Origin of the sequence: Micromonospora sp. NPDC005979, from assembly GCF_040614415.1 — a bacterium.
Taxonomy (GTDB): domain Bacteria; phylum Actinomycetota; class Actinomycetes; order Mycobacteriales; family Micromonosporaceae; genus Micromonospora.
The window spans coordinates 228,283-285,953 of record NZ_JBEXUR010000005.1 but is presented as its reverse complement, the minus strand read 5'-3'; the positions used below and the strand labels follow the sequence as shown (position 1 = coordinate 285,953).

At 72.3% G+C, this 57,671-nt stretch carries 44 protein-coding genes and 1 pseudogene (2 of these 45 only partly in view); 19 read left to right on the top strand and 26 right to left on the bottom strand.

Annotated features, from left to right (window positions below):
- Together ABZ272_RS11710 and ABZ272_RS11705 are read left to right on the top strand one after the other, a co-directional pair.
- A protein-coding gene (locus tag ABZ272_RS11710) for an ABC transporter ATP-binding protein (RefSeq protein WP_355049862.1) crosses the window boundary here: on the top strand, positions 1-577 show its 3' portion. 182 nt of this gene lie to the left of the window's left edge; only the last 577 of its 759 coding nucleotides appear in the window; its start codon lies off the left edge, out of view; the stop codon is at positions 575-577.
- A complete protein-coding gene (locus ABZ272_RS11705) occupies positions 574-3,105 on the top strand; it encodes an FtsX-like permease family protein (RefSeq protein ID WP_355049861.1) in 2,532 nt (843 codons plus the stop codon). The genes ABZ272_RS11710 and ABZ272_RS11705 overlap by 4 nt, the downstream gene beginning before the upstream one ends.
- Before the next feature lie 49 nt (positions 3,106-3,154).
- On the opposite strand, the gene ABZ272_RS11700 is transcribed toward ABZ272_RS11705, so the two are convergent.
- Complete coding sequence (locus ABZ272_RS11700) at positions 3,155-4,759, bottom strand: ricin-type beta-trefoil lectin domain protein (protein ID WP_355049860.1); 1,605 nt, start codon at positions 4,757-4,759, stop codon at positions 3,155-3,157.
- Between the two features lie 111 nt (positions 4,760-4,870).
- Positions 4,871-5,683, bottom strand: a complete 813-nt coding sequence (locus ABZ272_RS11695) for a helix-turn-helix transcriptional regulator (protein WP_355049859.1) — start codon at positions 5,681-5,683, stop codon at positions 4,871-4,873.
- A 314-nt stretch (positions 5,684-5,997) separates the two neighbouring features.
- Here ABZ272_RS11695 and ABZ272_RS11690 point away from each other — a divergent pair, with 314 nt between their 5' ends.
- Entirely contained in the window at positions 5,998-7,581 is a 1,584-nt protein-coding gene (locus tag ABZ272_RS11690) for a DHA2 family efflux MFS transporter permease subunit (RefSeq protein ID WP_355049858.1), read from the top strand.
- 61 nt (positions 7,582-7,642) lie between these two features.
- Here the strand turns inward: ABZ272_RS11690 and ABZ272_RS11685 are convergent, their stop codons facing one another.
- From ABZ272_RS11685 to ABZ272_RS11670, 4 genes are all read right to left on the bottom strand, one after another.
- On the bottom strand, positions 7,643-8,095 hold the full coding sequence (locus ABZ272_RS11685) for a DUF5709 domain-containing protein (protein WP_355049857.1): 453 nt from the start codon (positions 8,093-8,095) through the stop codon (positions 7,643-7,645).
- A gap of 112 nt (positions 8,096-8,207) precedes the next feature.
- A complete protein-coding gene (locus tag ABZ272_RS11680; RefSeq protein ID WP_355049856.1) occupies positions 8,208-9,092 on the bottom strand; it encodes an alpha/beta hydrolase in 885 nt (294 codons plus the stop codon).
- A 115-nt stretch (positions 9,093-9,207) separates the two neighbouring features.
- Entirely contained in the window at positions 9,208-10,131 is a 924-nt protein-coding gene (locus ABZ272_RS11675; RefSeq protein ID WP_355049855.1) for a sigma-70 family RNA polymerase sigma factor, read from the bottom strand.
- Between the two features lie 41 nt (positions 10,132-10,172).
- The gene (locus ABZ272_RS11670) at positions 10,173-11,192 is read right to left on the bottom strand and encodes a YafY family protein (RefSeq protein ID WP_355049854.1); all 1,020 of its coding nucleotides are present in this window, start codon (positions 11,190-11,192) and stop codon (positions 10,173-10,175) included.
- Positions 11,193-11,256: 64 nt separating this feature from the next.
- Here ABZ272_RS11670 and ABZ272_RS11665 point away from each other — a divergent pair, with 64 nt between their 5' ends.
- Entirely contained in the window at positions 11,257-12,390 is a 1,134-nt protein-coding gene (locus ABZ272_RS11665) for an epoxide hydrolase (RefSeq protein WP_355049853.1), read from the top strand.
- A gap of 221 nt (positions 12,391-12,611) precedes the next feature.
- On the top strand, positions 12,612-13,355 hold the full coding sequence (locus ABZ272_RS11660) for a DUF2071 domain-containing protein (RefSeq protein WP_355049852.1): 744 nt from the start codon (positions 12,612-12,614) through the stop codon (positions 13,353-13,355).
- A 19-nt stretch (positions 13,356-13,374) separates the two neighbouring features.
- Here ABZ272_RS11660 and ABZ272_RS11655 read toward each other — a convergent pair whose 3' ends face one another.
- A complete protein-coding gene (locus ABZ272_RS11655; RefSeq protein WP_355049851.1) occupies positions 13,375-14,352 on the bottom strand; it encodes an aldo/keto reductase in 978 nt (325 codons plus the stop codon).
- A gap of 197 nt (positions 14,353-14,549) precedes the next feature.
- On the opposite strand from ABZ272_RS11655, the gene ABZ272_RS11650 reads away from it, so the two are divergent.
- The 7 genes from ABZ272_RS11650 to ABZ272_RS11620 all read left to right on the top strand — a co-directional run bounded on the left by ABZ272_RS11650 (position 14,550) and on the right by ABZ272_RS11620 (position 24,751).
- Positions 14,550-15,413: a hypothetical protein gene (locus ABZ272_RS11650; protein ID WP_355049850.1), complete on the top strand. Its 864-nt coding sequence runs from the start codon at positions 14,550-14,552 to the stop codon at positions 15,411-15,413.
- Between the two features lie 102 nt (positions 15,414-15,515).
- Positions 15,516-16,922, top strand: coding sequence for a cellulase family glycosylhydrolase (locus ABZ272_RS11645; RefSeq protein WP_355049849.1), 1,407 nt, complete (start codon positions 15,516-15,518; stop codon positions 16,920-16,922).
- 225 nt (positions 16,923-17,147) lie between these two features.
- Positions 17,148-19,814: a carboxylate--amine ligase/circularly permuted type 2 ATP-grasp protein gene (locus ABZ272_RS11640; protein WP_355049914.1), complete on the top strand. Its 2,667-nt coding sequence runs from the start codon at positions 17,148-17,150 to the stop codon at positions 19,812-19,814.
- Positions 19,815-19,912: 98 nt separating this feature from the next.
- A complete protein-coding gene (locus tag ABZ272_RS11635; protein WP_355049848.1) occupies positions 19,913-21,691 on the top strand; it encodes an N-acetylglutaminylglutamine amidotransferase in 1,779 nt (592 codons plus the stop codon).
- Positions 21,692-23,527: a prolyl oligopeptidase family serine peptidase gene (locus tag ABZ272_RS11630; protein ID WP_355049847.1), complete on the top strand. Its 1,836-nt coding sequence runs from the start codon at positions 21,692-21,694 to the stop codon at positions 23,525-23,527.
- Positions 23,528-23,544: 17 nt separating this feature from the next.
- Positions 23,545-24,123, top strand: a complete 579-nt coding sequence (locus ABZ272_RS11625) for a hypothetical protein (protein WP_355049846.1) — start codon at positions 23,545-23,547, stop codon at positions 24,121-24,123.
- Between the two features lie 73 nt (positions 24,124-24,196).
- Positions 24,197-24,751 carry a dihydrofolate reductase family protein gene (locus ABZ272_RS11620; RefSeq protein WP_355049845.1) on the top strand — a complete coding sequence of 185 codons (555 nt, stop codon included), beginning with the start codon at positions 24,197-24,199 and terminating at the stop codon, positions 24,749-24,751.
- A gap of 32 nt (positions 24,752-24,783) precedes the next feature.
- On the opposite strand, the gene ABZ272_RS11615 is transcribed toward ABZ272_RS11620, so the two are convergent.
- Entirely contained in the window at positions 24,784-27,825 is a 3,042-nt protein-coding gene (locus tag ABZ272_RS11615) for a BTAD domain-containing putative transcriptional regulator (protein WP_355049844.1), read from the bottom strand.
- A 110-nt stretch (positions 27,826-27,935) separates the two neighbouring features.
- Here ABZ272_RS11615 and ABZ272_RS11610 point away from each other — a divergent pair, with 110 nt between their 5' ends.
- From ABZ272_RS11610 to ABZ272_RS11600, 3 genes are all read left to right on the top strand, one after another.
- Positions 27,936-28,745, top strand: a complete 810-nt coding sequence (locus tag ABZ272_RS11610) for an alpha/beta fold hydrolase (protein WP_355049843.1) — start codon at positions 27,936-27,938, stop codon at positions 28,743-28,745.
- Between the two features lie 68 nt (positions 28,746-28,813).
- On the top strand, positions 28,814-29,500 hold the full coding sequence (locus tag ABZ272_RS11605; RefSeq protein WP_355049842.1) for a maleylpyruvate isomerase N-terminal domain-containing protein: 687 nt from the start codon (positions 28,814-28,816) through the stop codon (positions 29,498-29,500).
- 299 nt (positions 29,501-29,799) lie between these two features.
- Positions 29,800-31,653 (top strand): adenylyl cyclase, encoded by a 1,854-nt coding sequence (locus ABZ272_RS11600; protein ID WP_355049841.1) that lies wholly within the window; start codon positions 29,800-29,802, stop codon positions 31,651-31,653.
- Between the two features lie 109 nt (positions 31,654-31,762).
- Here the strand turns inward: ABZ272_RS11600 and ABZ272_RS11595 are convergent, their stop codons facing one another.
- From ABZ272_RS11595 to ABZ272_RS11570, 6 genes are all read right to left on the bottom strand, one after another.
- Positions 31,763-33,217, bottom strand: a complete 1,455-nt coding sequence (locus tag ABZ272_RS11595; protein ID WP_355049840.1) for an acyltransferase — start codon at positions 33,215-33,217, stop codon at positions 31,763-31,765.
- A 129-nt stretch (positions 33,218-33,346) separates the two neighbouring features.
- Entirely contained in the window at positions 33,347-34,507 is a 1,161-nt protein-coding gene (wecB, locus tag ABZ272_RS11590; protein WP_355049839.1) for a UDP-N-acetylglucosamine 2-epimerase (non-hydrolyzing), read from the bottom strand.
- Between the two features lie 6 nt (positions 34,508-34,513).
- The gene (locus ABZ272_RS11585) at positions 34,514-35,377 is read right to left on the bottom strand and encodes a choice-of-anchor P family protein (protein ID WP_355049838.1); all 864 of its coding nucleotides are present in this window, start codon (positions 35,375-35,377) and stop codon (positions 34,514-34,516) included.
- A gap of 6 nt (positions 35,378-35,383) precedes the next feature.
- Entirely contained in the window at positions 35,384-36,955 is a 1,572-nt protein-coding gene (locus tag ABZ272_RS11580) for a glycosyltransferase family 2 protein (protein ID WP_355049837.1), read from the bottom strand.
- Positions 36,945-37,460 (bottom strand): hypothetical protein, encoded by a 516-nt coding sequence (locus ABZ272_RS11575; RefSeq protein ID WP_355049836.1) that lies wholly within the window; start codon positions 37,458-37,460, stop codon positions 36,945-36,947. The genes ABZ272_RS11580 and ABZ272_RS11575 overlap by 11 nt, the downstream gene beginning before the upstream one ends.
- Positions 37,461-37,483: 23 nt before the next feature.
- Positions 37,484-37,633 (bottom strand): hypothetical protein, encoded by a 150-nt coding sequence (locus tag ABZ272_RS11570; protein WP_238643682.1) that lies wholly within the window; start codon positions 37,631-37,633, stop codon positions 37,484-37,486.
- A gap of 242 nt (positions 37,634-37,875) precedes the next feature.
- On the opposite strand from ABZ272_RS11570, the gene ABZ272_RS11565 reads away from it, so the two are divergent.
- Positions 37,876-38,871 (top strand): LCP family protein, encoded by a 996-nt coding sequence (locus tag ABZ272_RS11565; RefSeq protein ID WP_355049835.1) that lies wholly within the window; start codon positions 37,876-37,878, stop codon positions 38,869-38,871.
- Positions 38,872-38,938: 67 nt separating this feature from the next.
- Here the strand turns inward: ABZ272_RS11565 and ABZ272_RS11560 are convergent, their stop codons facing one another.
- The 11 genes from ABZ272_RS11560 to ABZ272_RS11510 all read right to left on the bottom strand — a co-directional run bounded on the left by ABZ272_RS11560 (position 38,939) and on the right by ABZ272_RS11510 (position 52,058).
- A complete protein-coding gene (locus tag ABZ272_RS11560) occupies positions 38,939-39,802 on the bottom strand; it encodes a TylF/MycF family methyltransferase (RefSeq protein ID WP_355049834.1) in 864 nt (287 codons plus the stop codon).
- A gap of 87 nt (positions 39,803-39,889) precedes the next feature.
- The gene (locus tag ABZ272_RS11555) at positions 39,890-41,818 is read right to left on the bottom strand and encodes a hypothetical protein (protein ID WP_355049833.1); all 1,929 of its coding nucleotides are present in this window, start codon (positions 41,816-41,818) and stop codon (positions 39,890-39,892) included.
- Complete coding sequence (locus tag ABZ272_RS11550; RefSeq protein ID WP_355049832.1) at positions 41,818-43,017, bottom strand: glycosyltransferase; 1,200 nt, start codon at positions 43,015-43,017, stop codon at positions 41,818-41,820. Before ABZ272_RS11550 ends, ABZ272_RS11555 begins: the two co-directional genes overlap by 1 nt.
- Complete coding sequence (locus ABZ272_RS11545; protein WP_355049831.1) at positions 43,017-43,964, bottom strand: glycosyltransferase family 2 protein; 948 nt, start codon at positions 43,962-43,964, stop codon at positions 43,017-43,019. Before ABZ272_RS11545 ends, ABZ272_RS11550 begins: the two co-directional genes overlap by 1 nt.
- The gene (locus tag ABZ272_RS11540) at positions 43,961-45,277 is read right to left on the bottom strand and encodes a hypothetical protein (RefSeq protein WP_355049830.1); all 1,317 of its coding nucleotides are present in this window, start codon (positions 45,275-45,277) and stop codon (positions 43,961-43,963) included. Before ABZ272_RS11540 ends, ABZ272_RS11545 begins: the two co-directional genes overlap by 4 nt.
- Positions 45,274-46,434, bottom strand: coding sequence for a glycosyltransferase (locus ABZ272_RS11535; RefSeq protein WP_355049829.1), 1,161 nt, complete (start codon positions 46,432-46,434; stop codon positions 45,274-45,276). The genes ABZ272_RS11540 and ABZ272_RS11535 overlap by 4 nt, the downstream gene beginning before the upstream one ends.
- The gene (locus ABZ272_RS11530) at positions 46,427-47,734 is read right to left on the bottom strand and encodes a glycosyltransferase family 2 protein (RefSeq protein ID WP_355049828.1); all 1,308 of its coding nucleotides are present in this window, start codon (positions 47,732-47,734) and stop codon (positions 46,427-46,429) included. The genes ABZ272_RS11535 and ABZ272_RS11530 overlap by 8 nt, the downstream gene beginning before the upstream one ends.
- Positions 47,734-48,585, bottom strand: coding sequence for a class I SAM-dependent methyltransferase (locus tag ABZ272_RS11525; protein ID WP_355049827.1), 852 nt, complete (start codon positions 48,583-48,585; stop codon positions 47,734-47,736). The genes ABZ272_RS11530 and ABZ272_RS11525 overlap by 1 nt, the downstream gene beginning before the upstream one ends.
- Entirely contained in the window at positions 48,582-49,433 is an 852-nt protein-coding gene (locus ABZ272_RS11520; protein WP_355049826.1) for a class I SAM-dependent methyltransferase, read from the bottom strand. Before ABZ272_RS11520 ends, ABZ272_RS11525 begins: the two co-directional genes overlap by 4 nt.
- Positions 49,430-50,995, bottom strand: coding sequence for a lipopolysaccharide biosynthesis protein (locus tag ABZ272_RS11515; protein ID WP_355049825.1), 1,566 nt, complete (start codon positions 50,993-50,995; stop codon positions 49,430-49,432). The genes ABZ272_RS11520 and ABZ272_RS11515 overlap by 4 nt, the downstream gene beginning before the upstream one ends.
- Positions 50,988-52,058, bottom strand: coding sequence for a sugar transferase (locus ABZ272_RS11510; protein ID WP_355049824.1), 1,071 nt, complete (start codon positions 52,056-52,058; stop codon positions 50,988-50,990). The genes ABZ272_RS11515 and ABZ272_RS11510 overlap by 8 nt, the downstream gene beginning before the upstream one ends.
- 219 nt (positions 52,059-52,277) lie before the next feature.
- Here ABZ272_RS11510 and ABZ272_RS11505 point away from each other — a divergent pair, with 219 nt between their 5' ends.
- On the top strand, positions 52,278-53,330 hold the full coding sequence (locus ABZ272_RS11505; protein WP_355049823.1) for an NAD-dependent epimerase/dehydratase family protein: 1,053 nt from the start codon (positions 52,278-52,280) through the stop codon (positions 53,328-53,330).
- An 8-nt stretch (positions 53,331-53,338) separates the two neighbouring features.
- On the opposite strand, the gene rfbD is transcribed toward ABZ272_RS11505, so the two are convergent.
- The gene (rfbD, locus tag ABZ272_RS11500) at positions 53,339-54,271 is read right to left on the bottom strand and encodes a dTDP-4-dehydrorhamnose reductase (protein WP_355049822.1); all 933 of its coding nucleotides are present in this window, start codon (positions 54,269-54,271) and stop codon (positions 53,339-53,341) included.
- 181 nt (positions 54,272-54,452) lie between these two features.
- Between rfbD and ABZ272_RS11495 the strand changes: the two genes are divergently transcribed.
- Both ABZ272_RS11495 and ABZ272_RS11490 read left to right on the top strand, forming a co-directional pair.
- Positions 54,453-56,840: a discoidin domain-containing protein gene (locus ABZ272_RS11495; protein WP_355049821.1), complete on the top strand. Its 2,388-nt coding sequence runs from the start codon at positions 54,453-54,455 to the stop codon at positions 56,838-56,840.
- A gap of 787 nt (positions 56,841-57,627) precedes the next feature.
- Positions 57,628-57,671 (top strand): annotated as a pseudogene (locus ABZ272_RS11490) (HNH endonuclease signature motif containing protein) (its annotated part continues 169 nt past the right edge of the window); the annotation flags it as partial.

Here is a 57,671-nt window from a genome sequence, read left to right as displayed (position 1 = left end):
CTGCCTGGCCGGGCTGGACACCCCCACGTCCGGGCGGGTCCTGCTCGGCGGCACGGAGCTGACCGGACGGTCCGACCGTACGCTGACCCGGGCTCGCCGCGACCGGATCGGCTTCGTGTTCCAGTCGTTCAACCTGCTGCCGCAGCTCACCGCCGCGCAGAACATCACCCTGCCGCTGGACCTCGCCGGCCGAGAACCCGACCGTGACCTGTTCGCGCACCTCGTCGACGTGCTGGGCCTCGGGCAGCGGCTCGGGCACCGGCCCAGCGAGCTCTCCGGCGGCCAGCAGCAGCGGGTGGCGCTGGCCCGGGCCCTGGTGTCACGGCCCGAGGTCGTCTTCGCCGACGAGCCGACCGGCAACCTCGACTCCCGCTCCGGCGCGGAGGTGCTCGCCATCCTGCGCGACTCGGTACGCGACCTGGGCCAGACGGTGGTCATGGTCACCCACGACCCGATCGCCGCCGCGTACGCCGACCGGGTGGTGCTGCTCGCCGACGGTCGGATCGCCGGCGAGATCCACGAGCCGGACCAGGGCTCGATCACCGACGCGCTGCGCGCCCTGGCGGTGGCGGCGTGAGGACGACCGTGCTGCGTACCCAGGTGATCGCCGCAGCCCGACGGCCGGGCCGGCTGGTCCTGACCGGCCTGGCGATCCTCGTCGCGTCGTTCGTGGTCTTCGGCACCGTGCTGGCGCGGGACATCACCGAGCGGACCGCCCGGGACACCCTCAGCGGCACACCGGCGGCCACCGACCTGGCGGTCGGTGACCCCGAGCGGCCGCCCGCCCTGACGGAGTTGCGGGACGTCCGCGCCGTACCCGGTGTCGTGGAGGCGGTGGGTCGGGTGACCATCGGTGTCTCGGTCGGCGGGGGATACGTCAACCTTCAGGCGGATCCGGGCCGGGGCCCGCTGGCCACGGTCCGCCTGGTCCAGGGCAGCTATCCCGACCAGCCCGGCGAGATCGCGGTGAGCCCGCGTACCGTCGAGCGGCTGGGGCTGACGGTCGGCACGGTGACCACCGGGACGGGCGGCGACCGCACGGGCGAGTCGCCGCTCACCGTCACGGGAGTGGTCGACACCCCCGTCGACGACGGGGCCAACGCCTACGCGCCGGACGACGTCGTGGCCGCGTGGGGTCACCTGAGCCTCGTGGAGCGGATCGACCTGCGGGCGGCCCCGGGCGCGACGCAGGCGGTCCACCAGCGCCTGGCCGCGGTGGTCCCCGCCGAGCAGCCGATCCGCTCGGGCGCCGAGGTACGCGACGCCGAGGCCGACGCGGCGGCCGAGCAGGTCGGCAGGCTGTTCGCGCTGGTCGGGATGTTCGTCGGGATCGCGGTGGCCGCCGCGGCCCTGGTGGTCACCTCCACGTTCCGCATCGTCTTCGCCCAGCGGATGCAGCACCTCGCGCTGCTGCGGGCGGTCGGCGCGGGTCGGGGAGCGTTGGTGGGCGCGCTCACCGCCGAGGGCGCCCTGACCGGGTTGGTGGCCGGTGTCGTCGGGGTGGCCGCCGCGTTGGCCGTCGGGCAGGCGCTTCAGCCGGTGCTGCGCGCCTTCGGCACGGTGGTGTCGTCGCCGGGGCTCCCGCTGACGGCGGCGGTCGCGGTGGTGGTCGGGGCGGTCGTGATCACCGTGCTGGCGGTCCTCGCCCCGGCGTTCTCCGCCGCTCGGGTATCGCCGCTGGAGGCGTTGCGCGCGGCCAGCGTCACCGCCGGCCGGCGTGGCATCGGAGCGGCCCGCCTGGTGTCCGGAGCGCTGCTGGCCCTCGGCGCGTTGCTGGCCGGCGTCGCGGCGGTGCGCCGCATGCCGACCCCGGGCGCGGAGTCGTACGACCCGACGCTCGGCCTGCTCCTGCTGGTCGCCTCGGGCGCGTTGGCGTTCTTCGCGCTGGTGGCCCTCGGGCCGCTGCTGGTGCGTCCGGTGCTGGCGGTCGTGGGCTGGCCGCTGCGCCAGCTCGGCGCCCTCGGACGCCTGGCGGTCGGCGGGATCGGTGGAACACCGCGCCGCGCCGCGGCCGTATCCGTGGTGGTGGCGCTCGGCGTGACGCTGATCTCCGGCGTGGTCATCGGCGGCGCGTCCATGCGGGTGGTCGCCGATCGCGACATGGCCCTCTCCGCGCCGGCCGACTTCGAGGTGGCCTCCGCCGAGGGTACGGCCCTGCCGGTCGCCGTCCTGGGGCGGGCGCGGGCGGCCAGCGCAGCGCTGACCCGGGTCGTGCCGTACCGGATGGTCCACGACGTCACGCTGTCGCGGGGCGGTGCGCGCCTCGGCGACACCGAGGCCGGGTACTCGACCACCGACCTGGACCTGTCGGCCCTGCCGACCCTCGCCGACCTGCCCGTGGCGCAGGGCAGTCTCGCCGACCGGGGACCCGGCCGGATCGTGCTCGGTCAAGCGGTCGCCAGCGTCACCGGGCTGCGGGTCGGCGACACGGTCACCCTCGGCCGCGCCGCGTCGACGGTCGACGTGCGGGTGGCGGCCGTCCTGCCCGACCGTGGACCCCTGTACGCGGGGATCCTCGCCGACCGTGCCGACCTGGACCGGATCGGTGGACCGACGGCGTACACCGGTCTGCTGGCCGACGCGGCCCGCGCGGGCGAGGACGGCCGCACCGCCGGGGTGCGGGCGCTGCGGCAGGCGGTAGGGACCACCGCCGGGCTGCACATCGGCGTGCTCGCCGACGACCGGGACCGCAACGACGCGGTGCTGACCGCGCTGGTCTGGATCACCGCCGGCCTGGTGAGTCTCACCGTGCTGATCGCCGTGGTCGGTGTGGGGTCGACGACCGCGCTGTCGGTCGTGGAGCGGGTACGCGAGTCGGGGCTGCTGCGCGCCGTCGGCCTGTCCCGGGCCGGCCTGCGCACGATGCTGACCGTCGAGTCCGGCCTCTACGGGGTGATCGGGGCGACCTTCGGTCTGCTGCTCGGCGTCCCGTACGCCTGGTTGGCGGTGCGGGCGCTGGGGCTCAACGCGCCACTGACGCTGCCGGTGCTGCCCCTGGTCGGGCTCTTCGTGGCGCTCGTCGCGCTGACCGCGTTGGCCGGGGTGCTGCCGGCGCGGCGGGCCTCGCGGGTGAGCCCGGTGGCGGCGCTGGGCGTCGAGGGATAGGTACGGGGGCGGGCCGGCGTTCAGGGTGGGCGCCGGCCCGCCGCGCCGGTCAGTTGGGGTTGCTGGCGTGGGTCAGCGTCTCCCAGGCGACGAAGAGGTTGTTGCTGCCGGCGGGACGCTGTTGCAGCGTGAGGGTCTGCGTGTTGGTCATGACGTTGCCCAGCCGGTTGCTCATCGCGTTGAAACCGACCTCGGTGATCGGGCCGAGGCCCCGGGTGAGGGTGCCGCCGCACAGCCAGGAGGGCGCCGCCTCGCCGAGTTGGTAGCGCGAGTGGAAGCCGAGGGCCTGCCGCAGCCGCTCACCGACCTGCGGGTACAGGTCGCGCTCCTGGATCCGGGAGGTCTCCGCGACGTGCGAGATGGCGGAGATGCCGTACCCGGTGTGGACGAAGTCCCGGCAGGTCTCCTGCGCGAGGCCGGCGACGAAGGTGGACTGGCCCTGCCAGTAGCCGATGATCTCGCCGCTGGTGTCCAGGCCGCTGCCGGGCACGGTGTACGGCAGCGCGCCGTCACTGGGCAGGTAGATGAAGGCGCGGGCGCGGTTGAGGAAGCGGGTCACCGCCGCGTCGTAGGCCGTCCGGTCGTCCAGGTGGACGGCGATCCCGATGGCGGCCTCCATCATGGTCAGCTCCCAGTTGCCGTTGCTGTTCGAGCCGTTGCGGACCACCGGCAGGTAGACGGTGCGCAGCATGGTGGCGAACCGGTTGGCGTTGGGCCAGCTGCTGTACGTGTACTTGATGATCTCGGCGGCCCGGGGCCAGGTCGAGGCCGCCCAGCCGGTCTGCAGGGGTGCGTTGCTGCCGGTGTGGGAGGTGATCGTCGCCGACCAGGCGTCCATGATCTGGATCGCCTTCTGCGCGTACCGGGCGTCGCCGGTGAGGTACCAGGCGAGCGCGTCGGTGTACGCGGCGATCGCGTCCTCGCGCTCTTCGGTGCAGCCGTTGTTGGGGTTGGAGTAGGAGCCGCACTCGACGACCGCGCGCGGGGCCGGGGTGCGGGACAGCGAGGCGTACCGGCTGGACATCATCTGGTTGTAGGCCGCCGCCCAGGGCTGTGCGCCCGCCTGGACCCGCCCGCGTACGAAGTCGAGCTGACCCCTGCTGACCAGCACTCCGGGGTGGGTGAAGCCGCTCGACGACGGTGGGGTGGTGCCGCCGGTGGGCAGCGTCCAGAGCTGGTTGGCGGTGCCGGTGCAACTCCAGATCTGTAGCGGCGTGCCGTCCGCGGAGCTGGTGCCGGTCGCGTCGAGGCACTTGCCCGAGGCCGGGTTGACCACCTGCCCCGCGTTGGACGACCACTGCTGCGCCCCGGTGCCGTTGCAGTCGTAGATCTGCACCCGGGCGCCGTTGGCGGTGCTGGCGGCGGCGATGTCGAGGCACTTGCCCAGGGCTCTGATCGTGCCATCGTCGGCCACGGTCCACTGCTGCGCGGTGGAGCCGTTGCAGGCGTAGAGCTGCACCGGGGTGGAGTTGGCCGAGTTCGCGGCGGCCACGTCGACGCATTTGCCGCCGTACCCGGTGATGGCGCCCGTGGCGGCGGCGGACGCGGGGGAGACGCCGACGACAAGGGCGGTCGGTACGGCGAGCAGGGCCGCGGCGAATGCGGCGGTCAACCTGGTGCGGCGGGGCGTCTGCCCGACCGTTCGTCGCGCCATGCGGGGTCCTTCCGGGGCGGCGGAAACAACTGTAAAGTGTGTTAATCATTACAGCCGCAGGCATCGATATCAATGTCTTCGCCGCAATTGCCGCCGCACCGGCCTGGACGCTCAGAGGAGTAGGCGCAACCTGTCGTCGCTCTCGGAGCCGGGCGCGGCCGTGAAGACCAGCAGGGTCTGGGACCGGTCCGGGTCCACAAGCGTCTGGCAGTGCAGCTCCAACGGCCCGACCTCCGGGTGCAGGAGGTGCTTCGGTGGGCACTGGCCGCCCGGCACCGGGTGTTCGCGCCACAACTGCGCGAACTCCCCGCTCGCGGCCAACAGGTCGTCGACGATCGCCGCGGTGCGCGAGCCGCCACCATCACGGGTGTACGCACCGTGCAGGTGCGCCACGAACAGTCGGCTCAGCAGCGGGTGATCCTGCGCCGGATGCCGATCCCGGGCCGCAGGGTCGGTGAACCAGCGGTGGTGCGCGCTGCGGGCCAGCCCGGTGTGCCGGGTCTCGTCGCCGAGCAGGGCGACGGCCGGCGCGGTCTGCGCGAGGGTCTCGCCGAGGTGGTTCACCACCTGGGCCGGGGTGTCGTGCAGCCGGTCGAGGATGCGCATCATCCCGGGGTTGACGTGGTCGGCGCGTACCGCGCGGTGGGGCACGGCGTGCCCGGCGAGCTGGAACAGGTGGTCCCGTTCGGCCAGGGACAGGCGCAGGCCGCGGGCCAGGGCGGCGAGCATCTGCTCGGAGGGGTGCGGCCCGCGCTGCTGCTCCAACCGCGTGTAGTAGTCGGTGGACATGCCGCTCAACGCGGCGACTTCCTCGCGCCGCAGCCCACCGGTGCGTCGGCGCGGGCCGCGCCGCAACCCCACGTCCTCGGGGCGCAGCGCCTCGCGTCGGGTGCGCAGGAAGCTGGCGAGGTGGGCGCGGTTCACGGTGACTCCGATCGGGGTGGGCGCCGGCGGGTGGTCCGGCACGGTGGGTGCAACAGACGGGCCGGCGCAGGATGTTCCGCGCCGGTCGCTGGCTGGTCGGCGGTACGGGCCACTCCGCCGACCGGCTGCAATCGGACGGCTGATCGGTTTACGCCACACGGCCGTCACGAAATCCGGAGGCAGAGCGTCACAGTCCCCGGTTAGTCTGCCTCCGCGCGTCGTCGCCCCGGCACGTCGCGTCCCGCGCCTGGTCGGCGCGGCGATCGCCGCCACCGCCCACCATCGGTCCGGATCAACCGACCTCAGGAGAGTTAGTGACACAGCAATCCGTCGCGACATCGGACAAGCTCGACGCCGCGGTGCTCAAGGTGGCGGGTGTCGTCGTCCTTGGCGCGATCATGTCGATCCTCGACGTGACGGTGGTCAGCGTCGCGCTGCCCACGTTCCAGACCGAGTTCGACGCCTCCTACGCCCGGGTGGCCTGGACGATGACGGGCTACACGCTGGCCCTGGCCACGGTGATCCCGCTCAGCGGGTGGGCGGCCGACCGGTTCGGCACGAAGCGTCTCTACATGGTGGCGCTCGCCCTGTTCACGATCGGGTCGGGGCTCTGCGCCACCGCCGACTCGATCGGCCAGTTGATCGGCTTCCGCGTCCTGCAGGGCCTCGGCGGCGGCATGCTCATGCCGCTCGGCATGACGATCATGACGCGGGCGGCCGGGCCGCACCGGATCGGCCGGCTGATGGCCGTCCTCGGCATCCCGATGCTCCTCGGCCCGATCGGTGGTCCGATCCTCGGTGGCTGGCTGATCGACACGGCGAGCTGGCACTGGATCTTCCTGATCAACCTGCCGATCGGTGTCATCGCCCTGATCTACGCGCAGTTCGCCCTCCCGAAGGACGCCCCCGAGCCGTCGGAGTCCTTCGACTTCCTCGGCATGCTGATGCTCTCCCCGGGTCTCGCGCTCTTCCTCTACGGCGTCTCGTCGCTGCCGGAGGCAGGCACCTTCAGCGCGACCAAGGTGTGGGCCCCGATGCTGGTCGGTGGCGCGCTGGTGGTGGCGTTCGTGCTCTACTCCTTCAAGCCCCGGCACCCGCTGCTCGACCTGCGGCTGTTCCGCAACCGCAACCTCACCATCGCGGCGGCCACGCTGTTCGTGTTCATCATCGCGTTCATGGGCGCCGGCCTGCTCTTCCCGAGCTATTTCCTGCAGGTGCGCGGTGAGTCCACGCTGGCCGCCGGACTGCTGATGGCCCCGCAGGGCATCGGCGCGATGATCACCATGCCGATCGCCGGAACGCTCGCCGACCGGGTGCCCATCGGCCGTACCGTCCCGTTCGCGCTCGCCCTGATCGTCGTCGGGTTCTTCGGCTTCACCCAGGTCGACCCGCAGACGTCGTACTGGCTGCTCGGTGGGTCGCTCTTCGTGATGGGCCTGGGCATGGGCGGCACGATGATGCCCATCATGACGTCGGCGCTGCGGACGTTGCAGGCGCAGGAGGTCGCGCGCGGCTCGACGCTCGTCAACATCCTCCAGCAGATCGGCGGCTCGGTCGGCGCCGCCGTGATGTCGGTGATCCTCACCAACGAGCTGAACGGCTCCCGGCCGATCCCCGGCCTGGTCGACGAGAGCGGCAAGCCGGTCACCGAGGCCGGGCTGGCCATCGCCTCCCAGCAACGGCCGGAACTGCTCGCGCAGATGCCGGTGGACCCCTCGATCATCGAGCGCGGTCTCGACTTCGCCGCGAAGTCGTTCGCCCACACGTTCTGGGTGGGGTTCGCGCTGGTGCTGGCCACGTTCATCCCGGCCGCCCTGCTGCCGCGTCGGCGTACGCCCGCGCAGCCGCTCGGTGACGAGCAGACCGACCTGCCGAAGACGCCGGTCGTCATCCACTGACCCGACGCGCCCGCCGCGCTCGACGCCCGTTGCGGTGTCGAGCGCGGCGGTCTGTACGGGGTCAGCGCAGCGGACCGTCGCCCGGCCCGTTCGGGTCGTCGACCACGTGCACCGCGGCCTCCTCGGCGCTCGCGCCACCCGCGTCGATCCCGGCGTCCCACGCCACCGAGTCGGCCTCGTCGTCCTCGCGGACGCCCTCGTCGTACTCGACGAGACGGCCCGCGCGCGCCTCGGTCTCGTACCCCCGGCGGGTCAGCTCGTCCTCGTCGTCGCCCCCCTCGGCGTACGGGTCGACGTCCGGCTCCTCCTGGGCGAGGTACTGGTCCAACGACTCGCCCGCCCGCTCCTCGGCGGGGGTGGTGCCGAACCGGTTCGCCGCCGTCCAGTGGTCCGCGGCGACGATGCCGGTGTCGAGGGGGTCGCCGACCCGATCGTCGTCGAGGGTGTCGGAGGCGTCCAGCACCCCGTCGTCCTCGGCCACGTTCCACTCGTCGACGGAATCCGTCTGGCTCACGGCGATCTCTCCTTCGTCACGGCGCAGCGAAGTGCCAAGCCTATGACCGTGCAACGCGGCCGGCACCCGAGGCCTGCCCGCTGTGACGAACCGGCCTCGGGGGCAGCGGGGATCACCGCTTCAGCAACTCCACCACGGCCTCGGTGAACTCCTCCGGCTGCTCGATGTGACCGAAATGCCCGCTCTGCTCCAAAAGGATCAGCCGGGAGTCCTTCAGGCCGGCGTGCAGTTCCTCGGCGTAACGCGGACCGCAGATGAAGTCGTACGCCCCGACGATCACCACGGCCGGAGCGGTGATCTCACCGAGCCGGTCGCGGACGTCGAAGGGAACCGGGTCCTGCGCGCCGGCCGGCGCCGCCCAGGCCCGCAGACCCGCCTGCAACGGGGCGAACTCGGCCTGCCGAGCCCAGAAGTCCGCGAAGTAGACCGGTAGCGCGGCGCCCAGACCGGCGCTCAGCGTCTCGTCGTCGGTGGCGGTGAGGGCCCGTTGGAGAGCGGCCGGGATCTCCGCCGCCTCCGGCCGGTCCGGGTGCCGCTGCGGGTAGGCGGCGAGATTGGTCATCGCCTCGGCCCAGAAGTCGGCGCCGGTGAGCGGTGAGGTGTCGTACAGGATGAGCCCGGCGACCCGGTCCGGGTGCTCCAGGGCGTAGCGCTGGATGACGAAGCCGCCGTACGAGTGCCCGAGCAGGTACACCCGGGGCTCCCCGAGGTGCGCGACGACCGCGTCCAGGAAACGGACATAGGTGTCCATTCGGTAGTCGTCGGCACTGTCGAGTCGTCCCGACGCGCCGGTGCCGACCGGCTCGACGTACACCATCGTGTAGTGCTCTTCGAGGCTCGGCGTCCGCAGGTAGGACCACTCGATGCCGGGGCCGCCCGAGTGCGCCACACAGACCGGGCCGGTGCCGGCGACGTGGTAGACCTGCCGCACCCCGTCGACGCTGAACGAGTGGGCGCCGGGCGCGAGCGCGCCGGCGTCGTGGTGGGTGGAACCCATGAACTGTCTCCCGATCTCCTGACCCGTGCGGCGTGTGCCGCGACGGCAACTGGTGGCTGGACACCGACCAGATGCGCGGGTCGTCGGGAAAGTTCGCTCGGCGGGGGACGTTTTCTCAGAGCCGTGCCGGAACGGGGTGGAACAGCGTGAGCTGACGTACCCGCCCCTCGCGCAGCACCTGCAACCACAGCGCCGCCGGTGGGCAGTGGTCCGGGTTGTCCGGTGGGCTGAGCAGGTCGGTCTCCCAGATGAGCACGTCGCCGCTGGCCACGACGGTGCGCAGCCGTTGGCGTACCCCGGCGTTCAGGTCGCTGGTCATGCCACGCAGCGCCAGTTCGCGGCCACCGCGTGGCCCACCGGGAACGACCATCTGAGCGTCCGGCCACCAGGTGTCGTGGACCACCTGGTCGAAGTCGCCCCGCATCGCCGTGGCGATCATGTCGACGCCCTCGCGCCACCGCGCGTCGCCGGCCGCCCGGACGTCGGCGTGGGTCGAGGTCGCCGCCGCGCGCAGGCCGCCGGCGAGGGCCCGCCGGGCGTGGCTGAGGCGGCTGCGGACGGTGCCGACCGGCACGCCGCACACGGCCGCGATCTGGTCGTACGAGGAGGCGTCGCTGAAGTAGCGCAACAGGGTGACCAGGCGGTCCGGCTCGGACAACTCCCCGATCGCGTGCCACACCCAGTCGCGCAGCGCGCCGGAGTCCAGGGCCTGCTCCGGGGTGGGATCGGTGGCGGGGTGGGCGAACCACTCCGGATCGGCGACCGGCGTCGGACGCGGCGCGCGCAGTGCCATCCGGGCGTTGTTGCGGACGATCGTGCGCAGCCACGGCCCGACGGCTGCCGAGTCGCGGATCTCGCCGACGCGCCGCAGCGCCGTCACCATCGCGTCCTGCACGACGTCCTCGGCATCCGGTCTGTAGCCGAGCAGGCTCACCGCGACCGCCCGCATGCCCGCCTCGTGGCGGGTCAGCAGCACGCCGAGCGCCCCCGCGTCGCCCGCCTGCGCGAGCGCGACCAGCTCCGCGTCACCCTGCGTCACGCCCTGTTCCTCCCCGAACCGCCTGTTCTGAACACTTCTGCTCACTCAAGCGTACGGCGGGCCGGCGTGGTCCCGGCCGGGCGCGGGGCGGTCCGCTCCGCGGCCTGGGGGCTGGCGGCGCGGGTGGCGCGAGTGCCGATCTGCCGCAGGTACGCGATCAACTCCGGCGGCTCGTGCACGTCGATGTCGCAACCGAGGGTCAGCAGGCGCCACGCCAGCCACTCCAGGGTGTCCGCGTCGCTGCGCAACCGGCACGAGACGCCGTCGATCGGCTCCAGGTCGACCCCGGCGCCCAGCGGGCCGGCCATCCGCTCGACCGGGGCGTGCAGCGTCACCACCGCCCGGTAGACGGGCGTCAGCTCGCGCAGCTTCTCCGCCATGAACGACGCGGCGTCGGTGGCCGGCAGTCGACGGGCGGCGACCTGGGTGCGGGTGGGCCGCTGGCCGGTGATCCGGTCCACCCGGAAGATCCGCCAGTCAGCGCGATCGTTGTCGTAGCCCACCAGATACCAGCGCCGGCCCGCCGACACCAGCTTGTACGGCTCGACGAGCCGCTCGCCGTCCACGCCGTCGCGACGGCGGTAGGTGAACCGCAGTTGCGCGCGGCTGTTGACGGCGGCGGCCAGGGCGTTCAGGTGCTCGGGGTCGACCGTCGGCGGGCCCCAGGTGAGCAGCGGTTCGGTGGCCGCCCCCAGCGCCCGGACGCGTTGACGCAGCCGGGACGGCAGCACCTGTTCGAGCTTCGCCAGGGCTCGCACCGAGGCATCCTCGATGCCGGCCACCGCGTGACCGGCGGCGGTACGCAGACCGACCGCGATCGCCACCGCCTCGTCGTCGTCGAGCAACAGGGGCGGCATCGCCTTGCCCGCGACCAGGCGGTATCCGCCGATCACGCCCATCGTCGCCTGCACCGGGTAACCGAGGTCGCGCAGCCGCTGCACATCGCGGCGAATGGTGCGCAGACTGACGCCGAGCCGGGCGGCCAGCTCGCTGCCGGGCCACTCCCGGGGAGTCTGCAACAGCGACAGCAGGCCCAGCAGTCGAGCGGGAGTGTCGGACATGGTTTTCACCATGCCAGTGATGTGTGCCAGATCCTGACCTATATCGGCCCTAGCGTTTGCCGGCATGACGCCGTTTCGCATCGACATTCCCGAGTCCGACCTCGACGACCTGCGCGACCGGCTCGCCCGCACCCGGTGGCCCCGCTCGCTGCCCGGCGCCGGCTGGGACCGAGGGGTGCCGGTGGACTACCTCCGCGAGCTGACCGAGCACTGGGCGCACGGTTACCACTGGCGGGCGCACGAAGCGCGCCTGAACGACTTTCCCCAGTTCGTCACCGAGATCGACGGCCTGGACGTGCACCTGCTGCACGTACGCTCGCCGGAACCCGACGCGTTGCCGCTGCTGCTGACGCACGGCTGGCCGAACTCGGTGGTCGAGTTCACCGAGCTGATCGGCCCGTTGACCGACCCGCGGGCCCACGGCGGGGACCCGGCGCAGGCGTTCCACGTGGTGGTGCCGTCGGTGCCCGGCTTCGGCTTCTCGCAGGCGCCACCGGCCGGGTTCACGATCGACCGGCTCGCCCGGATGTGGGCCGAGCTGATGGCCCGCCTCGGCTACCACCGCTACGGCACCCAGGGCGGCGACTTCGGCGCCTACGTCGCGCCCCGGGTGGCGACGGTGGCCCCGGAGCGGGTGGTAGGCGTGCACATCGACGGCGGATTCGGCTTTCCGACCGCCGCCGATGTGGCGGACCTGAGCGAGCCGGAACGCGCCGAGTGGGAACAGATGCGGCGGTGGATGAGCGGTGGGGTGGACCACCACGCGCTGCTGCGGGCCGCGCCACAGACCTTCGCGTACGCCTGGACCGACTCGCCGGTCGGGCTGCTGGCCTGGATGATGCAGAAGTTCAAGGAGTTCACCATGACGGTACCGACACCGGAGCAGGCCATCGACCGGGACCATCTGCTCACCAACGTGAGCCTCTACTGGTTCACCGGCACATCGGGAACCTCCTCGTGGCCCATGTACGAGCGGCTCACCCTCGCCGACGACGGCGGATTCGCCTGGCCCCAGGGTCAGCGGCGGGTGCCGTCGGGCGTCTACGGCGGTGGGACCGCGCTGATGCGCCGCCTGGCCGCACGGGACAACACCATCGTCCACTGGCCGCAGGGCAACCCCGGCAGTCACTTCGTGGCGATGGACGAGCCGCTGGCGCACGCGGCGGACATCCGCGCCTTCTTCGCGAGCCTGCGATGACCGACCTGAGCTGGGCGCGGGTGTCCGCCCGACGTCTGGCACGGCACCGGCTCACGACCCGGTACCGGACACCACGGCGGACGTCGACCGCGTCGCCGACGTGGTGTCCGTGATGTGTGGCGGGCACGCCCAGGTCGCCGCCACCGCCGAACTGTCCGTCGGGCTTCGGAACCGTCGCCGGAGTGCCTGTCGGTCCGCACGCCTGAGTCAAGATGAAGGGCGTGGACATCGAACCGGTCGACGACGCGCCCCGGCGAGCCTTCGTCCAGACGATCCTGCGGCAGCGTTGGGAGGACCTCACCTTCCTGCACTGGGCCGTCGCTCCGGAACTCGTCGCGCCGCTGCTGCCCGCCGGCACTCGTCCGGACACGCTGGACGGCGTGAGCTTCGTCGGGCTGATCGGCTTCCGGATGGTCGGGCTGGGCTTCGGTCGCGGCCCGGGGGTGCCGTACTTCGGTACCTTCGCTGAGACGAACGTCCGGCTCTACTCGGTCGACGACACCGGCCGACGGGCCGTCGTGTTCCGCTCGCTCGACGCATCCCGACTGGTGCCGGTGCTGGTGGCACGGGCGACGCTGCGTCTGCCGTACCTCTGGTCGTCGATGCGGTTGGACCGCGACGGCGACCGACTCACCTACCGGTGCCGGCGTCGCTGGCCCGGCCCGGCGGGTACGACGAGCCGGATGGCGGTCCGGGTGGGGGAGCCGATCGCCGACCCCACCCCGTTGGACCATTTCCTCACCGCCCGGTGGGGGCTGCACACCCACGCGTACGGTCGCACGCTGCACCTGCCGAACTGGCATCCCCGCTGGCCGCTGCACCGGGCCGAACTCCTGCACCTGGACGACGGGCTGGTCGCCGCCGCCGGGCTGCCGGCACCGGTTGGCCCGCCGGTCAGCGTGCTTTACTCGCCAGGTGTCGGGGTGCGGTTCGGCAGGCCGGTGACGCTCCGGCGGCCCGGCTGAACGCCGGGCCGCCGGATGCTCAGTACCGGCCGCCCTCGGGGGCGGGCAGGGCGTCGAGGTCGGTGAGCTCCTCCGCGCCGAGCCGCACGTCGCCCGCCGCGCAGTTGTCCACCAGATACTTCGGGGTCTTGGTACCGGGGATCGGAATGACCTGGTCCCCCTGGGCGACGACCCACGCCAGGGCGACCTGCGCGGGGCTGACGCCGGCCCGGTCGGCGATCTCCCGGACCCGGCCGACGATGGCGAGGTTGGCGCGCAGCGCGTCCTGCTGGAAGCGCGGCAGTCCACGTCGGAAGTCGTCGGCCGGCAGGTCGTCGAAGGAGGCGAACCGTCCGGTGAGGAAACCACGACCCAGCGGCGAGAACGGCAGGAAGGCGATGCCCTGCGCGGCGCAGTACGGCAACACCTCGGTCAGCGGGTCCCGGGTCCACAGCGACAGCTCGGACTGCACCGACGCCACCGGATGCACCGCCTGGGCCCGTACGATCTGGGCCACCGTCACCTCGGACAGGCCGATCTGTCGCGCCTTGCCCGCCGCGACGACCTCCGCCATCGCGCCCCAGGACTCCTCGATGGGCACCTCGGGGTCGACGCGGTGCAGTTGGTAGAGGTCGACGTGGTCGGTGCCGAGGCGGCGCAGACTGTCGTCGATCGCCGCCCGGATGTGCTCCGGCCGGCCGTTGTTGCCGATCTTCGGTGAGTTGCCGGGGCCGCCGGTCGGGGACGTCGCGACCAGCCCGACCTTCGTCGCCAGGACGGCCCGCTCCCGGGGCCCGCCGGCCAGCGCCCGCCCGACCAGCTCCTCGTTGGTGTACGGCCCGTACACATCGGACGTGTCGATCAGCGTGGCGCCCAGCTCCAGCGCCTGCCGGATCACGGAGATCGAGGTGTCGTCGTCGCGAGGGCCGGTGATGTCGTATCCGTGGCTCATGCCCATGCACCCGAGACCGATGACGCCGACCTCGGGCCCCGCACTGCCCAGCGTGGTGGTTCGCATGACCCCACGCTACGACCGTTGCCCGCCCCTCGCCGTCCTGGCCGGGTGCGGCATCGTGACCGCACCCCAGTGACGGCGGTGCCGCCCACACCCCCGGCGTGGGCCCGGGTGGTGACCATCGGCTCGACCTAGAATCGACAATGCTCACTGCTTTTGTCGGTGTGGGCTGGGGGCTGGCGCGAAGGGCGGTAGGCGGCATGGGACCGGACGAGCGGCGACGGTTGTTCGAGCAGGCGCGGGAGCGCTCGACGCGACAAGAGACGTGGGCGGAGGCCGACCGGCTCTGGGCCCGGGTGATCGAGGCGTACCGGGAGGCCGTGCGGGAGCCGGGTCGGGCGGCGCGGGAGGACCAGCAGCAGTTGGCCCGGGCGCTGTGGCGACACAGCATGCTGCTGTCCGCGCGGGGCCGGGCCGCCGACGCGATGGCGCCCGGCGGTGAGGCGGTCGTCGTCTTCGAGCGGGTGTACGACGCCGTAGCGGCCGAGTTCGCGAGCGTGCTCGCCACGCCCCGGGACGAGGCCCTGGCCGAACTGATCACCGCGCTCGTGGATCTGGCCGAGGTCTCGTTCGCCGCCGGTCAGCCCGCCACCCGACGGGACCTGTTGGAGCGTGCCGTGACGGTGGGCCTGACCTCCGCCGGGTCGCCCCCGTCCGCCGGGCCGCGGACCCGGGAGGCGATGGGGACGGCCTACCACAACCAGGCGGTCGCGCTGCTGCACCGGCACCTCACCCGGCCGTCGCCGACCGAGGGCGCCCAGGAGGCGGCGCTGGCGGCGTCGCGGGCCTGTGAGCTGCGGCAGGGTCTGCTGGAGATGGCACGTCCGCTGTCGTTCTGGGAGATGGCCAACACCTACGGGGTGTACGCCCAGTGCCTGGTCCTGATCGGTGACCTGGACCGGGCGGCCATGGTGCTGTCGATGGGCAACCGGTTCGTCGAGACGCTGGGTCCGGCCGCCGCCGAGCCGGCCCAGAAGTTGCGAGTCGCGGCCGAGATGCTGGCCCGGGAGAAGGGTGGGTCGCGGGGCGCGGCCGGTTCGCGTCGCTGGGGATGGCGGCGCTGAGCCGTCCGGCCCGGCTTGCATGGACATCGTCAACGATCGATACTGTGCGCGAAGGCGCCGCCCCGCCGCAGACCATCACCGTCGATCCGAAGCGGGTTCCGCATGCGCACACTGAGACTTGTCACGTCGCTGGCCGTCGCCGGCCTGCTCGCCGGCGCGGTGGCGACGATCGCCACGCCGGCCAGCGCGGCGACCGCCGCGTTCTCCGTGACCAACAGCTGGGGCAGTGGCTATCAGGGCCAGGTCACGGTCACCAACGACACCTCCGCGCCGATCAGCGGCTGGCGGGTCGAATTCGACCTGCCGGCCGGGTCGCGCATCAGCCAGTCGTGGAACGCCCAGCAGGTGACCTCCGGCAGCCACTACACGTTCAGCAACGTGTCGTGGAACGGCGCCCTCGCGGCCGGCGCGTCGACGTCGTTCGGCTTCCTCGTCGAGGGCTCGGGCACGCCGGTGAACTGCACCGTCAACGGCAACAGTGTGTCCTGCTCCGGTAGCGCGCCTCCGCCGCCGACCACGCCACCGCCGACCACGCCACCGCCGACCACTCCGCCACCGACCACCCCGCCGCCGACCACCCCGCCGCCCACGACTCCGCCGCCGACCACCGGTACGCCGGTCGAGCGGTACGGGCAGCTCCGGGTCTGCGGTACGACCATGTGCGACCGGAGCGGCGCCCGGGTGCAACTGCGTGGCGTCAGCAGCATGTGGCTCAACTGGGAGACCGCTCCCTACGCCGAGAACCTGTCCGCGCTGCGGTGGATGCGGGACAACTGGAACCTCCAGGTGATCCGCGCGGCGATGGGCGTCGAGCCGGCCGGGGCGTACCTGAGTGACCCGAACAAGGCGCGGGCGCAGGTGGAGACCATCATCAACAACGCGGTCAGCGCCGGGGTGTACGTGATCGTCGACTGGCACGCCCACGAGGCGCAGAACAACCAGTCCCAGGCGGTGGCGTTCTTCGGTGACCTGGCACGCCGCTACGGTCACCTGCCCAACGTCATCTGGGAGACGTGGAACGAGCCGTTGCAGTTTAGCTGGACCGGCGTCATCAAGCCGTACCACCAGGCGGTCGTCTCCGCGATCCGCGCCGCCGACCCGGACAACATCGTGGTGCTCGGAACGCCGACGTGGTCGCAGGACGTGGACGCCGCGGCGGCCAGCCCGCTCTCCGGCACCAACCTCATGTACACCCTGCACTTCTACTCCTGCACCCACGGCGCGTCGCTGCGTACCAAGGGCGACGCGGCGATCCGGGCCGGCCTGGCCCTGTTCGTCACCGAGTGGGGCGCCAGCAACGCCGACGGTGGCCTCGACGGCCGGGCCTGCCTGCCGGAGGCGCAGTCCTGGATCGACTGGATGAGGGCGAACGGCATCTCCTGGACCGCCTGGAAGCTCGACGTCGGCACCGACACCACCAACCTGCTCAGCCCCGGCGCGCCGGTGACCGGCGGATGGAACAACTACCTGCACGGTCACGCGCCGTTCGTGGTGGCCAACATGCGCTGACCCGGTCGCCCCGGGAGGGCGCGCACGAAGGACGAGCGGTGTGTCGCGCGGTCAGAACGATGACCGGGCGGCATGCCGCTCGTCGCTGTCCGAAGGTGATCAGAGGGGCCGGTGACCACGAGGCGGAACAGCGCGTCACCTTAACGTGCCGGAAACACCCTCGGTACCAAGCCTGGGAACGCTCGTCGGACAGTCGAGACCACCGACACGCGAACCGGGGTGACCATGGTCGACAACACCACGAACGCGGCGACGTTCGACGGGCCGGTGGGCCGGTCCGGCAACGGACGGGCCGTGCCCGCGTCCCGTCCGGCTCCGGTCCCACCGGGGCACGACGACCCGGCGGACCTCGCCACCCTCGGCGTGGAGGAGGAGTTCCACGTCGTCGACCTGCACACCCGGGAGCTGGTGCCCCGGGCCGGCGAACTGCTCGACCGGCTACCGGCCACGTCGTTCACCGCCGAACTGCACCGTAGCGTGGTGGAGACCAACACCGCCGTCTGTCGCACCCTGGACGAGATCCGCGCCGAACTGACCCGGCTGCGGCAGTCGGCGATCCAGGTCGCCGACCGGGCCGGGCTGGGCATCGTGGCGGCCGGTACGGTGCCGCTGCGCGCCGACGGCGACCCGAGCGTCACCCCCACCTCGCGGTACCGGCGGATGGTCGACGAGTACCAGTTGCTCGCCCGCGAGCAGTTGATCTGCGGCGCGCAGGTGCACGTGGGCGTCTCCGACCGGGACCTGGCGGTGGCCGTCACCCGCCGCGTCCAGCCGTGGCTGCCGGTGCTGCTCGCCCTCTCCACCAGCTCGCCGTACTGGATGGGCCAGGACAGCGGCTACGCCAGCGTCCGCTCGTTGGTCTGGCAGCGCTGGCCCACGGCCGGAGACCCGGGCGAGGTGACCAGCGCGGCCGACCACGAGGCCCTGGTCGCCGAGCTGATCTCGTCCGAGACCATCACCGACCCCGCCATGATCTACTTCGACGTCCGGCCGTCGGCGCACGTGCCCACCGTCGAGCTGCGCATCACCGACGCCAACGCCGACGTCGAGACGATCGTCCTGCTCACCGGCCTGTTCCGGGCGCTCGTGCGGCGGGAGGTCGCCGCCCTGCGCGCCGGTGTCGAGCGCACCGCCGTCCGGCCGCCGGTGCTGCGCGCCGCCGTGTGGCGAGCCGCCCGCTCCGGCCTCGAAGGTGACCTGCTCGACCTGCCCCGCTCGGCGCGGCCGGTGCCGGCCGCCGAGGCGGTCCGCCGCCTCGTGGCCGACCTGCGCCCCCAGTTGGAGGCGACCGGCGACTGGGAGCAGGTCTGCGAGCTGACCCGGTACGCCCTCGACCGGGGCAGTTCCGCCGCCCGACAGCGACGGGCGTACGAGCGACGGGGCCGGCTGGCCGACGTGGTCGACCTGCTGCTCGACGAGACCCGGGGCCGGGTGCGCGCCCCCCTGCCCGGGGCGACGCCCCCGCCCGCGCTGCCCACGTACGTCGACGCCGGCGACGAGGTCTTCGGCCCGGCCGGGCCGACGTCCGTGTACCGTCCGCTGCTCACCGCCCTGCGCGCCCTCGGGTCCGTCGGCCTGCGCCACCGCGAGCACGACCGGGACGAGGAGCAACGCGCCCGGGGCGTGACCTTCAGCGTGGCCGGCGAGGCCAGCACCCGCCTCTTCCCGGTGGACCTGGTGCCCCGGGTGGTACCCGCCGACGACTGGCGGACGTTGCGTGCCGGCCTGGTACAGCGCGCCCGTGCGCTCGACGCGTTCCTGCGCGACGTCTACGCCGAGCGGGCGGTGGTGGCCGACGGTGTCGTACCGGCCTGGGTGGTGGAATCCTCGCCGGGGCTGCGCCCGACCGGCGCGCTCATGGGCCGACACGGCACGCGCGCCCAGGTGTCCGGAACCGATCTCGTACGCGACCCCGACGGCGGCTGGTACGTGCTGGAGGACAACCTGCGGGTGCCCTCGGGCATCGGTTATGCCGTGCAGAACCGCCGGCTCACCCAGGCGGTGCTGCCCGAGCTGCCGGTGCCCGACGACCTGCTGCCCGCCGACGAGACGCCGGCGATGCTGCGCCGGGCGCTGGTCGCCGCCGCGCCGGCCGCCGCCGACGACCCCGCCGTGGTGGTGCTCAGCAGCGGCCCGGGTGACCCGGCCTGGTTCGAGCACCGGCTGCTCGCCGACGAGATGGGTGTGCCGCTGACCGAGAGCGGTGACCTGCTGGTCCAGGACGGCCGGGTGCACATGGTCACCGAGGGCCACCGCAGCCCGGTGGACGTGATCTACCTGCGGATGGACGAGGAGGCCCTGCTGCACGCCCCGGGCGCGGACGGTGTGCCGCTGGGCTGGCCGCTGCTCGCGGCGGTGCACGCCGGGCGGCTCACGCTGGCCAACGCGCTCGGCAACGGCGTCGGGGACGACAAGGCGCTGTACGCGTACGTGCCCCGGCTGATCGAGTACTACCTCGGGGAGAAGGCGCTGCTCGGCGACGTGCCGACGTACCTGTGCGGGGTGCCCGAGCAGTGCGCCGAGGTGCTGGGCCGGCTCGGCGAGCTGGTGCTCAAGCCGGTCGACGGGTACGGCGGCGACCGCGTGGTGATCGGCCCGCGCGCCGAGGCGGAGGAGCTGGACGCCGTCCGGGAGCAGATCCTCGCCGCCCCACACCGGTGGATCGCCCAGGAGATGGTCACGCTCACCACCCACCCGGTCTTCGACGGTACGGCTCTCGCGCCTCGCCACGTTGACCTGCGGGCCTTCGTGTTCCTCGGCGAGACTGCGGAGGTGGCGCCGGTGGCCCTGACCCGGGTCGCGCCGGCCGGCAGCATGATCGTCAACTCGTCGCGGGGAGGTGGGTCGAAGGACACCTGGCTGCTCGGCGGAGCCGGAGAACCCTCGGTGTAACCCACGCTTGATGCGGATGTCATCGGGACGCAACCGGGTCCACCAAGCCTGGACCGGTCAGCGGCCCGAGCGGACCGAGCCGATGAGAGGTGTGTGCCATGTGCGGTATCGGAGGCGAGTTCCGCCTCGACGGGGCGTCACCGGACCTGGCGGCCCTGGAGCGGATGCTCCCCGTCCTGTCCTCCCGCGGCCCGGACGGTGAGGGGCGGTGGCAGCACGGTCCGGCGGCGCTGGTGCACCGCCGGCTGCGCATCATCGACCTGTCCGACACCGGCGCCCAGCCGATGGTCGATGCTGAGCTGGGCCTCGCCCTGGTCTTCAACGGCTGTATCTACAACTACCGGGAGCTGCGCGACGAGCTGACCGCCGCCGGCTACTCCTTCCGGTCCACGTCGGACACCGAGGTGATCCTCAAGGCGTACCACCGGTGGGGGACGGCGTGCGTCGAGCGGCTGTTCGGGATGTTCGCCTTCGCCCTGGTCGAGCTGGCCACGAACACCCTCGTGCTGGCCCGCGACCGGCTCGGCATCAAACCCCTCTACCTGGCCGAGACGCCGGGCCGCATCCGGTTCGCGTCGACGCTGCCGGCGCTGCTCGCCGCCGGTGACGTGGACACCGACCTGGACCCGGTGGCGCTGCACCACTACATGAGCTTCCACTCGGTGGTGCCGCCACCGCGCACCATCCTGGCCGGCGTCCGCAAGCTCCCGCCCGCCACCGTGCGGGTGATCACCGCCGACGGCCGCAGCACCGACACCGTCTACTGGCGGCCCGAGTTCAACCGCGCCGCCGCGCCGGCCATGTCCGCCGAGGAGTGGCAGGAACGGATCATGGCGGCGCTGCGGACCGCCGTACGGCGGCGCATGGTCGCCGACGTGCCGGTCGGGGTGCTGCTCTCCGGGGGCCTCGACTCCAGCCTGATCGTGGCCCTGCTCGCCGAACAGGGCCAGACCGGGCTGGCCACCTTCAGCATCGGGTTCGAGGCGGCGGCGGGGGAGACCGGCGACGAGTTCCACTACTCCGACCTGATCGCCCGCCACTTCGACACCGACCACCAGCAGATCCGCATCGACGCCGCCCGCTTCGTGCCGGCCGTGCACGACGCCATCGCGGCGATGAGCGAGCCGATGGTCAGCCACGACTGCGTGGCGTTCCACCTGCTCTCCGAGGAGGTCTCGAAGCGGATCACCGTGGTCCAGTCGGGCCAGGGCGCGGACGAGATCTTCGCCGGCTACGACTGGTATCCGCCGATGGCCAACGTCTCCCGCGAGGACGCCGTCGAGGCGTACGCCCGGGTGTTCTTCGATCGTCGCCACGACGCGCTGGCCAACCACCTGGCGCCCGAGTGGATGCTCGACCACGACGCGAGCCTGGAGTTCGTCACCGCCCACTTCGGCGCGCCGGGCGCGGACACCGCGCTCGACGCGGCGCTGCGCCAGGACAGCCTGGTGATGCTCGTCGACGACCCGGTCAAGCGGGTCGACAACATGACGATGGCGTGGGGGCTGGAGGCCCGGGTGCCGTTCCTCGACCACGAGGTGGTCGAGCTGGCCGCCGCCTGTCCGCCGGCGCTCAAGCTGGCCCTGGGCGGCAAGGGTGTGCTGAAGGCCGCGAGCCGGGGGATCGTCCCCGACGAGGTGATCGACCGGCCCAAGGGCTACTTCCCGGTCCCCGCGATCCGGCACCTCTCCGGCCCGCTGCTCGATGACGTCCGGGACGCGCTGACCGCCCGCCCGGCGCGTGAGCGTGGTCTGTTCCGCAAGGACTACCTGGAGGAGTTGCTGGACACGCCGAACGCCCAGCGGACCACGTTGGGTTCCAACGCGCTCTGGCAGCTCGGGCTGCTGGAGCTCTGGTTGCAGCGGATCGGGGTTTAGATGAGCGTACGGACCGAGGTGCCGCGCCGGACCCGCCCCGCGCGGCACCGGCCGGCGGTGACCCCGCCCCCCGGCGAGGACTTCGCCCCCGCGCCGTCGCCCGACGGCCGGCGGGTGGCGTACGTGTCCGACCGGGCGGGCACCCCGGCCGTCTGGGTCCGGGACGTGGACGCCGTCGAGGCCGTCGCGCTGCCCGGCGGCGACGAGCCGGTCCTCTCGGTGAGCTGGTCCTCGGACGGGCGGTGGCTGGCCTGCGTCGTCGCGCCCGGCGGCGCGCCCCGCACCGAGCTGTGGGTGCTGCGCCCGGACGGTACGGGACTCCGCCAGGTCGCCGGCTTCGACGGCCGCAGCGCGAGCCTGTCCCGGTGGCTGCCCGGCGGCGCGCTGATGGCGGTCACCGAGAGCGCCGAGCGGAGCGCCGCCGTACTCATCGACGCCGAGACCGGGCACCGGCGGGTGCTCGCCGAGGACGACCTGCTCGCCCTCCTGGACGTCACCGACGACGGCGGGTCCGCCCTGCTGCGGCGTGGCCCCCGTAACGCCCGCTGGTTGGAACTGCTGGACGTGACCAGCGGCGACCGGGTACGCCTGCTGCCGGACACCGGCCGGGGCAGCACCGACCAGGGCTGGTTCGGCCCCGACGGGACGAGCGTGCTGGCGCGTACCGACGCGTTCTCGGAGCTGGCGGCGGTGGTGCGCGTCGACCTCGCGCGACCGACCCTGGCCCCGACCCGCGTCGCGGCGCGGCCGGACGCGGAGCTGGAGCACGTCGCGCTCGACGCCCGGCGGGAGCGGGCCGCGCTGCTGTGGAACACCTACGGCGGGCGCAGCGAGCTGAGCCTGTGCGACCTGACCAGCGGCGTCCAACGGGCCGCGACCGCCCCCGGCGAGGTGCTCAGCGACGCCGTCTTCGCCGACGGCGGTGACCTGCTCTGCGTCACCGCGCAGGGGCCGGTGCAGCCCCGGGAGGTGTGGCTGGTCGACCTGGCGACCGGCGATCCGCGCCCGTTGCGGCCGGACACCGACGCCGCGCGTACGGGTGGCCCGGGTGTCGCGCCGCAGTTGGTCGACCTGCGCGCCCACGACGGGTTGCCGCTGTCCGGTTGGCTCTACCGCCCGGCCGGCCCGGGCCCCTGGCCGACGGCGATCAGTCTGCACGGTGGTCCGGAGGCGCAGGAACGCCCCGGCTACAACCCGCTGTTCCAGGCCCTGGTGGCGCAGGGCGTCGCGGTGTTCGCGCCGAACGTGCGCGGTTCGTCCGGCTTCGGCCGCTCCTTCGTCACCGCCGACAACCTCGCCGGCCGGTACGGCGCCATCGCCGACGTGGCGGCGTGCGCCGAGCACCTCGTCGACAGCGGCGTCGCGATCCCGGGCCATCTCGGCTGCCTGGGCCGCTCCTACGGCGGCTACCTGGTACTCGCGGTGCTGGTGAACTTCCCCGGCCTGTTCGCCGCCGGCGTGGCCGAGTGCGGCATCTCCGACTTCCGCACCTTCTACGCCGGCACCGAGCCGTGGATCGCCGCCGCCGCCGTCAGCAAGTACGGCGACCCGGTGCGCGACGCCGAGCTGCTGCGGGACCTGTCGCCGATGACCCGTATCGACCAGCTCGACGTGCCGGTGCTGCTCATCCACGGTGCGAACGACACCAACGTCCCGGCCGGGGAGTCGGCGCAGGTGGCGCAGGCTCTGGCCGCCCGGGACGTGCCGCACGGGCACCTCGTGCTCGCCGGTGAGGGGCACGACTTCCTGGCCCGCGACAACGCCGAGGCGGCGCGCACGGCCACCACCTCCTGGCTGACCCGGCACCTCGCCACGACGGTGATCACCCTCGGCTGAGGCGTTATCCTGCGCCGGTGGACGTCACGGCGCAGGGTGAGCGGCTGGCCGCCGACCTGGGCCGGTCCCTGGCCGAGCTGACCTTCGTCGACCTGGACACCGACGAGGTCACGGCGCTGGTGATCGACGCGGTGGTGCGGTGGGCCGGGGCGCAGGGCTGGCGGGTCTACCGGCGGGCACCCAGCGTGCTGCCGTTGCCGCCGCCGATGCAGCAGCGGCACTCGGTCCTCGACGTGGCGTGCGCCCGCCCGGACGGGCCGCCGGTGGTTCTGGAGGTCGACCACACCGACCGGGCCCGTACGGTCCAGAAGCTGACCGCGGAGGCGGACGCCGGGCGGATCCCCATCTGGGTGCGCTGGGGCGTCGGCCGGTTCACCGTCCCGCCACCACCGGTGGCGATGGTGACCGTCGAGGTCACCCGACGTCCCGGACCGGCCGGGCGCGGACGGCTGCACAGCCGCGTCGACGACCGGCCCGCGCCGGCGCACTCGGCCGGTGGCGGCACGGCGGCCACGCAGGCGCTGCCGATTCCGCTGGTGGAGCCGCTGGTCGACCCGCTTCCGGACCCGCTTTCGGACCCTGGTCAGGGCACCTGAAGCGAATCGTAAGCGGGGCCGGGCAGTGTCCTGGGTGTCACCGGAGCACACGACCGACACCCAGGAGAATCTGATGCGCAAGCTCGTCAACTCGACCTACATCACCCTCGACGGCGTCATCGAGAACCCGATGTGGACCGCGCCGTACTTCGACGAGGAGGCCATGGGCCTCGCCGGCGAGCTGACCGACGCCGCCGACGCGATGCTGATGGGCCGGGCCACCTACGACGGCATGTCCGTCGCCTGGCCGCAGCAGGACGAGAGCGACCCGACCACCGGTGCGGCCTACTTCAACAACGTCAAGAAGTACGTCGCCTCGACCACCCTCACCGACCCCACCTGGAACAACACGGAGGTGCTCCAGGGCGACCTGGTCGAGGCGGTCCGCAAGCTCAAGGCCCAGGACGGCAGGAACATCATCCAGTACGGTTTCGGTTCGGTCACCGCCCAGCTCGTCGACGCGGGCCTGGTGGACGAGGTCCGCTTCTGGATCCACCCGGTGTTGCAGGGCGCGCCCAGCGTGACGACGCCGCTGAACGACTTCACGGCGTCGTTCGACCTGGTCGACACCCGGGTGCACAAGAGCGGCGTGATCGTCGCGACGTACCGGCCGAAGAGCGCCGCCTGACCGTCGCCGGGGCCGTCGCCTTACGGTCGCCCTCAGAGCTGGGCCCGGGCCTCGCCCGGGCTCAGCTTCGCGCCTTCGTCGGCGAGCGTGTCGAAGCGCTCCGGCCCGAGGTCGGCGCGGACCCGCCCGGTCACCCGGTCCACCTCGTCGCGTTCGGCCGGCGCGCACGGGGCCTGCGCGGCCAGCCGGGCGGCGGCCGCCGCGCCGAGCAGTCGGGCCGCGGCCTCCGGCACCCGTACCGCCGACGCCATCCCCTCCAGCGCGAAGATCGCGTCCCGGGGCGCGGCCATCGCCTCGGCGGCCTCGAACGCCTCGACGTGCAGGGCCAGCGCGGCGTCCGGGTCGCCACCCTGCTCGATCGCGTGCCCCAGCTCGACCAGGACCGGCGGCAGGTACAGCGCGGTCTGCGCCTCCGCGCGCCCCCGCTCGGCGAGGTTGCCGAGGTGGGTGACGGCCAGGTCGAGCTTGCCGTCACGGCGGGCGGCCAACCCGAGGCACAACTCCGCGAACACCAGCGCGCCCGGCGCGTCCTGCTCCACCGCCAGGTGGTACGCGCGTTCGGCCAGCTCCCGGGCCTGCGAATAGTCCCGGGTCTGCACCGCCAGCCAGGCCAGCCAGGACAGTTCGGTGCACACCTGCGGCCACAGCCGCAACTCCTCGGCCCAGCGCAGCCCCTCGGCGTGCAGCGCGGCGGCGCGTTCGTGGTCACCGCGCATCTCGGCCAGCCCGCCCACCCACTCGGTGGCCTGGAGCCGGCCCCACCGATCGCCGATCTCGGCGAAGAGCGCCGCGCTGCGGGTCGCCGTCCGCTCCAGGGTCGCCTGGTCGCCCGCGACGTGCGCGATCTTGGCCTGCGAGGCGAGCGCGGCCGCCTCGGTCCACGTGTCGACGTCTGCCGGCATCAGCTCCATGGCCAGGGTCAGGTCACTCTGCTCGATCAGCGCGTTAGCCGCGAACCACGCGCCCCGGCCCCCCGGGTCGCCGGCGACCGCCGCCCGGATGTCGGCCGGCGCGACCGCCCCGCCCCGCAGCAGCGCGAAGCCGGCCCGCCAGGGGGCCGCCTTCCGCTCCTGTTCCGGGTCGCCGGTGACGGCCAGGGCTCGACACGCCTCGGTGAGCCGGCCGCGCAGATACCAGTACCAGCTCAGCGCGACGGCCAGCCGCAACCCGCCGCCGTGGGCCAGCGCCGCGCGCAGGTTCGCCGTCTCCGCGTCCAGCAGCGCCAGCCACCGCCGCTGCTCGGGCCCGCGTAACTCCGGGTCGGCGCGCTCGGCCAGCTCGGTGTAGTAGCCGGCGTGCCGCGTCCGGACCTCGTCGGCGTCGTCCAGGCGGTCCAGGCAGAACGCGGCGACCGATTCGAGCAGCCGGTACCGCGGCCCGTCGGGAGCGTCGTCCAACACCACCAGCGACCGGTCCACCAGCCGGGCGAGGGCGTCCAGGTCGGTCTGACAGACCCGCTCGGCGGCGTCCGGCGTGCAGCCGTCGCGGAACACCGCGAGCCGGGCGAGCACCCGCCGGTCGGCCTCGTCCAGCAGGTCCCAACTCCAGCCGATCACCGCCGTCAGCGTCCGCTGGCGCGGCGGAACGTCGCGTTGCGGGGTGCTGAGCAGCCGGAACCGGTCGTCGAGGCGCTCCACCACGCCCTGCACACCCAGGGCGCGGACCCGGGTGGCGGCCAGCTCCAAGGCCAGCGGCAGGCCGTCCAGGCGACGGCAGAGCTGGGCGACGGCCGGCGCGGTGCGCTCGTCGAGGCGGAAACCGCGCTGCTGGGCGGCGGCGCGGGCGGCGAACAACCGGGCCGCCGCCGAGCGCCGGACCGCGTCCGGGTCACCGTCCGACGGCGGCAACGACAACGGGGGTACGTCCCAGAGCAGTTCCCCGGTCAGGCCGAGGGGTTCCCGGCTGGTGGCGAGCACGTGCACCCCGGGCGCGTCGCGCAGCAGCCGGGCGACCAGCGCGGCGACCGGCTCGACGACGTGTTCGCAGTTGTCCAGGACCAGCAGCAGGTGCCGGTGCCGCAGCGCCGTGACGAGCCGGTCGGTGGGGGACAGGCTGGTGCCGGCGGCCTCGCGGACGTCCAGCGCGCCGAGCACCTGCTCGGCGACTCCCGGGTCGCCGGCCGGCAGCGGCGCCAGCTCGACCAGCAGGACGCCGTCCGGCGGGGACTGGGTACGGGCGGCCTCGGTGGCCAGCCGGGTCTTGCCGACACCACCCGGTCCGACCAGTGTGACCAGGCGCTGCCCGGGCAGCAGGGCACGCAGCTCGGTCAACGCCTCGGCCCGGCCGACCAGCTCGTCGAGCTGCGCCGGCAGGCTGTTGCGGATGATCGCGGCCTTCGGCGGCGCGCTCAGACCGGCGTCCTGTTCGAGGATGCGGCGGTGCAGGGCGACCAGTTCGGGGCTCGGGTCGAGGCCCAGCTCGTCGGCGAGCCGGGCCCGCAGGTCGGTGTAGCTGTCCAGCGCCTCGGACTGGCGACCGGCCGCGTACAGCGCGCGGAGCTGCACCGCCCGCAGCCCCTCGTGCAGGGGATTGCGGGCCACCAGCTCGGCCAGGTCGGCGGCGGCCAGGTCGTGCTCGCCCCGGGCCACCCGCGCCTCGGCCAGCCGCTCGTGCACGGCGAGACGCTGCTCGGCGAGGCGGGTCGCCTCGGCGCGGACGAACTCGGCGTCGGCCACGTCGGCGTACGCCTCGCCCCGCCACAGCGCGAGGGCCTCGGTCAGCCGGCCGACGTCGGTGTGCCGGGCCAGTTCGGCGAACCGGTCGGCGTCGACCGTCCCGGCTCGCAACAGGTAGCCGGGAGCGCGGGACTCGACCAGGTCGCGGGCGCCCGGCTCGGCGTCGTTGAGCGCCTTGCGGAGCTGCGACACCCGCACCTGGAGGGCTCCGGTGGGGTTGGCGGGGGAGTCGTCACCCCACAGGTCGTCGATGAGCCGGTCGGCGGAGACGACCTGGTTGCGGTTGGTGAGCAGGTCGGCCAGGAGGACGCGGACCTTGGCGCCGGGCACCACCACCGGCTCGCCGGCGTCCGTGGTGACGGCGAGCGGCCCGAGCACCCCGAACTGCACGGCGGTCATCCTATGGCCTGTATCGACGTCCCCGGTCGGACCAAAGGGTTCGGCACGGTCCCGAACGCCGGTAAGCCGACCTGAAGCGGACCGTAAGCGGGCCGGCGCACCGTGTGGGCATGGACATCTACCACGAGATTCATGGCACCGGCGAGGGCCGGCCACTGCTGCTCATCCACGGCGCGCTCTCCGGCATCGGCACCTCGTTCGGCACGATCCTGCCGCTCCTCGCCCGGTCCCGGCGGGTGATCGCCGTGGAGTTGCAGGCGCACGGCCACACCCCGGACGTGGACCGTCCGTTGACCGTGGAGCACTTCGCCGCCGACGTGGTCGAGCTGTTGGACCGTCTGGGTGTCGAGCGGGCGGACGTGTACGGGTGGAGCCTGGGCGCGGCGGTGGCGCTGCGCCTGGGCACCCACCACGCCGACCGGGTGGGGCGGCTGGTGCTCGCCTCGGTGAGCTTCGACGACGCGGGCCTGCACCCCGGGCTGCTCGACGGCATCCAGGACCTGCGACCGGAGCACCTGCACGGTTCCGAGTTCCACGACGAGTACCTGCGGACCGCACCGGACCCGACGGGCTGGGCCAACCTGGTCACCAAGATGAAGGTCCTGGACGCGAACCTGCCCCGGTGGACGCCCGAGCAGATCGCGGCCCTGGCCGTACCCACCATGCTCGTGCTGGCCGACGCGGACATCGTCCAGCCCGAACACGCGGTACGGATGTTCCGGCTGCTCGGCGGCGCGGTGCCCGGCGACCTGACCGGCCTACCCGCCTGCCGTCTGGCCATCCTGCCCGGCACCACCCACACGACGATCCCGCACCGCGCCGACTGGCTGGCCCCCATGATCGACGAGTTCCTCGACGACCCCACCCCCACCCCGCCCCTCCCCGCGATCTTGCACTTTCTGTCGCGGCATAGGGCGTGAATGCCGCAGAACGCCGACACAAAGTGCAAGATCGCGGGGAGGTGGGTGGGCGGGGCAGGATGGGGGCTGTGAAGGTCGACGATGACGGGGCTGTGCTGTCCGTGCTGGGCCGGGAGATCGACGCGTTTGTCGGTGCGCTGGCTCAGGTGTCGGCGCCGGGGTGGGAGCGGCCGACGCGTTGCGACCCGTGGCGGGTACGCGACGTGGTGGGGCACGTCATCGTCGTACTCTCGCGGGTTCCGGACATGGTGGCCGCGCCCGCCCCCGAGCGGGCGGTGACCACCGCGGCGGGCTACTACCGCGCGGACGGGCGGTTCAGCGACGACACGAACGACGAGCGGGTACGGACGGCGCAGCGCCGCGCGGCCGACCCGGACGCGGCGACACTCGTGCGGGATCTCGCGGACACCGGGCGGACCGTCGTCGAGGTGTGCCGCGAGCAGCCCGCCGACCGGGTGGTCCGGACCCGACACGGCGACCCGATGCTGCTGTCGCACTTCCTGACGACCCGCCTCGTCGAGGTGGTCCTGCACGGCCTCGACGTCGCCGACGCGGTACCCCGCGAGCCGTGGCTCACCCCGGCCGCCACCGAACACCTGCTGCGCCTGCTCTTCGGCCCACAGTGGCAGGTCGCGGTCGACGCCACCGGAGACCCGATCACCCTCCTCCGCAAGGCAACCGGCCGCGCCCCCACCACCGCCGACGACCGCGATGCCCTGGACCAACTGGGCCTGCGCCCCCTGACCCTGGCCTGACCCCGCCGGGCCTCCGGCCCCCGCTCCGCTCCGCTCCGCCCCGCTCCGCCCCGCCCCGCTCCGCTCCGCCCCGCCCCGCCCCGCCCCGCCCCGCTCCGCTCCGCTCCGCTCCGCGATCTTGCACTTTCGGTGGCGACATAACCCATTCAAGGGTGCGAATCGTCGACACAAAGTGCAAGATCGCGGGGGAGGGGACGGGGGCGATGGCGTACGGGGCGTCGAGCGGGTAGAAACGGGGTCAGAGAGCGCTCTCACCGTCGAGTGCGCCCATGGTCCGCCCAGTCGATAGGACGAACCACATGACGAGCCCGTCCCGACGTACCTTCACCCTTGCCCTGCTGGTGACCGCCGCCGTCACCGTGAGCGGCACCGCGGCCAGCGCCGGCCGCCCGACGCACAGCGCACCCGATTTCGGGCCGAACGTGACCATCTTCGACCCGTCCATGCCGGTCGGGGAGATCCAGCAGACCCTCAACGCCGCGCACGCCCGCCAGGTCGACAACGAGATGGGCACCGAGCGGCACGCGTACCTCTTCAAGCCGGGTAACTACGGCACGACCGAGCAGCCGTTGCAGGCGAAGGTCGGCTACTACACCGAGGTTGCCGGCCTCGGCGCGTCGCCCACCGACGTCGCCGTGAACGGCAAGATCGAGGTCTACAACCGTTGCCTCGCCGACGGCGGCACCGGCAACTGCCTCGCGCTTGTCAACTTCTGGCGCACCCTGTCGAACCTCTCGCTCACCGTCAACGCCGCCGGCCAGGACGGCTGCCGCTCGACGGCGAACTTCTGGGCGGTGTCCCAGGCGGTCTCGATGCGCCGGCTCAACATCACCGGCGGCGGGCTGTCCCTGATGGACTACTGCACCGCCGGCCCGCAGTACGCCAGCGGCGGCTTCATCGCCGACTCGCGGCTGCCCGCCACCACCAACGGCTCCCAGCAGCAGTGGCTCACCCGCAACAGCGAGGTCGCCGGGTGGTCCAACGCGGTGTGGAACCAGGTGTTCGCGGGCGTCGAGGGCGCCCCGGACGACGCGACCTTCCCCGACCCGCCGTACACCACCCTCGACACGACCCCGGTGAGCCGGGAGAAGCCGTACCTGTTCGTGGACGCCAAGGGCCACTACAACGTGCGGGTGCCGGCTGCCCAGCGCGACAGCCGGGGCGTCTCGTGGGCGAACGGCATGACCCCCGGACGGACCATCGGCATCGACGACTTCTTCATCGCGAAGCCGTCCGACCCGGTCCGCGTGATCAACGCGCAGCTCGCGCGCGGCAAGCACCTGCTGCTCACCCCCGGCGTGTACGACATCGCGCGGAGCATCGAGATCCGGCGGGCCAACACGGTGGTGCTCGGCATCGGCCACGCCACCCTCACCGCGGTGAACGGGGCCGTCCCGCTGGAAGTCGCGAACGTCCCCGGTGTCATCGTCGCCGGTGTCACGATCGACGCCGGCACGGTCGAGTCGCCGGTGCTGCTGCGGGTGGGCCGGCAGCACGGCCACGACGCCAGCAGCGCGGCCAACCCCACCACGCTGTCCGACGTGTACTTCCGGGTCGGCGGCCCGCACATCGGCCGGACGAACACCGCGCTGGAGGTCAACAGCGACAACGTGCTCATCGACCACACCTGGGTGTGGCGCGGCGACCATGGCGTCGAGGGCTTCACCGAGGGCGTCAACGGTGACACCGACCGCTGGCGCACCAACACCGGTCGGTACGGCGCGGTCATCAACGGCGACCACGTGACCGCCACCGGCCTGTTCGTCGAGCACTTCCAGCGCTACAACACCGTCTGGAACGGCGAGCACGGCACCACGGTCCTCTACCAGAACGAGCTGCCGTACGACCCGCCGACGCAGGCCGACTGGATGAACGGCCCGGTCGAGGGCTACGCCGGCTACAAGGTCGGCGACCGGGTACGCCACCACGACCTCTACGGCGGCGGGGTGTACGTGTTCAACCAGAACAACCCGTCGATCCACACCGAGAACGGCTTCGAGGCGCCGAACCGGCCGGGTGTGCGGCTGCACCACATCATGACCGTCAACCTGAGCGCCGGCACGATCGACCACGTCGTCAACGGTGTCGGCGACGCGGCCGACATGACGAAGGTCGGCGTGCCGATCTACCTCGCGCAGTACCCGGCTTCGTAGTTCGGGTGTGGCAACGAGGGCCGGAGTCGGTATGTGGCTCCGGCCCTCGCGGCCGTTCAGCGCAGGTCCGGCCGTACCTCTGGAGAACGGCCAGTGCCCGCCGGCGATGTCACCGGGTCGACGTCACCGCGGCGCTCTGCTCGGGCCTGGTGGGTGCGGACGTGCCGGGCAGGCTTGCCGTCTGCGGCGCGGTCACCGTCGTGGCCTTGACCGGTGGGACCAGGAACGTCAGGTCCGTCGTGCCGGTTCGGGCGGGACGGCGCAGCGCGGGCCCCGCCTTCGGGGTCTGGCCGTGCCGGGCACCCGCCTGGTGCCGGCCGGTCGAGGGACGCGCTCCGGCCCTGGTGGCGCCCACCGGGCCGGCGGCGCGCTGCGGGCGACGCCGGGCGGCCTGCTTGGCGACCCGGTGCCGTGCGCGACCGCTGCCCGTCTTGAACCCGAGCGCGGGGCGCTCCACCAGGTGCCAGGAGAGGGCGGCGAGCAGCAAGCTGCCGAGCAGGCTCAGCACGATGTAGCCGAGGATCCCGAACCGGGTGCCGCCGAGCAGGGCGGTCAGCTGCTGCACCGGGAAGCCGTAGATGTAGATGCCGTACGTGTAGTCGTGCCGGCGGCTGACGCGGGACCAACGCTTCGGCAGCGCGACCGCCGCGAACAGCACCAGGTAGGCGAACGCCGGAAGGCCGACCGCGAAGAATCCGCCCAGCCACAGCGAGCCGACCAGCGTGACGGCGGCCAGCACGGCCAGCGTCGAGTTCATCGGAACCCGGTGCGCGTACAGGCGGGCGGCAGCGCCCAGCAGGAACAGGAAGCCGAGCATCAACGTCCAGTCGGCGGCGAAAGCCCCGATCAGCGGGAACGGCCCGATGGCGCCGTGTTGGGGCGGCCGGGAGCTCCAGCTCGACGCCGCGAAGAAGTCCGCCAGGATCAGCGCGTAGCAACCGCCGGTCAGCACGAGCACCGCGCGCGGGGCCCGGCGCAGCACCGAGGTCACCATGAGGACGGCGACGACGGCGTAGAGCGCCAGGTCGTACCGGAGTGTCCACAGCGCCCCGTCGAACGCGCTCGGCCCGCCGACGATCTGCCCGTACGGGGTGTCGGCCAGGAGCCCGGAGATGGGGAACTGCTCCATCGAGGCGGCGATGTTGGTCAGGACGTAGTCGAACGGGCCCTCCGGGTGCCCCCAGAAGCCGTCGAGGCTGCCGTTCTCGTAGAACGCGGCCAGCGGGGCGAAGACGAACGCGGTGACCAGCAGGCAGACCCACAGTCCCGGGAAGACGCGCAGCGCGCGGGCGCGGAGGTACTGCCGGAGTGTGGAGCGCAAGGCGCTGTCGGTGATGAGGAAGCCGGAGATCAGGAAGAATCCGTACAGGCACAGGGTGCCGAGGTCGCTCTGCCGGCCGAATGTCGCCGCCCCGATGTTCGCCGTGCCGAAGCCGAGCGGGCCGGCGTGCGCGATGATCACGCCACAGGCCATCGCCAGTCGGAGCACGCCGAAGGCGTTGTGCTGGGCCGAGAATCTGCCCTGCAGGGTCGGGGACTGCTGCCCGTTCAAAACCGCCTGCACCTGACGACTCCTCTGGTCGCTGATGTGTCGGGAACTCCGACCGGAAACGCTGCCGATCGATGGACCAATTATCAGGCGATAAAAGAGCTTTGTCCGGTAATTCGGATGATTGTCCGTTTCGCTGGTCCGTCAGGTCACCGTGGCGATCGTCCTGCGCGCCTGTGTGACCGGTCGAGCCGGTGCGTCCAGGAGCCGTGCCATGGCGGCGACGCAACGTTCGGCCGCCCGTCCGTCGCCGAACGGCGAGCCGACCGTCGGTACGCGACCCAGGGCGAGGTGTCGGAGCCCGGCCGACAGGAGCAGTTCCGGATCGGTGCCGACCAACTCGCCCCGACCTGCCGCGAGTGCCTCCGGACGTTCGGTGGTGTCCCTGGTGACCAGCAGTGGCACCCCCAGGGTGGCAGCCTCCTCCTGGAGCCCGCCGGAGTCCGTGACGACCAGGTCGGCGCCGCGCAGGAGCCCGATCATCTGCGGGTAGGCCAGCGGTGGGGTGACCCGGGCGTTGGCGACGCCCGCGAGGCCCGCGCTGACCTCCGCGCTGAGGCGCGGATTCGGGTGGGAGACCATCACGACCTGGACCTCCGGGCACCACCGTGCCAGGCGGCGGAGCCCGTCCATCGTGGCCGCCACCCCCTGGCCCCAGTTCTCCCGACGGTGGGCGGTGGCCACCACCAGCTTGCGGGTCGGGTCGACCCAGGGCGGCGGCTGGGCCACCCCGCGGTCGACGAGGTCCTGGAGCGCGTCCACGACCGTGTTGCCGGTCACCGTGATCGCGTCGGCGCGGATGCCCTCGTCCAGGAGGTTGGACCTGGCCTCCGGCGTGGGCGCCAGGTGCAGCGCGGCGATCCGGGCGAGCATCGCCCGGTTGGCCTCCTCCGGGAACGGCCGGTCCAGGTCGTTGGTCCGTAGGCCGGCTTCGAGGTGGACGACCGGAATGCGTCGCCAGAACGCGGCCGTCCCGCCGGCCAGGGCGGTCGTGGTGTCCCCCTGCACCACGACCGCCGCTGGACGGTGGTGTGCGAACAGGTCGTCGATCCCCGTGATGAGGGCCGCCGCCAACTCCGCAAGCGAGCCGGTGCGACGTTGCGGGCGCAGGCTCACCTCCGGGCGGAGACCGAACGGGGTGAGTGCCTCGGCGACGCGTCCCGGCTGTTGGCCGGTGTCCGCCACCCGCACCGTGAACCTCGGATCATCGAGGAGACGGCGGATCAGAGGCGCGGACTTCACTCCCTCCGGCCTGGTGCCGGCGAGGATCAGGACTTCTCGTGTCGTCGACCTGTTCGCACACATGGTGGGTCAGCTCCTGGCCGCCGCGCGGCGACGCCGGTAGAGCGAGAACCCGCCGGTGGTGCCGGCCGCGAGCGCGCCGATACCGAGTGCGAGCGGTGCCCCGGCGAGCGGGATCACCGGAATGGGCGGCGCGACCGCGTTGGCCCCGCAGCTCGACGTGCCGATGGTCACCCCGGCCAGCGCTCCGCCGAGCGCCGTCAGGTTCAGCGCGGTGACGGTGAGCTGACCCACGCCCGAGCTGGTCTGGTTGTTGAGCGTGAGGTCGATCAGGCCCGGCACGCTCAGCCCGGTGTTCGGCAACGGGTTGGCCGGCAGGTTGAGCAGTGTCGTCTCGATGCCCAGCAGGGTCGAGGTGATCCGGGCGTTGACCAGGGTCGTCGTGCCGGTCGCCGACGGGCTGCTGGTGGCGGTGCACGACGAGTAGATGGCGTCGGCCACCAGCGCGATCGTGGCGAGACCGTTGGTGCCGAGGTTCAGCGTCACCGCGGCGCCGGGCGTGACGAGGCACGACCCACCGGCACCGATTGTCACGGTGCCGCCCACGCCGAGCACACCGGCGCAGGCCGCCGAGGTGCCGTCGTTGAAGGCGCGGACGTTCTGGGCCAGCACGCCGGCGGTGATGACGGTCTGACCGCCGAGCACGGCCAGCGGGGGACTCTGGTTACCGGAGATCGACTCGGTGGTGCCGTCGTTGGTCGCCGACGCGGTGCCGGAGCTGGCGAAGCCTCCGCCGAGCAGGCTGATCTGCAGCGCGGACGCCGACGACTGGGAGGTGTCGGCCAACGCCGGGGAGGCCGCCAGGACGGCCATGGCGAGGCCACCGGCCAGCACCGCAGCGGTACGGGCGAGACCGGATCTGACTCGTGGCATAGATGTCTACTTTCTGACGTGGGCGGTTGTGGGGCGGTCTGTGGTGGGGGTGGCCGGGTGCGCGAGGTGGCTCAGGTGCCGGGGCGGCCTGATCGAGCGCGGCCCGTCCGAACGACGGCCGGGCCGGCGTGCCGGGAGCAGTCGGCGTGGCTGGGACGGCACGGCCGCCGCACCCACCGCGGCTGCCGCCGCGGCCGCCTGCACGGACACCCGGCCCACGGCCCGTACCGGGGCCGGTTGGGGCTTCGGGTCGGCGGCCCGGGCGGTCTTCTGCCAGTCTGTGCGGGCGGTCACCATGCGGGCGAAGGCCAGCCAGACGGCGAGCGACTGGGCGTAGCTGTACAGCCAGTGGCAGACGCCGAGCAGCAACGCCGTGCCCACCGACAACTGCGGCTCGCAGCGGGCCCGGTAGACGATGCCCCACAGGGCGAACGGCCCGACACCGAAGACGAGCACCAGCGGGGGTACGCCCCAGCCACCGCTGCTCCACCAGCCGCTCAGTCCGCCGACCGTGTGGTCGATGTAGTAGGTCATCACCAGCAGGCAGGCGAGGTAGACAGGCGTGCCGAGCAGTTGGGTCCACGGTGCGGCCAGGAAGTGGGCGATCTCCAGCGTCGCGGAGTTGCGGATCCGGGGGGAGCGCAGCACCCTGCCCAGATAGCGGCCGCACTGCATCGACCCCTGGGCCCAGCGGGTCCGCTGCCGCACGAGCGGCTTGATCCGGGTCAGCGCCTCCTGGGCCACCCAGCTCTCGGCGCAGTACTCGGTACGCCCACCGGCCAGCAGGATGTGCAGGCCCAGCTCGAAGTCCTCCAGCAGCGCGCCGTGCCACGGTGTGCCGTGCTCGGCGGCGATGTCGTTGAGCAGCGACAGCCGGGTGAACTGGCCGTTGCCGCCCATCGCCACGCTGCCGGTCTGTCGACGCAGGGACTGCATGGCGGCGATCGGCGCCCGGAACTCCATGTCCTGTAGCCGGATCAGCAGCCGTCCCCACCGGCTGACCTCGCTCGCCGGGGCGTACCGACGGGGGGCGCACTGGAGCATCCGCACCTCGACCTGCACGGCGCCGACGTCGTCCGCACCGAAGTACTGCCGGCCGGAGAGGGCGACGGGGCCCTGCGGGTCGAGACGGCTGTCCGCGTCCAGGACCCCGACGATCACCTTGGTCCGGTCGACGCCGGCCGGGAGCGACTGCTCGATGCACCGCCAGGCGGCGTTGAGCGCGGCGCCCTTGCCCTGCCGCGCATCGGGTAGTTGACGCCGGACGACGTGCACCCGGGGCTGGTCGGCGAACGCGGCCAGTTCGGCGAGCGTGCCGTCGTCGGAGGCGTCGTCGACGCACCACACCGTCGTCTGCGGGAAGTCGGTGAGCAACCGCCGCAGCGTGTCGCCGATGACTGACGCCTCGTTGCGGCACGGCACGATGACGTGCCAGTCGAAGCCGTCCGGGCTGCCGCCTCGGCTACGTCGGGTCTTCAGGTGGAAGACCAGGATGCTCAGCACGTACGCGCAGAAGCTGACGCACAGCAGGAACGCCGCCGTGTTGAGCAGTGCGAGGGTCTGCGTCTCAGCGGACACCGGCGATCGCCCCCCGCCCACGCTTGGTGCGGCTGACCAGGACGATGAACAGGATCGCCACGGCGATCAGGCCGGCGGTCGTGATCACGGATCCGATCAGCACGTGGCTGCGCTCGTAGCCGAGCCGGAAGCCCCAGGTCTGCATGGAGACAACCACCGCGGCGAGTCGGACCTGGTTCACCGTGACCAGCAGCAGGGCGGCGATGGCCAGGGCGTTCAACCCACGCGACAGCGAGATGCGCCGGAACCCGACGAGCGTCGAGGCCAGCACGATCGGCGGAATCAGCAGCATGGCGACCGAGCATCCACTGGAGACCATGAAGCCGACCCAGCGCTCGTCGAGTGGAAAGATGACGGCCGCGCCGATCGACTTGGCGTTCGCCAGTCCGGTGGCGTCGACCAGGCGGGCGTTCAGCCACGCCTCGCCGCTGGCGATGTCGTGCCAGCGCCACAGGGTGGCGGCGGCGACGGCGATGCCGAACAGGACGCCCGTGCTGGCGCGCAACCATGCCCCCCGGGGGGAAGCTGTCATCGCTCGCGGCCCAGCATGGCGACGAACCACAGCGCCAGGCCGAGCACCACCAGGCCGACGCCGACCAGCAACCACGACTGAATGGCGACTCCGGTGGCGGCGAGCCCTCCGCCGATGTGTGGACCCTTGGTGGGTACTCCGTACATGGCCAACCCCCTCGTCAACTCGGTGGTCAGGATGGCATCGCTCGAATCGGGCAAACAGGATAAAAGACCCTAGAAGCCCCTAAAGAGTGATTAAATGCCACTTGAGTGGGGGGCCCGGCCGTTTGCCGAATCCCTTGCCCCGCAAGAGATTCCATGTCCCTACAGGCGCCGCAGAGGTGGTCACAATGGCGACCGATTACCCCCGCGGGACGGTCCCGCCGGCAACATCCAGGTGGCGGGCCATGGCCGGCTGGAAGAAGGCCATGCTCGCCCTGATCGCGGTCTTCGCGGTGCTGTGCGCGGGCCTCGTGACGGTGGGCTTCGGCCTCAAGCACCGGTACGAGAGCCGGGTGCAGCGCGAGGACATCCTCGGTCAGGGCACCGCACCCCACGACAAGCGTCGGTGGGAGTCCGGACCGCTCAACCTCCTGCTGCTCGGATCGGACTCCCGCGACGGTGAGCCGGACCAGGCGCTCTACCCGGGGCAGCGCTCCGACACCATCATGCTCGTGCACGTGAACGCCGCCCGGGACGCGGCCGCCGTCGTGTCCATCCCCCGTGACAGCTATGTCGACGTGCCCGCCGCGGGTGGGGTCTGGTCCGGCGGCCTCAACAAGATCAATGCCGCGTTCGCCTTCGGCGGGGCCGCACTGGCCGCCGAGACGGTCGCCAAGCTCACCGCCCTGCCCCTCGACGGCGTGCTGGTGGCCAACTTCGCCGCCGTACGCAAGCTCGTGGACGCGGTCGGAAAGATCAACGTCTGCCTGCCGTACCCGGTCACCTCCTCCGACACCGGCGTCACCTGGACCGCCGGGTGCCACGACCTGGACGGTCGGGCGGCCGACGACCTGATGCGGCAGCGACACGGCGTGCCCGGCGGCGACTTCGGCCGCATCTACGACCAGCAGCTGGTGGTCCGCGCCCTCGCCGAGCGGGTCACCGCGACGAGTCTGCTCACCAGTCCGACCCGACTCGACCGGGTGCTCACCACGGCGGCCGAGTCGCTTGTCGTCGACCGTGACCTCGACCTGGCCGACCTGGCCCTCGCGCTGCGTCGGGTCAAGCCCGAGACGGTCCAGTTCGTCACCGTTCCGTTCAGCGACGCCAACCTCCAGACCCCGGCCGGCTCCGCGGTCCGTCTCGACGAGGTGAAGGCCCCGGGGCTCTTCGCGGCCCTGCGGGACGACCGGGTCGCGCAGTGGCTCGCGGCCAACCCGCAGACGCCCCCGGCCAACTGAGCGAGAGCCTGCGCACGACAGCGGCGGGTGGGAGATCCGGGATCTCCCACCCGCCGTCTGTGCGCAGCTAGCGCGAGCGCTGCCAGTAGCGACACGTCCAGTCGACCTGGTGCAACTCGTCCTCGATGCCGTGCTCGGCGCGGAAGTCGTCGACGGCCTGCTTGCACCCGCGTACGGCGTGGTAGTCGTCGATGATGACGTACCCGCCGACCGACAGCTTCGGGTAGAGCGCGCGCAGGGCCACCATCGTCGAGTCGTAGAGGTCCCCGTCGAGGCGCATCACCGCCAGGCGCTCCACCGGAGCCTCGGGCAGCGTGTCCGCGAACCAGCCCTTGAGGAAACGGACCTGGTCGTCGAGGAGCCCGTACCGTTCGAAGTTCGCCTGGACCTGCTCCTGCGACACCGCCAGGAAGGGCACCTGCCACAGCGCGTCCTCGATGTCCTCGACCCGATGCGGGGCCGGCTTGGGCAGCCCCCGGAACGAGTCGGCGACCCACACCGTTCGCTCCCGGTCACCGTACGCGCGCAGCATCCCGCGCATGAAGATGGTCGCGCCGCCCCGCCACACCCCGGTCTCGATCAGGTCGCCGGGTACGCCCTTGTCCAGCACGTCCGCGATGCAGCGCTCGAGGTTGTCCAACCGGCGCAGCCCGATCATCGTGTCGGCCTCCGGTGGCCAGTCCTGGCCGTTGGCTCGCGCCTCCGCGTCGAACGGGAACTGGAGAACCAGCTCCAGTCCCTTGCGTTGCAGCAGATGCCGGCCGCGCTGGTAGAGCCTGCCGTGCAGCGAGCCCCGGCGGGGCTGGTAGGGCATCCACGTCTCGCGGAAGACGTACCTGGTCAACGCCTTCTTGAGCAGGTCGCAGTAGAGCGTGCGGGGGTCTTCCAGCATCGGGTCGGACGATTGTGTCGGTGCCACCATCTCACTCATCGGCAGTCTCCTTGTCGGTGTCTTGGATCGGCAACTGGGCGGTCCGCCCACGGTGTGCGGTCAGCCGTTCGCCGTGTCTGACAGTCATCAGCCCCAGCGTTCGCCGTCGCCGACGGCCACCGCGCGGCGCAGGACGATGGCCGTCGAGGCGGGCCGGTCCGGAGCCGGTCGCGCGGCTGTCAGCAGTTCCTGCCCGAAGGCCGGCCACCGCTGCGCGAGATCGGGGGCCGACGCCTGCGGGGACGACGACGGCGCGGCGGTCTTGGTCGCGACCGACCGCCAGGTCGTCTCGGGCCGGGCCAGTGGACGGCCGAGGACGCTCACCTGTGCGGCGCTGCCCGGGGCGGGCGAGCCGTCCGCCGGCCCGGATCGGGCGGGGGGAGTCGGCGCCGGCTCGGGGCGTTCCGGGACGTCCGTCACCACCGGGTTGGGCTCGGTGATGGCGTCCTCGATGCGGGTCGGCGCGACCGGGGCCGGGACGGGACGGGTGCTCGGCGTCGGGCGCTCCACGGCCGTGCCCTCGACCGTCTTGCCACTGCCGGGCGGGCGTCTGGATCCGCCGGTGTCACCGGTCTGCCGGCGATGCCGCCCGCCGGTGCTGTTGGAGGAGTCCTCGACGAGCGCGCTGACCAGTTCGCGGATGACAGCGCCCGATCGCGCCGACGGCAGCGACAGGCTGTCGTGGACCGGGTCCAGCGCGGCCGTGGGGTGCTGGCCGGCCACGCGCTGGTCCGCCCGCGACTCCGCGCCGATCACCACGACACCGGCCAGTGGAAGGCCGAGCCGCTGGACGAGCCGGCCCGCCCGGGTGCTGTCGTCGAGGTTCGTCCGGCCGGCGCGGACGACCAGCAGCACACCGTCCGCGTGCTGGGCGAAGGCCGAGATCTCCCGTCCGGCCAGGATCGGCGGCGCGTGCACGAGCACGCAGTCCTCGTCCTCGCCCAGCGTGTTGAGGAGCCCGCCCAACTCGTTCAGTGACTGCGTGTCGGAGCCCTCGCGGGGCTCGGCCGGCAGCACGGTCAGGGTGGGGTAGTCGACCAGGCGCACCGGAGCGCAGTTGTGCGTCAGCACCTGCTGCCACGTGTAGGGCGCCTCCGGGAAGTGACCGGACAGCACCGGGTCCCGTACCGCGCCGTCGACGAGCGTGGCGCGGCAGTGCTCGTCGGCCATGCCGAGACCGAGCAGCGCGGTCACCAACGCCTTGCCGTCGTCGTCGTGGGCGCTGGTGACCAGCAGTCGCCGACGCGGGAGCGGGGCGCTGAGCACACTGAGCGTCGAGATCGTGGCGCGTACGGCGTCGGCGACGTCCGTGCGCCGGTACAGCGCGGAGGCGTGATGGCGGGCGAATCGGCGCGGCAGCTTCGGCAGCACCCCGAGGACCGGCAGGCCGAGGCGCGCCTCGATCTGCCCCACGTCGCGCAGCCGGCTGTCGAACCGGTCGCGCAGCAGGGTCGCGCCCCAGCCGGCCAGCAGACCGGCGAGGGCCCCGAGCACGCCGTTCAACAACGGCTTCGGGAACGCGGGCGTGACCGGTGCGCTGGCGGTGTCCAGCACCCGCGCCCTGATGCTCGTGGAACCGCCCATGTCCAACTGGCTGAGCCGTTCGCTGGCGGCACGGGAGGCCGCGTTCGCGATGGCGGCGGCCTGCGCGCCGGACCCGGCGCTTGCGTGCACGGTGATGATCTGGAGGCCAAGTTCGTACTCACCGCTGACGTGGCCGAGCACCGCGTGCTCCGGCAGTTGCAGCGTGCGGGCCGCCTCGATCGCGACCTCCCGCGACCCGACGAGTCGGGCGATGGTGGGTGTGAGGTTCTGCGCGAGCGCCAGGTCCGCCGGCCGGCTCTCGTCGGGCTGGTCGGCGCTGACCAGCACGGACGCCTCGGCCTCGTAGCGGGCCGGGAGGAGTTCGGTGACCCCCTGGGCGGCGGCCAGGCCCGCGCACAGGCCGATCAGCGGTACGCCCACGCGGCGCCAGGAGGCACCGAGCAGGCCCTTGACATCTATCGACGCGCTCATCAGGCGATCGCCTCTCTTGTTGAATGCCCGGCCTCGGCGGGCGGTGTGCGAAAGGGGCGGGTGGGGGACCGCAGCCCGCGCCAGGTGGCGCAGAGAGTGTCGGCGATGCGTGCCCAGTCGAACTCGGCGTGCGCTCGGCGCAGCCCCTGGTTCGCCAGCCGGCCGGCGAGTGGGGGATCGTCGCGCAGCCGCGCCAGGCAGGTCGCCAGCGCGGGCACGTCACCGGCGGGAAAGACCAGGCCGGCGTCGCCCACCACGTAGGGGATCTCGCCCACGTCGCTGCCCACGACCGGTACGCCACAGGCCATGGCTTCGACCAGCACCCGGCCGAACTGCTCGCGAAGCGGGATGCCGATCCACGGCAGGGTGTTGCGCTGCACCACCTCGATCGACGGCATCGCCAACGCGTCCATCCGGTTCAGCAGAGCGGGCAGTTCGGAGTGCCCGGCCCAGCCGTGCCGGTGCACCCGGCCGGGCCGTCGTGCGGCTGCCCGTTCGATCTCGCTGCCCAGGCTGCCGTCCCCGACCAGCGATACGTCGCAGTCGATCAGCTCGGCGGCGCGCAGCAGGTCCGTCACGCCCTTGTGCGGCTCGAACCGACCGACGAATCCGACCGTGAACGGGCGCATCGCCGGATCGGTGGGCAGCGGACGGAAGACCCGGGTGTCGACACCGAGCGGCACGATCGTGGCCGGACCCCGGTATCCCTTGACCCGCAGCACGTTGAGCGCGGCGGGCGTGATCGGGAAGGCATGGTCGACGGACAGGTACGACTGCCGCTCGATGCGGGGGAACGGCGCCGGGAACCGGGTCACGACGTTCTGCGCCGCGTACAGGGTGGTGGGCACGCCGGCCCAGCAGCGTTGCCGCAGCCGCAGGGCCTGCCAGGTGGTGAAGTACGCGGCCTCGCCGATGACGTGCAGGATGTCGGGGCGCGCGGTGGTCACGTCGTGGTGGCCGGGCAGCCGGAACAGCACCGAGGCCATGTGCCCGGTCAGCGACTCGCCCAGCAGGTGCGGGACGATGTGGTACCGCAGGCCCAGGTGCCGGCCGGCGAGCCGGGCCAGCTCGCGTCGCGTCACCGGCGACACGTCCGCGGCGAGGACGGTCAGGGTGACGTCCGGCTGTTCACACAGGACGTCGAACAGGTCCGTCCAGTGTTCGGTGCGCTTGCCGACGACCGTGATCAGGACGTGCATCACGCTCCTCCTCTCGTCTCTCCTCCGGTGACCGCGATCCGGCCGATGTGGGCCCAGGCCCGCAGCCGTGCCGTTCCGGCCCGGGGTTGCAGGGGCATCCGCACGCCGGCAAGACCGATACCGATCAGCGCGCGCAGCAACACGGCACCACGTACGGCGCGCAGGGTGCCGGCGCGGTGCCGGGCGAAGTACCGAAGCATGCTGCGGTACAGGTGGGGCCAGATCCAGGCCGGGTCGGAGCTGCTCGCGCCGCCAATGTGCAGGGCGGTCACCGCCGGCACGTACAGCACCTCGGCGCCGCGTCGGGCGGCCTGGAGGCACAGCTCCTCGTCCTCGTAGTACAGGAAATAGCCCTCGTCGAGCCCGCCGACCGCCTCGAACAGATCGGTGCGCACCGCCAGGCAGGCCCCGGAGACCCAGTCCACCGGCACCGGCTGCGATCCCCGTACGCAGGCGTCGTAGGCGGCCCGGCGCTGCCGGCCGGTGAGCAGCCGGCGCAGCGCGACCGGCGTCAGCGATCCACCGAAGCGGCTGGCCAGCACCGTGCCGAGGGACTCGAACCGGTGCGCGCTGATCGCGATCCGGCCGTGCGCGTCGATCAGCCGCGGTCCCGCGATGCCCACCGACGGCCGGCTCCTGATGACCCGGACCAGCTCCGTGGCCATACCGGGGGTGACCACGCAGTCCGGGTTGACCAGGAGTACGACGTCGGAGTCGATCCCGGCCGCGCCCCGGTTCACCGCGCTGGCGAAGCCGGTGTTCGTCGTGTTGGCGAGGACCGTCACCTCCGGGAAGCGGCGTCGGACGAGCGCGACCGTGCCGTCGGTGGAGGCGTTGTCCACCAACCGCACCGGCAGCCCCTCCTGCGCCAGCGCGGTCAGGGCGGCGACGATCTGCCGCTCCGAGTTGTGGGTCACCACCACGGCGGTGGCGTCGGCGTTTCTCATGCCGGGACTCCCGTCCGGTGCAGCGGCCGGCGCAGGAGCGGGGCTCCCGCGAGTCGCCGGAGCGGCGCACCTTCCTGTTGTGCGGTGAGCAGGGTCAGCGCCGGCAACAGGCCCAGCTCCCAGTGCCCGTCGGTCGGCGCGGCGAAGACGGCGGCGGCCAGGAAGCCGCAGGACAGCGCCGCGAACGGCAGCGTGATCCCGTTCCGACTACGCAGGCCGACGCGGACGCTGCGCAGGATCGGCCAGAGGACGAGCAGGAGGCCGACCAGCCCGATGTTGGCCAGCACCGTGACGTAGAAGGCGTGGTAGACCGGCCCGACGTCGGTGAGGGTGAAGCCGGACAGGTAGACGCCTCGGGTGCTCTGCCCCAGGCCAGCACCGACAAGTGGCTGGTCGGCGAAGACCCCCAGGCCCACCGACGACTCCACACCCCGGTAGCCGGCCGACTGCTCTAGACCCTTGGTGATCTCGCTGGCCCGGTCCCGTACCCCCGGTTGCAGGGCCAGGACCGCCGCCACCGCGATGGCGGCGGCGGCGGTGGCGGCCAGCCCGGTCCGGACGGTGCGCCCACCACGGACCGCCACGATCAGCAGGGCCAGCGCTGCGGCGAGCCAGATTCCCCGGTACGAGGCCAGCAGGACATCGACGGCGAAGAACCCGCCGAGCAGCAGGACGCCGACACGACGCCAACCCCTCAGTCGACCGGCGGCCCAGATCAGCGGCGGGATCGCGATAACGGTGATGAGGCCGCCGTGCCGCCCCGGCGCGGTGACGGCGAGCGCGGTGAAGACGCCCGCCAACACCACGTACAGGACGCCGGCCGCCAGGATCCGGCGGGTCGTGGTCAGGGTGTGTGTCGCGACGAAGAAGTACACCGGGATCGTGGCCATCTGGTATGCGGCGACCAGCACCTCCTCAGCCCGGTTGCCCACGGCGAGGCCGTAGATCGCGGCCACGACGGTCAACGCGATCAGGCACAGCATGCCGACGTCGGCGGGCGTACGCCGGGTTGGCCGTTCCACGCGGAGCCACTGGCGGACGGCCAGCGCGACGCCGCCGGCGGCCAGCAGCAGCACCTTCACCGCGATGAACCCGCGGACGTCACCGCCGCTGAGCATGGCCCCGATCACGGCGCCGCCGATGATGCCGACCGGCAGCACCGCCCAGGGCCAGAGCAGGAACACGCCACAACAGAGGACGCCGGCGGCCGCGGCCAGCCCGACCGGGCCGGGTAGCAGGGTGACCATGGTGACCAGGGCGCCCATCCCCGCGCCGCCGAGCAGCACGGTGGGTCCGACGATCGGCACTCTCATCGCGGCAACCCCGCCAGCAGTGAACGCAGCCGCACACCCCGCACCGCCCAGGTGTTGCGGACGGCGACCGCCCGGCGTCGGGCGGCCTGCTCAAGTACGCCGGCACCGTCCAGCGCGTCGCCCACGGCGGCGGCGAAGCCGGTCGCGTCGCCGGCGAGGGCGATGACGTCGGCGAGGGCGTGCAGCGCCGGCAGCGGCGTGGCGACCACCGGCTTGCCGAGGGCGAGGTACTCGTAGCACTTCTTCGGGTGCACGTAGTCCACCAGGCTGCCGACCCGGTACGGGATGATCGTGACGTCGCAGGCCCGCAGGATGTTCGGCACCTCGGCGAAGCCGACGGGGTTCAGCAGGTGCACGTTGGACAGGTGCGCCAGCGGGGCGCGGCCGGCCCGGGTGGACGGTCCGATCAGCAGGAAGGTCCACTCGGGGTGCGCCCGCGCGACCTCGGCGACCAGGCGCGCGTCGAAGGCGCGGGTGTCGACCGCACCGCTGTAGCCGATCAGTGGCCGGCGCAGCCCGGCCAACCAGGGCGCGACGGGGCCGTCCGGCGAGAAGTGTTCCGGATCGCAGCCGTTGGCCAGTACCACCGGCGCGGGGTCGATGGCGGGCATCCGTTCCGGCAGGGCGCTGGACGAGGCGAGCACGAGGTCGGCCGCGCCGACGGCGGAGTGCAGTGCCCGCCGCAGGTGTCGGCGGTTCCAGGGTCGCGTGAACGTCCAGTCCAGGTCGGTGGCGTCGTACACGACGGCGGACGCGTCCAGTCGGGCGGCGACGGGCGCGGCCAGGTCCTCGTCCAGCCACAGTAGCCGTACCGAGTGGTTCTGCCGGCGGAACCAGCGGCGCAGCCGGAGCGCGGCGAACCAGCGGTTGACCCGGTTGACCGGCGGTACGTGCCGGCCGAGCGGAAGGAGCGCCGGCCCGGCGCACTGCCACAGGCCGTCGCCCACCTGCCGGACGCGCAGCCGCCACCGTGGGAGGTGCCCGGCGGGATCGATGAAGAGCACCCGGTGGTCGACGGTCAGCTCGCGCGCCAGCGCGTGCTGCCGGTGGGCGCCGTTCGCCCACGGGATGCCGCTGAAGACGACCACCCAGTCCCGGTCGTCGGTGACCGTCGGGTCGGCCGGTGCCTCCGGTCGGCGGGGCGTGCGATCAGCCACGACCCGACCGTTCCATCGGCCGGGGCGCTGCGGCCGGCAGCACCTCGTCCTCACCGAGGCGGCCCAGCACCGGACGCGCGCGTTCGTCGTCGAGCCGCAGCAGGCGTGCCCCGGCCTGCCGGTCCAGCCAGCCACGCAGCACGCTGGCCGCGATCCGCCGGTTGATCCAGTTGACCGGCGGTAGCGCGTTACCCAGCGGCAGCGCGGTCGGCGCGACCGCGCGCCAGGCCGTCGAGCCGACCGGGGTCATCTCGCACCGCCAGCGGGGACGACGACCCGGCGGGTCGACGAAGAGCAACCGTTGCCCGGGCGCCAACTGGCCCGACAACGCCTGGTGCCGTTCGACCGACCAGCGGTCGCGGCTGAACAGCACCACCCAGTCGCGGGTGTCGCCGTCGGGTAGCGGACCGACGTCGCCGCGCAGCGCGGCGAGCAGGTCGGTCATTCCGAGCTGGACGGGGCGGCCGAGGAGCCGCTTGCCGAGGTGGTCGAGGACCAGGGCGACCTGGAACGCCGCCATCCGGTGCCGGGGCTCAGTGGTCCGCAGGTAGGTGACCATGCTGCCCAGCAGGTGTCGGAAGCGGATGGCCGGTCCGAGGAGCCGGCAGGACGCGCCCCGGGTGTGTGTCACCACCGCGTCCGGGATCATCCAGAGCTGGTGTCCGGCCTGTTCGAGCTGCCGGGCGAGGATGGCGTCGTTCCAGTAGACCGGGAACGCCTCGTCGAAGATGGTCTGCCGCCCGAGCACCGCACGGCGCAGCAGCATGCAGCTTCCCGAGGCGAGCCGTCGGGGCCGGCTGAAGTCCTCACCGCGCATCTGGAACCGGTTCAGCGCCTGACGGAACCCGGGCAGCCGGCGCAGCGCGGTGACCAGCGCGATGGTGGCCACGAAGCTGGGCTGCTGGACGTAGTGCTGCTGGAACGTGCCGTCCGGGTTCAGGTAGAGCGGGCTCACCCCGGCGACGTCCGGCCGCTCCCGCAGGTGGTCGATCATCCGGCCCAGCGCGCCCGGGTGGAACCGGATGTCGCTGTTGAGCAGCAGGACGAGTGGCCCGGTCGAGCGCCGGTACGCCTGGTTCACGGCGGCGGCGAAGCCGGTGTTGTGACTGTTACGGATCAGGCGGACCCGGGGTTGGTCGCAGAGCATGTCGGCGGAGCCGTCGGAGGAGCCGTTGTCGACGGCCACCACCTCGTAGTCCAGGTCGGCGGGGGCGGTCGCGGCCAGCGACTCCAGGCACTGCCGGGTCTGCTCGCGCGTGTTCCAGCTGACCAGCAGGACGGACAGCAGCGGGGCGCCCATCACGACACACTCCGGTCGTCGCGCCGGGCGAAGATCCGCAGCAGGTCACCCTGGCGTGGGTGCGTCACTCGGGGTGAGCCGCTGGCGGCCACGTCGGCGACCAGCAGGTTGCGCGCGTTGCGCCACCGGGCTGCCGGTCGCCAGTAGAACCGCGAGAAGACCGTGTCGTGCGAGACGACCCGGAAGCCGGTCTCCACCAGCATCCGGCTGAGCGTGTCCGGGGTGAAGTGCCACCGGTGGTACGCCGGAGCGATGGCGGGCCAGTCGGTGCCGAGTCGTTGGGCGGCGGCGGAGTCGATGTTGGGTACTTCGAGGGCGAGCCAGCCGCCGGGGGTGAGGGTGGTGTGGGCGGCGTGCAGGAAGGCGCGGGGGTCTTGGACGTGTTCGAGGACGTGGAAGGCGCAGATGGTGTCGGCGGTGAGGGTGGGTGCGATGGCTTCGAAGTAGCCCTGGCGTACGGGCATGTGGAGGTGGTCGCGGGCGTAGGTGGCGGCGGCGTGGCTGACTTCGATGCCGGTGGCGTTGATGCCGGTGTGGTGGGCGGCTTCGAGGAAGTAGCCGCCGGCGCAGCCGGCTTCGATGAGGACGGTGGGTCGGGTGGCCGAGAGCAGCCAGCGCAGCCGCCGCTTCGCCTCGAACCGGCGTTGCGCGGCGGAGGCGAAGTACTCCTGGTATCCGTCGGTGGTGTAGTACGCCTCGTCGTACAACTCCTCCGGGTCCGGCGCGTCGCCGGCCGTCCAGACGAAGCCGCAGTCGGCGCAGCTCCACAGCAGGTCGCCGAGCGTCGGCGAGTGACCGCCGGCGCGGCCGCAGAGCCGGCAGCGGACCAGCTCGATCCCATCCAGTTTCATCGCGTACTCCGTCTGGTTCGTGGCGTCCGGGCGATCACCCGGAGCAGGTCGCCGAGGCGTGGATGGGTCAGCCGCGGTGAGCGGAGCCCGACCAGGTCGGCGGGGAGGAGGTGTCGTGCGTGCCGCAGCCGGTACCGCAGCGGCATGTAGTAGCGGAAGACGGTGGTGTCCTGCCGGACCACCTCGAAGCCGGCGTCGGTCACGAGTCGGACCAGCGTCGCGGGGGTAAAGTGCCAGCGGTGGTAGCGCGGTTGCAGACCCGGCCAGTCGGTGCCGAGTCGTTGGGCGGCGGCGGAGTCGATGTTGGGTACTTCGAGGGCGAGCCAGCCGCCGGGGGTGAGGGTGGTGTGGGCGGCGTGCAGGAAGGCGCGGGGGTCTTGGACGTGTTCGAGGACGTGGAAGGCGCAGATGGTGTCGGCGGTGAGGGTGGGTGCGATGGTTTCGAAGTAGCCCTGGCGTACGGGCATGTGGAGGTGGTCGCGGGCGTAGGTGGCGGCGGCGTGGCTGACTTCGATGCCGGTGGCGTTGATGCCGGCGTGGTGGGCGGCTTCGAGGAAGTAGCCGCCGGCGCAGCCGGCTTCGATGAGGACGGTGGGTCGGGTGGCCGAGAGCAGCCAGCGCAGCCGCCGCTTCGCCTCGAACCGGCGTGGCCCGGCCCGGAAGTAGTCGTCGTAGCCGCCGTCGGCGAAGTAGTCCTCGTCGTAGCGCCCGTCCGCCTCGGCCTGCTCCTGTGTGGTCCAGGCGAATCCGCAGGCCGCGCAGCGCCGCAGCAGCCCTCCGAGTTCGGGTCGGTGGTTCTGCCGTGGCCCGCACACGAGGCACCGCGCGGTCTGCCGGTCGACGCTCATCGCGGACCACCCGCCGTCGGTGACAGGACGTCTGCGGGGGCGCGCAGGAGCCGGTGCAGCCGGGTCCGGTCGGTCGCGGTGAGGTGCCCGCCGACGGCCAGCAACGTGGCGGCGACGACCAGGGTCAGGCCGGCCCGGGTGGCGAGGGCGAGAGCGGCGTCGAGTCGCCCCGGGCCGTCCGGCAGGTATGGGATCGCCGCGCTGGCGACCAGTCCGGCCGCGACCGCCACGGCGACCGGCGGCCAGATCGCCCGTGCCAGCGGCGCGAGACGGCGGGCCGTCGCGGCGTGGAAGTAGACGAGGAAGTACCCGGTGCTGAACACCACGGCCAGCGCCGTCGACAGCGGTACGCCCAGCGGCCCGCACAGCCAGATCAGCGGCACCGTGAGGGCCAGGTTGAGCACGACGCTGAGCAGTACGTACCGCGTCTCCAGCCCGGGTCGACCCTCGGCCCGAGCCACGACGGTCGTCGCGCCGCTGATCAGGTTGAGGGCGTAGGCGGGCGTGAGCACGAGGATGTTCACCGTGGCCCAGGCGACCTGGTGCCCGAGCCACAGCCGGATGAGCGGGTCGGCGCTGACCATCAGGGCTGCGGCGGCCGGGGCGAGGAACAGCGCCAGGTAGCGGGTGGCGGTCAGGTGGAACCGGTCCGACCACGCGGCGCCCCGGTCCACCGATCGGGCGACCGCGGCGGGGAACAGCACGACGAGGGCGAGACCCGGCGGTAGCCGCAGCAGGTTGAGCAGGCGGGTGCCCAGATCGAAGTCGCCGGCGACGGCGGGACCGTAGACCCCGCCGAGGATGAGACGGTCGAGTTCCACGTTGACCATGCCGGCTCCGGTGGACACCTGCACCCGCATGCCGTAGCCGCCGATCCGGCGGACCTCGCGCAGGCCCAGCCGTCCGTAGCGTGGCGACAGGTCCGGGCGCTGTCGGTGGGCGACCCCGGCGAGCAGGAGGGTGCGCATCGCGCCGGTGGCGGCGGCCGAGGCGGCCAGTGCCACCAGCCCGCCGCCAAGGCGTACCGCCAGGATGGCCAGGGTCGCGCCGAGGACGGCGGTGCCGGCGCTGATCGCCGCGAGCGACCCGTACCGCTGGCCGCCTTCGAGCACGGCGCGCCAGGGCAGCTCGACGGCGCCGGCCACCAGGCCCAGGATCAGCCAGAGGGTGGCGTGCCACGCCTCCCCGGCGAGGTCGCCGAGCCGCAGCAGCCCGGTCAGCCAGGGCCAGAGGGCACCGAGCGCTCCCACGGTGAGCAGGCCGAGCAGCGCGGCCCAGCCGAGCGCCAGCCCGAGCAGCCGTCGCACCAGGTCGCGGTCCGCCGCGCTCCCGACCCTGGCCACCTCGCGCACCAGTGCCGAGGCGAGTCCGAGATCGATCAGAGCGGCCATGGCCAGCAGGCCGGACAGCACGATCCAGACCCCGAACTCCCGCGAGCCGAGGGTCTGGTAGACGACCGGCACCGAGACCAGCCCGGACAGCGCCATGACCACCCGCGCGCCCAGCATGCTGGCGGTGTTGCGGGTGATCCGGGTGTCGACCGCGTCGGAGGCGCTACCCACGTGGGAACCCTCGGAACAGCTCGACGACGGTCAGCAGGAGCAGGGCCAGGTCGACCCGCATGGAACGGCAGTTGAGGTAGAGCAGGTCGCAGCGGAGCTTGTCCTCCACGGTGGCCGCGTAGCCGCCGGTGAGTTGCGCGATGCCGGTCAGTCCCGGGCGGATCAGGTGGCGTAGGTCGTAGTGCGGCAGGCGTTCGAAGCCGGCGGTGAACTCCGGGCGCTCCGGGCGCGGGCCGACCAGGCTCATCTCGCCGCGCACGACGTTCCACAGTTGAGGGAGTTCGTCCAGGCGGGAGCGTCGGAGCCAGCGTCCGACCCGGGTGATCCGGGCGTCGTCCGGCTGGGCGAGGACGGGACCGGTGGCCTGTTCCGCGCCGACCCGCATGGTCCGGAACTTGACCAGCCGGAACAGCCGGCCGCCCGCGCCGACGCGCTGCTGGAGGTAGAACGGCGGGCCGGTGAACGACACCACGGCGGCGATCACCGCGATCAGCGGGAGCACCACGACGGCGCTGAGCAGGATGACGCCGAGGTCGAAGGTCCGCTTCAGTCGCTCGTGCCGGGGGCGGCCCGCGCCGGAGCCCAGCCGGATCCAGGGCAGCCCGCCGAACCGGGCCATGGCGGGCGCCCGCAGCAGGCCGTAGACCGGTCGGGCCAGCACCATGATCTCGACTCCGGCGCTCAGGCAAACGCTCATGAGGCGTTCGTCGATACTCTCCAGCGAGTGCTTGAGCAGCAGGATTCGGGGGCGGAGACGGGCCAGGGCCGCCGTCACGTCCGCGGGGCGCGCCGGCATCGGCAGCCGGGCGGCGACGTCGAACTCCTCGTCGAGCCGGTCGGGCACGGCAGGGACGTCATCGGGCTCGATGACCATCACGCGTACCCGCCGGGGGGTCTGCTCGGGCTTCGGGGCCCGTCCGGGCCGCTCGGCGCGGTGGGCCGGCGTGCCCGGACGGGATCCGGCCGGCGACCTCGGTGCCGTGTGGACACCGAACGAGACCTCGGCGCGGTCGAGCGACGCCGAAGACTGGCCCGCCGTGATGGGACCCCGGGTCTTCCTCAACGCGTCGACCTCCTCCGTTGCGAACCTGCGCGGCATGCACACCGGCCTCCCGGGAGCAAGTGTCTAGGGACAAAAGAGCCAAGAAGGTCAAAACGGCAAAAAAAGGATTCCGGGGACGAACAACCCGATATGGACCAACCTTGGGAGTGAAAAGTACCGTTTCGGGGAGTTGGACGCCGCTCGTCGGCTGCTGGCCCCTGTCGTGCTGAGGAGTTCCTGATGGATCTGCCAGACACCGCCGTCAGTCCCGAACCGTCGGCAGTCCCGGTGCCACGGCGCGTTCTGGTGACCGGAGGCGCCGGCTTCATCGGCAGTCACGTGGTCGCCCGGTTGATGCTGATGGGGAGTCAGGTGCGCGTCCTGGACAACTTCTCCACCGGGCGGCTCGAGAACCTCGCCGACGCCGTGTACGGCGGGCTGACTGAGGCCGACGTGGTGACGGGGGACATCCGTACCCCGGAGGGCCTGGAGATCGTGCACGAGTGGCAGCCTGAGGTCGTGGTGCACCTGGCCGCGCAGCCCAGCGTCCCGGCGGCCCGCCGCTCGCCCCTGTACGACGCCGACGTGAACGTCTTCGGCACCGTCAACGTCCTCGACGCCTGCGTGCGCAGTGGCGTCCGGCTGGTCATCAACGCCGCCAGCAGCGCCATCTTCGGCCGGGTGCCCGCCGACGAGTTGCCGATCCGCGAGGACCACCGGATCGCCCCGGTCAGCCCGTACGGCATCAGCAAGGCCGCCGGCGTGCACTACCTCGACTGGTACGGGCGGCAGCACGGCCTGGCGTACACCTCGATGGTCTTCGGCAACGTGTACGGACCGCGACAGGAGGGCGGCGACTGCGGGGTCGTGTCCCTGATGGCGGATGCCCTGGTGCGTGGCCGGCAGGTCGTGATCTACGACGACGGCGCGCAGACCCGGGACTTCATCCACGTCAGTGACGTCGCCGAGGCGGTGGCGGTCGCCTGTCACCATCCCGGGACGGGACTGGTCAACATCGCCTCGGGCCGGCAGGCGAGCATCAACGAGGTGTACGACGCCGTCCGGGACGCCTCCGGGGTCATGACGGCCGCCCGGTACGAGCCGCTGCCGTGGTTGGGGGAGGTGCGGAACATGGCACTGGACACCCGCAAGGCGCGTGAGCTGCTCGGGTGGTACCCGAAGGTCGGCCTCGTCGAGGGCGTGCGGATGACGGTGCGCGATGCCCGCCGTCGCCACGGTGGCCAGGTCCTCACCCCGGTGCGCGATGTCGACCAGGTGATGGCGGCGCAGTAGCGGCCGGGTTACCGCCCGGACGTCTGAAGGTGGGGTGACCGGGCGCGGGCGGTCTCCGCGAGAGCGGCGAACGCCGGCGTCCGCAGCGCCTGTGCGAGCTGCTCCCGCCACCGCGCCTGCGGGCTGACTCCGGCGATGCCCCACCCGTCGTGGCCGAGCACACCGTAGGTGGGACGCTGGGCGGGGCGCGGGAACGTCGTGTGCGGCACCGGCCGGACCCGACGCGGATCGAGCCCGGCCAGGTCGAACAGCGCGCAGGTCAGGTCGTACCAGGTCGAGTGGCCGGCGCTGGTGCCGTGGTAGATGCCCGGCGGCGCCACGTTCCCGTGCGCGGCCTGGCCCAGCTCCACCAACTGCCGCGCCAGCGCGCGGCTCCAGGTCGGCTGGCCGGTGTGGTCCGCCACCGCCCGTAGCTCGGGCGACTCGGCGGCCTGCGCCAACATGGTGGCGACGAAGTTGCGGCCGTGCTCGCCGTACAACCAGGCGGTACGGACGATGTAGCCGCGTTCGGGCAGGAGTCGTCGCAGCTCCCGTTCGCCGGCGAGTTTGCTCCGGCCGTACGCGTTCACCGGGCCGGTGATGTCGTGCTCCCGGTAGGGGGCGCAGGCGGTCCCACTGAAGACGTAGTCGGTCGAGATGTGCAGGAGGCGGGCGTCGGAGTCGGCGCAGGCCCGTGCCAGGTGGGCCACGGCCGTGCCGTTGACGGCGGTCGCGGCGTCCTCGGCGTCCTCGGCGGCGTCCACGTTCGTCCAGCCGGCGGTGTTGACCACGACGTGGTGACCCGCCACCAGGCGCGCGACGGCCACCGGGTCGGTGACGTCGAGCATGGCGCGGTCGGCGGCGGTCACGACGGCACCGGGTTGACGCAGGAGCGTGTCGACGACGTCGCGGCCGAGCATGCCGCGCGCTCCGGTCACCAGCCAGCGGACTTCTGTTCCCATCAAAACAGGATAAATCGGATATAAAGCACAAGAAGGGCGTTTGACCTACAAACCATGACACCCTCGGTCTGCCTCCCGGAACCTGACGATTTTTTCCATCAAACCGTCGCACTCTTGCTGAAGCATATTCAGAACTGCCAGGATGGCCGTCAATGCCTTCCGTCCCGAAGGAGTGGTCCCCATGGCGGTCTCCCGCCGCAGGTTCGTCACGTCCGTGTTGGCGGGTTCCGCCCTCGCCGCCGCCTCCACCACCGAACTGCTCGCCACGCTCGACAGCCCCGCCGAAGCCGCCAGTCCTCCCGGCGACGTCGTCGGCAAGGTGACCGTCGGCTACCAGGGGTGGTTCAGCGCCCCCGGCGACTCCGCGCCCATCGGCGGCTGGTGGCACTGGAGCCGCGACCGGTTCCAGCCGCCGTCGCCCAGCAACACCACAATCGTGTCCTGGCCGGACATGCGCGAGTACACGCGCAGCTACACCACCGCGTACCCGAACCTCGGCAACGGGTCGCCGGCGACCCTCTTCTCCTCCTACGACCAGCAGACCGTGGACACCCACTTCCGCTGGATGCAGGAGTACGGCTGCGACACCGCCGCCCTGCAACGCTTCAACCCGACGGGCGACGAGGGGCCGACCCGCGACGCCATGACGCTCAAGGTCCGCTCGGCGGCCGAGCGCTACAACCGCAAGTTCTACATCATGTACGACGTCACCGACTGGCTCACCATGCAGTCCGACATCAAGACCGACTGGCTGAACAAGATGTCGACGCACACCGCGTCCAGCGCGTACGCCCGCCAGAACGGCAAGCCCGTCGTCTGCATCTGGGGCTTCGGCTTCAGCGAACCGAGCCGACCCTTCACCCCCGGGCCCTGCCTGGAGGTCATCAACTGGTTCAAGGCGCAGGGCTGCTACGTCATCGGCGGCGTGCCAACGTGGTGGCGGCAGGGGATCAACGACTCCCGCTCCGGCTTCCTCGACGTCTACCACGCCTTCCACGCGATCTCGCCGTGGATGGTCTACCGGACCGACACCCTCGAAGGCCTCGACTCGTACTACAACAACGTCAACATCGGCGACATGGCCGACTGCGCGGCGCGCGGCATCGACTACCTGCCCTGCGTGATGCCCGGCGACCTGGCCGGCGGGCACCGCCGCCACGGCGACTTCTACTGGCGGCACATCTACAACATGGTCCGGCTCGGCTCCCAGGGCCTCTACGTGTCCATGTTCGACGAGTACAACGAGGGCAACCAGATCGCCAAGACCTCCGAGACGCAGGCGACCACCCCGGCCGGCGCGAACATCCGTGCCCTGGACGAGGACGGTGTCGCCTGCTCCGCCGACTACTACCTGCGCATCACCGCCGACGGTGGCCGGATGCTCAAGGGACAGCTCGCCCTCACCGCCACCCGACCCACCCCGCCCATGGTCGGCACCCCGCCCCCGACCAGCGGCGACCTCGCCGCCGGCCGATCCGCCTCGGCCAGCAGCCAGAACGGATCCCTAGTCGCCGCGAACGCGGTGGACTCCGACGCCGGCAGCTACTGGGAGAGCGGCGGCGGCACGTTCCCGCACTGGTGGCAGGTCGACCTCGGCACCAGCCAGCAGGTCAGCCGCCTCGTGCTGCGGCTCCCCGCCGGCTGGGAGGCGCGTACCCAGACCATCACCGTGCAGGGCAGCGTCGACGGCAGCATTTTCTCGACCATCGCCGGGGCCTCGGCGTTCGCCTTCGACCCGGCGACCGGCAACACCGTCAGCCGCACGCTGACGACCACCACGGCCCGCTACCTCCGGCTGAGCATCGCCGGCAACACCGGCTGGCCGGCGGGCCAGCTCGCCAAGGTCGAGGTGTACGGATCCAGCGGCACCACGGACAACCCGCCGACCGCCCCGAGCAATCTCGCGGTGACCGCCAAGACGTCGAGCAGCGTGTCGCTGGCCTGGACGGCGTCGACCGACGACAAGGGCGTCACCGGCTACCAGGTACGCCAGGGCGGCACGGTCGTCGCCACGGTCACGGGCACCACCGCCACCGTGAGCGGGCTCAGCGCGTCCACCTCGTACACCTTCACGGTCGTGGCGCGTGACGCCGGCGGCAACACCTCGTCCGCGTCGAACGCCGTCACGGTGACCACCGACGCCGCCGCCAACTCCGACCTGGCCCGCGGCCGATCCACCTCGGAGAGCAGCCACGTCCAGAGCTACGGCTCGGGCAACGTGGTCGACGGCGACGCGAACAGCTACTGGGAGAGCGCCAACAACGCCTTCCCCCAGTGGGTGCAGGTCGACCTGGGCGCGACCCGCACGGTCGGGCGGGTGGTGCTCAAGCTGCCGCCGTCATCGGCGTGGGGTGCTCGGACGCAGACCGTCGCCGTCACGGGCAGCACGGACGGTTCGAGCTTCGGGACGCTGGTTGGAGCGGCGGGGCGGACGTTCGACCCGTCTACGGGCAACTCGGTGACGCTGACGTTCGGGGCCGCGCAGGCTCGCTATGTGCGGATCACGGTTACCGGTAACACCGGCTGGCCGGCCGGGCAGTTGGCGGCACTTGAGGTGTACGCGAGCTGACCGGACGTGGGGCGGCCGCCGGACGCCGACCGGCGGCCGTCTCCCACCAGCCTGGTACCGGGCCACCACGCCAGATGGTCTCCTGCTGACCGGGAGCCCGATCATGCCGAGTCGCGGGAGAGTCCGGCGGAACTATGGCGGTCTTGCGGAACGAGAGCTGGTGTCCGCGGGAACGCAGCCGCAGAATTCATCAGGTCCTGCCGGCGCGAAATCGGCCAAAGCGAGGGTTGCGAGACGGGGACACGCGAAGCTTCGGCAGAACCGGAGCGGGCGGCTCTCTTCGCCGTCGACGTTGCCAAGCCTCTGGTCGAAGAACCGAGCGTTTTGTCGCCGACTGTAGAGGACGAGGCAGTCTTCAGGGCCTATCGGCTGGTACAAGCACGACAGTAGGCTCGGACCTCCGCCCGCTATTCAGGGCAGTCCTTGACGGGCAAGACACGCTGCCGCCGAGGCCCCTGTCGATCACTGCCGCAGCCGCTCCACGGCCAACACAGCCCTTCTCCGGCAGTTAGCGCGGGAGTGACGAGTTCGGCGCTACATAGATGAATGCACATATTGTGCCGCTCGCGGCCCACGCTGGCGCGAACACCCTGACCTAGTTGCCTCCGTACCCCAACGGCACTCCGCCCAGTCGATAGCTATAGCAGCGATCAACGGCGGTATTGCGAGCCGTGCTCGAATCAACTCAGCTTCGGACTGGAAACACAACCCGCCCGGATCTTTGTCGGATCGGCGACGCTGTTGCATGATCCATCTACATCGAGTGGAACGATGACGCGACCCGCCCGTGAAGGAGCGTGAGTTGGCGCAACCTCTCGACCCTAGGCGTCG

What these genes read in the sequence shown, in the direction of transcription:
- ABZ272_RS11700 (WP_355049860.1), bottom strand. Translation starts at nt 4,759, where the DNA reads ATGGCGCGACGAACGGTCGGGCAGACGCCCCGCCGCACCAGGTTGACC.
- ABZ272_RS11680 (WP_355049856.1), bottom strand. Translation starts at nt 9,092, where the DNA reads ATGGGTTCCACCCACCACGACGCCGGCGCGCTCGCGCCCGGCGCCCAC.
- ABZ272_RS11670 (WP_355049854.1), bottom strand. Translation starts at nt 11,192, where the DNA reads ATGTCCGACACTCCCGCTCGACTGCTGGGCCTGCTGTCGCTGTTGCAG.
- ABZ272_RS11665 (WP_355049853.1), top strand. Translation starts at nt 11,257, where the DNA reads ATGACGCCGTTTCGCATCGACATTCCCGAGTCCGACCTCGACGACCTG.
- ABZ272_RS11655 (WP_355049851.1), bottom strand. Translation starts at nt 14,352, where the DNA reads ATGCGAACCACCACGCTGGGCAGTGCGGGGCCCGAGGTCGGCGTCATC.
- ABZ272_RS11650 (WP_355049850.1), top strand. Translation starts at nt 14,550, where the DNA reads ATGGGACCGGACGAGCGGCGACGGTTGTTCGAGCAGGCGCGGGAGCGC.
- ABZ272_RS11645 (WP_355049849.1), top strand. Translation starts at nt 15,516, where the DNA reads ATGCGCACACTGAGACTTGTCACGTCGCTGGCCGTCGCCGGCCTGCTC.
- ABZ272_RS11640 (WP_355049914.1), top strand. Translation starts at nt 17,148, where the DNA reads ATGGTCGACAACACCACGAACGCGGCGACGTTCGACGGGCCGGTGGGC.
- ABZ272_RS11635 (WP_355049848.1), top strand. Translation starts at nt 19,913, where the DNA reads ATGTGCGGTATCGGAGGCGAGTTCCGCCTCGACGGGGCGTCACCGGAC.
- ABZ272_RS11630 (WP_355049847.1), top strand. Translation starts at nt 21,692, where the DNA reads ATGAGCGTACGGACCGAGGTGCCGCGCCGGACCCGCCCCGCGCGGCAC.
- ABZ272_RS11620 (WP_355049845.1), top strand. Translation starts at nt 24,197, where the DNA reads ATGCGCAAGCTCGTCAACTCGACCTACATCACCCTCGACGGCGTCATC.
- ABZ272_RS11615 (WP_355049844.1), bottom strand. Translation starts at nt 27,825, where the DNA reads ATGACCGCCGTGCAGTTCGGGGTGCTCGGGCCGCTCGCCGTCACCACG.
- ABZ272_RS11610 (WP_355049843.1), top strand. Translation starts at nt 27,936, where the DNA reads ATGGACATCTACCACGAGATTCATGGCACCGGCGAGGGCCGGCCACTG.
- ABZ272_RS11600 (WP_355049841.1), top strand. Translation starts at nt 29,800, where the DNA reads ATGACGAGCCCGTCCCGACGTACCTTCACCCTTGCCCTGCTGGTGACC.
- wecB (WP_355049839.1), bottom strand. Translation starts at nt 34,507, where the DNA reads ATGTGTGCGAACAGGTCGACGACACGAGAAGTCCTGATCCTCGCCGGC.
- ABZ272_RS11585 (WP_355049838.1), bottom strand. Translation starts at nt 35,377, where the DNA reads ATGCCACGAGTCAGATCCGGTCTCGCCCGTACCGCTGCGGTGCTGGCC.
- ABZ272_RS11570 (WP_238643682.1), bottom strand. Translation starts at nt 37,633, where the DNA reads ATGTACGGAGTACCCACCAAGGGTCCACACATCGGCGGAGGGCTCGCC.
- ABZ272_RS11565 (WP_355049835.1), top strand. Translation starts at nt 37,876, where the DNA reads ATGGCCGGCTGGAAGAAGGCCATGCTCGCCCTGATCGCGGTCTTCGCG.
- ABZ272_RS11560 (WP_355049834.1), bottom strand. Translation starts at nt 39,802, where the DNA reads ATGAGTGAGATGGTGGCACCGACACAATCGTCCGACCCGATGCTGGAA.
- ABZ272_RS11555 (WP_355049833.1), bottom strand. Translation starts at nt 41,818, where the DNA reads ATGAGCGCGTCGATAGATGTCAAGGGCCTGCTCGGTGCCTCCTGGCGC.
- ABZ272_RS11550 (WP_355049832.1), bottom strand. Translation starts at nt 43,017, where the DNA reads ATGCACGTCCTGATCACGGTCGTCGGCAAGCGCACCGAACACTGGACG.
- ABZ272_RS11545 (WP_355049831.1), bottom strand. Translation starts at nt 43,964, where the DNA reads ATGAGAAACGCCGACGCCACCGCCGTGGTGGTGACCCACAACTCGGAG.
- ABZ272_RS11540 (WP_355049830.1), bottom strand. Translation starts at nt 45,277, where the DNA reads ATGAGAGTGCCGATCGTCGGACCCACCGTGCTGCTCGGCGGCGCGGGG.
- ABZ272_RS11530 (WP_355049828.1), bottom strand. Translation starts at nt 47,734, where the DNA reads ATGGGCGCCCCGCTGCTGTCCGTCCTGCTGGTCAGCTGGAACACGCGC.
- ABZ272_RS11525 (WP_355049827.1), bottom strand. Translation starts at nt 48,585, where the DNA reads ATGAAACTGGATGGGATCGAGCTGGTCCGCTGCCGGCTCTGCGGCCGC.
- ABZ272_RS11520 (WP_355049826.1), bottom strand. Translation starts at nt 49,433, where the DNA reads ATGAGCGTCGACCGGCAGACCGCGCGGTGCCTCGTGTGCGGGCCACGG.
- ABZ272_RS11505 (WP_355049823.1), top strand. Translation starts at nt 52,278, where the DNA reads ATGGATCTGCCAGACACCGCCGTCAGTCCCGAACCGTCGGCAGTCCCG.
- rfbD (WP_355049822.1), bottom strand. Translation starts at nt 54,271, where the DNA reads ATGGGAACAGAAGTCCGCTGGCTGGTGACCGGAGCGCGCGGCATGCTC.
- ABZ272_RS11495 (WP_355049821.1), top strand. Translation starts at nt 54,453, where the DNA reads ATGGCGGTCTCCCGCCGCAGGTTCGTCACGTCCGTGTTGGCGGGTTCC.